This window comes from Streptomyces sp. NPDC093260, from assembly GCF_040683715.1.
Lineage (GTDB): Bacteria > Actinomycetota > Actinomycetes > Streptomycetales > Streptomycetaceae > Streptomyces > Streptomyces sennicomposti.
Genome location: NZ_JBFBEK010000010.1, coordinates 181,148 through 237,143, shown reverse-complemented (window position 1 = coordinate 237,143; position 55,996 = coordinate 181,148). Strand labels below are relative to the sequence as shown.

48 protein-coding genes (1 of these 48 only partly in view) are annotated in these 55,996 nt (G+C 74.3%); 20 read left to right on the top strand and 28 right to left on the bottom strand.

The features are described 5' to 3' along the window. Positions 1 to 2 precede the first annotated feature (2 nt). The 3 genes from AB0N63_RS15735 to AB0N63_RS15725 form a co-directional block, all read right to left on the bottom strand. Positions 3 to 587 carry a PadR family transcriptional regulator gene (locus AB0N63_RS15735; protein ID WP_365529297.1) on the bottom strand — a complete coding sequence of 195 codons (585 nt, stop codon included), beginning with the start codon at positions 585 to 587 and terminating at the stop codon, positions 3 to 5. 40 nt (positions 588 to 627) lie between these two features. Further along, positions 628 to 2,643 carry an NADPH-dependent 2,4-dienoyl-CoA reductase gene (locus AB0N63_RS15730; RefSeq protein ID WP_365529295.1) on the bottom strand — a complete coding sequence of 672 codons (2,016 nt, stop codon included), beginning with the start codon at positions 2,641 to 2,643 and terminating at the stop codon, positions 628 to 630. A gap of 173 nt (positions 2,644 to 2,816) precedes the next feature. Then, complete coding sequence (locus AB0N63_RS15725) at positions 2,817 to 3,188, bottom strand: hypothetical protein (RefSeq protein WP_365529293.1); 372 nt, start codon at positions 3,186 to 3,188, stop codon at positions 2,817 to 2,819. A 278-nt stretch (positions 3,189 to 3,466) separates the two neighbouring features. On the opposite strand from AB0N63_RS15725, the gene AB0N63_RS15720 reads away from it, so the two are divergent. Next, entirely contained in the window at positions 3,467 to 5,545 is a 2,079-nt protein-coding gene (locus tag AB0N63_RS15720) for a SpoIIE family protein phosphatase (RefSeq protein WP_365529291.1), read from the top strand. 93 nt (positions 5,546 to 5,638) lie between these two features. Here the strand turns inward: AB0N63_RS15720 and AB0N63_RS15715 are convergent, their stop codons facing one another. Together AB0N63_RS15715 and AB0N63_RS15710 are read right to left on the bottom strand one after the other, a co-directional pair. After that, the gene (locus AB0N63_RS15715) at positions 5,639 to 6,457 is read right to left on the bottom strand and encodes a putative protein N(5)-glutamine methyltransferase (RefSeq protein ID WP_365529288.1); all 819 of its coding nucleotides are present in this window, start codon (positions 6,455 to 6,457) and stop codon (positions 5,639 to 5,641) included. 175 nt (positions 6,458 to 6,632) lie between these two features. Beyond that, entirely contained in the window at positions 6,633 to 7,781 is a 1,149-nt protein-coding gene (locus AB0N63_RS15710) for a hypothetical protein (RefSeq protein WP_365529285.1), read from the bottom strand. 231 nt (positions 7,782 to 8,012) lie between these two features. On the opposite strand from AB0N63_RS15710, the gene AB0N63_RS15705 reads away from it, so the two are divergent. Further along, positions 8,013 to 8,453 carry a MarR family winged helix-turn-helix transcriptional regulator gene (locus AB0N63_RS15705; RefSeq protein WP_365529342.1) on the top strand — a complete coding sequence of 147 codons (441 nt, stop codon included), beginning with the start codon at positions 8,013 to 8,015 and terminating at the stop codon, positions 8,451 to 8,453. 230 nt (positions 8,454 to 8,683) lie between these two features. On the opposite strand, the gene AB0N63_RS15700 is transcribed toward AB0N63_RS15705, so the two are convergent. Next, complete coding sequence (locus tag AB0N63_RS15700; RefSeq protein ID WP_365529282.1) at positions 8,684 to 9,439, bottom strand: GNAT family N-acetyltransferase; 756 nt, start codon at positions 9,437 to 9,439, stop codon at positions 8,684 to 8,686. Then, positions 9,436 to 9,729: a hypothetical protein gene (locus tag AB0N63_RS15695; RefSeq protein WP_365529279.1), complete on the bottom strand. Its 294-nt coding sequence runs from the start codon at positions 9,727 to 9,729 to the stop codon at positions 9,436 to 9,438. Before AB0N63_RS15695 ends, AB0N63_RS15700 begins: the two co-directional genes overlap by 4 nt. A gap of 643 nt (positions 9,730 to 10,372) precedes the next feature. On the opposite strand from AB0N63_RS15695, the gene AB0N63_RS15690 reads away from it, so the two are divergent. Continuing rightward, positions 10,373 to 10,951: a hypothetical protein gene (locus AB0N63_RS15690; RefSeq protein ID WP_365529276.1), complete on the top strand. Its 579-nt coding sequence runs from the start codon at positions 10,373 to 10,375 to the stop codon at positions 10,949 to 10,951. Positions 10,952 to 11,210: 259 nt separating this feature from the next. Beyond that, positions 11,211 to 11,966: a GntR family transcriptional regulator gene (locus AB0N63_RS15685; RefSeq protein WP_365529274.1), complete on the top strand. Its 756-nt coding sequence runs from the start codon at positions 11,211 to 11,213 to the stop codon at positions 11,964 to 11,966. A 96-nt stretch (positions 11,967 to 12,062) separates the two neighbouring features. Here AB0N63_RS15685 and AB0N63_RS15680 read toward each other — a convergent pair whose 3' ends face one another. After that, entirely contained in the window at positions 12,063 to 12,788 is a 726-nt protein-coding gene (locus AB0N63_RS15680) for a class I SAM-dependent methyltransferase (protein WP_365529271.1), read from the bottom strand. 369 nt (positions 12,789 to 13,157) lie between these two features. Between AB0N63_RS15680 and rho the strand changes: the two genes are divergently transcribed. Further along, positions 13,158 to 14,315, top strand: coding sequence for a transcription termination factor Rho (rho, locus tag AB0N63_RS15675; protein ID WP_365529268.1), 1,158 nt, complete (start codon positions 13,158 to 13,160; stop codon positions 14,313 to 14,315). Positions 14,316 to 14,449: 134 nt separating this feature from the next. Beyond that, a complete protein-coding gene (locus AB0N63_RS15670) occupies positions 14,450 to 15,664 on the top strand; it encodes a D-alanyl-D-alanine carboxypeptidase (protein ID WP_365529265.1) in 1,215 nt (404 codons plus the stop codon). Between the two features lie 22 nt (positions 15,665 to 15,686). Here the strand turns inward: AB0N63_RS15670 and AB0N63_RS15665 are convergent, their stop codons facing one another. The 5 genes from AB0N63_RS15665 to AB0N63_RS15645 form a co-directional block, all read right to left on the bottom strand. Next, on the bottom strand, positions 15,687 to 16,619 hold the full coding sequence (locus AB0N63_RS15665; protein WP_365529263.1) for a glutaminase: 933 nt from the start codon (positions 16,617 to 16,619) through the stop codon (positions 15,687 to 15,689). Positions 16,620 to 16,746: 127 nt separating this feature from the next. Continuing rightward, positions 16,747 to 17,766, bottom strand: coding sequence for an asparaginase (locus AB0N63_RS15660; protein WP_365529260.1), 1,020 nt, complete (start codon positions 17,764 to 17,766; stop codon positions 16,747 to 16,749). Between the two features lie 137 nt (positions 17,767 to 17,903). Continuing rightward, a complete protein-coding gene (locus AB0N63_RS15655) occupies positions 17,904 to 18,629 on the bottom strand; it encodes a FadR/GntR family transcriptional regulator (RefSeq protein ID WP_365529258.1) in 726 nt (241 codons plus the stop codon). A gap of 127 nt (positions 18,630 to 18,756) precedes the next feature. Then, positions 18,757 to 19,593 carry an undecaprenyl-diphosphate phosphatase gene (locus AB0N63_RS15650; RefSeq protein WP_365529256.1) on the bottom strand — a complete coding sequence of 279 codons (837 nt, stop codon included), beginning with the start codon at positions 19,591 to 19,593 and terminating at the stop codon, positions 18,757 to 18,759. A 248-nt stretch (positions 19,594 to 19,841) separates the two neighbouring features. After that, positions 19,842 to 20,132: an ArsR family transcriptional regulator gene (locus tag AB0N63_RS15645; RefSeq protein ID WP_365529254.1), complete on the bottom strand. Its 291-nt coding sequence runs from the start codon at positions 20,130 to 20,132 to the stop codon at positions 19,842 to 19,844. Positions 20,133 to 20,361: 229 nt separating this feature from the next. Here AB0N63_RS15645 and AB0N63_RS15640 point away from each other — a divergent pair, with 229 nt between their 5' ends. Beyond that, positions 20,362 to 20,751, top strand: a complete 390-nt coding sequence (locus AB0N63_RS15640; protein WP_365529251.1) for a MarR family transcriptional regulator — start codon at positions 20,362 to 20,364, stop codon at positions 20,749 to 20,751. Between the two features lie 63 nt (positions 20,752 to 20,814). On the opposite strand, the gene AB0N63_RS15635 is transcribed toward AB0N63_RS15640, so the two are convergent. The 5 genes from AB0N63_RS15635 to AB0N63_RS15615 all read right to left on the bottom strand — a co-directional run bounded on the left by AB0N63_RS15635 (position 20,815) and on the right by AB0N63_RS15615 (position 25,977). Further along, a complete protein-coding gene (locus AB0N63_RS15635) occupies positions 20,815 to 21,216 on the bottom strand; it encodes an SseB family protein (protein WP_365529248.1) in 402 nt (133 codons plus the stop codon). A 154-nt stretch (positions 21,217 to 21,370) separates the two neighbouring features. Further along, the gene (locus AB0N63_RS15630) at positions 21,371 to 22,420 is read right to left on the bottom strand and encodes a PP2C family protein-serine/threonine phosphatase (RefSeq protein WP_365529246.1); all 1,050 of its coding nucleotides are present in this window, start codon (positions 22,418 to 22,420) and stop codon (positions 21,371 to 21,373) included. A 159-nt stretch (positions 22,421 to 22,579) separates the two neighbouring features. Further along, positions 22,580 to 23,017 carry a GNAT family protein gene (locus AB0N63_RS15625; protein WP_365529243.1) on the bottom strand — a complete coding sequence of 146 codons (438 nt, stop codon included), beginning with the start codon at positions 23,015 to 23,017 and terminating at the stop codon, positions 22,580 to 22,582. Positions 23,018 to 23,634: 617 nt separating this feature from the next. After that, positions 23,635 to 25,152: a glycerol kinase GlpK gene (gene glpK / locus AB0N63_RS15620; protein WP_365529240.1), complete on the bottom strand. Its 1,518-nt coding sequence runs from the start codon at positions 25,150 to 25,152 to the stop codon at positions 23,635 to 23,637. Between the two features lie 60 nt (positions 25,153 to 25,212). After that, complete coding sequence (locus AB0N63_RS15615; RefSeq protein WP_365529237.1) at positions 25,213 to 25,977, bottom strand: IclR family transcriptional regulator; 765 nt, start codon at positions 25,975 to 25,977, stop codon at positions 25,213 to 25,215. A gap of 146 nt (positions 25,978 to 26,123) precedes the next feature. Between AB0N63_RS15615 and AB0N63_RS15610 the strand changes: the two genes are divergently transcribed. Continuing rightward, the gene (locus tag AB0N63_RS15610) at positions 26,124 to 26,567 is read left to right on the top strand and encodes an ATP-binding protein (protein ID WP_365529234.1); all 444 of its coding nucleotides are present in this window, start codon (positions 26,124 to 26,126) and stop codon (positions 26,565 to 26,567) included. A 98-nt stretch (positions 26,568 to 26,665) separates the two neighbouring features. Here AB0N63_RS15610 and AB0N63_RS15605 read toward each other — a convergent pair whose 3' ends face one another. Next, positions 26,666 to 27,181 (bottom strand): GNAT family N-acetyltransferase, encoded by a 516-nt coding sequence (locus tag AB0N63_RS15605; protein WP_365529231.1) that lies wholly within the window; start codon positions 27,179 to 27,181, stop codon positions 26,666 to 26,668. A gap of 95 nt (positions 27,182 to 27,276) precedes the next feature. Here AB0N63_RS15605 and AB0N63_RS15600 point away from each other — a divergent pair, with 95 nt between their 5' ends. Next, positions 27,277 to 28,083, top strand: a complete 807-nt coding sequence (locus AB0N63_RS15600) for a thioesterase family protein (RefSeq protein ID WP_365529228.1) — start codon at positions 27,277 to 27,279, stop codon at positions 28,081 to 28,083. A 60-nt stretch (positions 28,084 to 28,143) separates the two neighbouring features. Here the strand turns inward: AB0N63_RS15600 and AB0N63_RS15595 are convergent, their stop codons facing one another. After that, positions 28,144 to 28,926, bottom strand: a complete 783-nt coding sequence (locus AB0N63_RS15595; RefSeq protein WP_365529225.1) for a TIGR03943 family protein — start codon at positions 28,924 to 28,926, stop codon at positions 28,144 to 28,146. Next, a complete protein-coding gene (locus AB0N63_RS15590) occupies positions 28,923 to 29,966 on the bottom strand; it encodes a permease (RefSeq protein WP_365529222.1) in 1,044 nt (347 codons plus the stop codon). The genes AB0N63_RS15595 and AB0N63_RS15590 overlap by 4 nt, the downstream gene beginning before the upstream one ends. Positions 29,967 to 30,123: 157 nt before the next feature. Here AB0N63_RS15590 and AB0N63_RS15585 point away from each other — a divergent pair, with 157 nt between their 5' ends. The 3 genes from AB0N63_RS15585 to AB0N63_RS15575 all read left to right on the top strand — a co-directional run bounded on the left by AB0N63_RS15585 (position 30,124) and on the right by AB0N63_RS15575 (position 32,859). Beyond that, positions 30,124 to 31,110 (top strand): TIGR01777 family oxidoreductase, encoded by a 987-nt coding sequence (locus AB0N63_RS15585; RefSeq protein ID WP_365529219.1) that lies wholly within the window; start codon positions 30,124 to 30,126, stop codon positions 31,108 to 31,110. Positions 31,111 to 31,162: 52 nt separating this feature from the next. Further along, complete coding sequence (locus tag AB0N63_RS15580) at positions 31,163 to 32,188, top strand: alcohol dehydrogenase (protein WP_365529216.1); 1,026 nt, start codon at positions 31,163 to 31,165, stop codon at positions 32,186 to 32,188. A 179-nt stretch (positions 32,189 to 32,367) separates the two neighbouring features. After that, positions 32,368 to 32,859, top strand: coding sequence for a lamin tail domain-containing protein (locus AB0N63_RS15575; RefSeq protein ID WP_365529213.1), 492 nt, complete (start codon positions 32,368 to 32,370; stop codon positions 32,857 to 32,859). Positions 32,860 to 32,964: 105 nt separating this feature from the next. Here AB0N63_RS15575 and AB0N63_RS15570 read toward each other — a convergent pair whose 3' ends face one another. Beyond that, positions 32,965 to 33,903 (bottom strand): MIP/aquaporin family protein, encoded by a 939-nt coding sequence (locus AB0N63_RS15570; RefSeq protein ID WP_365529211.1) that lies wholly within the window; start codon positions 33,901 to 33,903, stop codon positions 32,965 to 32,967. Positions 33,904 to 34,262: 359 nt separating this feature from the next. Here AB0N63_RS15570 and AB0N63_RS15565 point away from each other — a divergent pair, with 359 nt between their 5' ends. Genes AB0N63_RS15565 through sbnA form a run of 5 tightly spaced genes read left to right on the top strand, consistent with a single transcriptional unit; the run spans position 34,263 to position 43,326 of the window. Beyond that, positions 34,263 to 36,806, top strand: a complete 2,544-nt coding sequence (locus AB0N63_RS15565) for a Pls/PosA family non-ribosomal peptide synthetase (RefSeq protein WP_365529208.1) — start codon at positions 34,263 to 34,265, stop codon at positions 36,804 to 36,806. Between the two features lie 14 nt (positions 36,807 to 36,820). Further along, complete coding sequence (locus tag AB0N63_RS15560) at positions 36,821 to 40,123, top strand: amino acid adenylation domain-containing protein (RefSeq protein ID WP_365529205.1); 3,303 nt, start codon at positions 36,821 to 36,823, stop codon at positions 40,121 to 40,123. A gap of 38 nt (positions 40,124 to 40,161) precedes the next feature. Further along, positions 40,162 to 41,166, top strand: coding sequence for a TauD/TfdA family dioxygenase (locus AB0N63_RS15555; RefSeq protein WP_365529202.1), 1,005 nt, complete (start codon positions 40,162 to 40,164; stop codon positions 41,164 to 41,166). After that, positions 41,163 to 42,245 (top strand): 2,3-diaminopropionate biosynthesis protein SbnB, encoded by a 1,083-nt coding sequence (sbnB, locus tag AB0N63_RS15550; RefSeq protein ID WP_365529199.1) that lies wholly within the window; start codon positions 41,163 to 41,165, stop codon positions 42,243 to 42,245. Before AB0N63_RS15555 ends, sbnB begins: the two co-directional genes overlap by 4 nt. A gap of 55 nt (positions 42,246 to 42,300) precedes the next feature. Beyond that, positions 42,301 to 43,326, top strand: a complete 1,026-nt coding sequence (gene sbnA, locus AB0N63_RS15545; RefSeq protein WP_365529196.1) for a 2,3-diaminopropionate biosynthesis protein SbnA — start codon at positions 42,301 to 42,303, stop codon at positions 43,324 to 43,326. A 240-nt stretch (positions 43,327 to 43,566) separates the two neighbouring features. Here sbnA and AB0N63_RS15540 read toward each other — a convergent pair whose 3' ends face one another. Further along, positions 43,567 to 44,637, bottom strand: coding sequence for a zinc-dependent alcohol dehydrogenase family protein (locus tag AB0N63_RS15540; protein WP_365529193.1), 1,071 nt, complete (start codon positions 44,635 to 44,637; stop codon positions 43,567 to 43,569). Between the two features lie 257 nt (positions 44,638 to 44,894). Here AB0N63_RS15540 and AB0N63_RS15535 point away from each other — a divergent pair, with 257 nt between their 5' ends. After that, positions 44,895 to 45,296, top strand: a complete 402-nt coding sequence (locus AB0N63_RS15535) for an STAS domain-containing protein (RefSeq protein ID WP_365529192.1) — start codon at positions 44,895 to 44,897, stop codon at positions 45,294 to 45,296. A 190-nt stretch (positions 45,297 to 45,486) separates the two neighbouring features. Here the strand turns inward: AB0N63_RS15535 and AB0N63_RS15530 are convergent, their stop codons facing one another. From AB0N63_RS15530 to AB0N63_RS15510, 5 genes are all read right to left on the bottom strand, one after another. Next, a complete protein-coding gene (locus tag AB0N63_RS15530; RefSeq protein ID WP_365529189.1) occupies positions 45,487 to 45,915 on the bottom strand; it encodes a cold shock domain-containing protein in 429 nt (142 codons plus the stop codon). 290 nt (positions 45,916 to 46,205) lie between these two features. Further along, a complete protein-coding gene (locus AB0N63_RS15525; protein WP_365529186.1) occupies positions 46,206 to 51,125 on the bottom strand; it encodes an AAA family ATPase in 4,920 nt (1,639 codons plus the stop codon). Positions 51,126 to 51,145: 20 nt separating this feature from the next. Continuing rightward, positions 51,146 to 52,030 (bottom strand): hypothetical protein, encoded by an 885-nt coding sequence (locus AB0N63_RS15520; protein ID WP_365529183.1) that lies wholly within the window; start codon positions 52,028 to 52,030, stop codon positions 51,146 to 51,148. A gap of 135 nt (positions 52,031 to 52,165) precedes the next feature. Next, positions 52,166 to 53,503, bottom strand: coding sequence for an HEXXH motif-containing putative peptide modification protein (locus AB0N63_RS15515; protein WP_365529180.1), 1,338 nt, complete (start codon positions 53,501 to 53,503; stop codon positions 52,166 to 52,168). Beyond that, on the bottom strand, positions 53,500 to 54,702 hold the full coding sequence (locus AB0N63_RS15510; protein ID WP_365529177.1) for an FxsB family cyclophane-forming radical SAM/SPASM peptide maturase: 1,203 nt from the start codon (positions 54,700 to 54,702) through the stop codon (positions 53,500 to 53,502). Before AB0N63_RS15510 ends, AB0N63_RS15515 begins: the two co-directional genes overlap by 4 nt. Positions 54,703 to 55,046: 344 nt before the next feature. On the opposite strand from AB0N63_RS15510, the gene AB0N63_RS15505 reads away from it, so the two are divergent. Together AB0N63_RS15505 and fxsT are read left to right on the top strand one after the other, a co-directional pair. Then, positions 55,047 to 55,256, top strand: a complete 210-nt coding sequence (locus AB0N63_RS15505; protein WP_365529174.1) for a hypothetical protein — start codon at positions 55,047 to 55,049, stop codon at positions 55,254 to 55,256. A 42-nt stretch (positions 55,257 to 55,298) separates the two neighbouring features. Next, a protein-coding gene (gene fxsT, locus AB0N63_RS15500) for an FxSxx-COOH system tetratricopeptide repeat protein (protein ID WP_365529171.1) crosses the window boundary here: on the top strand, positions 55,299 to 55,996 show its beginning. The gene runs 2,989 nt beyond the window's last position; 698 of the gene's 3,687 nt are visible here — the first part of the coding sequence; it begins with the start codon at positions 55,299 to 55,301; the stop codon falls past the right edge of the window.

The window sequence follows — 55,996 nt, the reverse complement described above, 5'->3', positions numbered from 1 at the left end:
CGTCAGGTCGCGTCGCCTGACGGGCGGTCGGTCTCCGTGTCACCCTCGTCCGACGGCAGTTCGCCGAACTCGGCCACCGCGTCGCGCAGCCACTGCGTCCAGAAGGTCTCCAGGTCGATGCCGGCCCGGAGCACCAGATGGCGCAGCCGGTCCGGCGAACTGTCCTTGCCGGGCGGGAAGTCGCGCTCCTCGATCTCCCGGTACTTCGCCAACTGCCGCTCGTGCAGTTCCAGATGGCGTTCGAGGTCGTGCGCCAGGCCGTCGGTGCCGACCACCGCCGCGGCGCGCAGCCTGAGCAGCAGGGTGTCCCGGAGCGGCTTGGGGTCCTGGGCCGCCGCCGTCCAGCGGGCCAGTTCGGCACGGCCCGCGGGCAGGACCTCGTAGCTCTTCTTCTGCCCGCGGGCCGGCTGCTCGGCGGGCAGGGCGCGGATCATGCCGTCCGCCTCCAGTCTGCCCAGCTCCCGGTAGATCTGCTGGTGCGTCGCCGACCAGAAGTAGCCGATCGACTTGTCGAAGCGGCGCGTCAGCTCCAGCCCCGACGACGGCTTCTCGAGGAGGGCGGTGAGGATCGCGTGCGGGAGTGACATGCGGTCATCCTAGGGAAGGCCGTCGCCGCCCACGCCGTCCCTACAGCGCCGCCGCCAGTTCCGTGCCCTGCTTGATCGCGCGCTTGGCGTCCAGCTCGGCGGCCACGTCCGCACCGCCGATGAGGTGGACGGAGCGGCCCGCGGCGACCAGTTCCTCGTACAGGTCGCGGCGCGGTTCCTGGCCGGTGCACAGCACGACGGTGTCCACCTCCAGCACCGTGCTCGCGCCGTCCACGGTGATGTGCAGGCCCGAGTCGTCGATCCGGTCGTAGCTGACGCCGGGGACCATGGTGACGCCGCGGTGTTTGAGCTCGGTGCGGTGGATCCAGCCGGTGGTCTTGCCGAGTCCGGCGCCGACCTTGGTGGTCTTGCGCTGGAGCAGGTGCACGGTGCGCGGCGGCGCGGGCCGCTCGGGCTCGGCGAGACCGCCGGGGGCGCGGTAGTCCATGTCGACGCCCCAGGCCCGGAAGTAGGCCGCCGGGTCCTCGCTCGCCTTGTCGCCGGGGTCGGTCAGGTACGCGGCCACGTCGAAGCCGATGCCGCCCGCGCCGAGGATCGCGACCCGGTCGCCGACGGGGGCGCCGTCGCGCAGGACGTCGAGGTAGCCGACGACGCTGGGGTGGTCGACGCCGGGGATCTCGGGGGTGCGCGGGGTGACGCCGGTGGCGACGACCACCTCGTCGTAGCCGTCGAGGCCGTCGGCGCCGACCCGGGTGTTCAGCCGCACCTCCACACCGTGCGCGTCGAGCTGGTGGCGGAAGTAGCGCAGGGTCTCGTCGAACTCCTGCTTGCCGGGGACCCTGCGGGCGACGTCGAGCTGGCCGCCGATCTCGCTCGCGGCGTCGAACAGGGTGACCCGGTGGCCGCGTTCGGCCGCCGAGACGGCGCAGGCGAGGCCGGCCGGCCCGGCGCCGACGACGGCGACGTGCTTGCGCCGCCGGGTCGGGGAGAGCACCAGCTCGGTCTCGTGGCAGGCGCGCGGGTTGACCAGGCAGGAGGTGATCTTGCCGCTGAAGGTGTGGTCGAGGCAGGCCTGGTTGCAGCCGATGCAGGTGTTGATGGCCTCGGGCCGGCCGGCGGCGGCCTTGTTGACGAAGTCGGGGTCGGCGAGCATCGGGCGGGCCATGGAGACCATGTCGGCGCAGCCGTCGGCGAGCAGCCGCTCGGCGACGTCGGGGGTGTTGATGCGGTTGGTGGTGACGAGCGGGACGGAGACCGCGCCCATCAGCTTCTTCGTCACCCAGGTGTAGGCGCCGCGGGGCACGGAGGTGGCGATGGTGGGGATGCGCGCCTCGTGCCAGCCGATGCCGGTGTTGATGAGGGTGGCCCCGGCGGCCTCGACGGCCTTGGCGAGTTCGACGACCTCCTCCAGGGTCGAGCCGCCCGGCACCAGGTCGAGCATGGAGAGCCGGTAGACGACGATGAAGTCCTCGCCGACCGCCTCGCGCACCCGGCGCAGGATCTCCAGCGGGAAGCGGGTGCGGTTCTCCCGGGAGCCGCCCCAGCGGTCGGTGCGGCGGTTGGTCCGCGCGGCGGTGAACTCGTTGATCAGGTAACCCTCGGAGCCCATGATCTCCACGCCGTCGTAGCCGGCCTGCCGGGCGAGACGGGCGGTGCGGGCGTAGTCGTCGATGGTGCGCTCGATGTCGGCGTCGGTGAGTTCGCGCGGCACGAAGGGGCTGATGGGGGCCTGGAGGGGGCTCGGGGCGACCAGGTCGCGGTGGTAGGCGTAGCGGCCGAAGTGCAGGATCTGCAGGGCGATCCGGCCGCCCTCGCCGTGCACGGCGTCGGTGACGACCCGGTGCTCGGCGGCCTCTTCCTCGGTGGTGAGCTTGGCGCCGCCCTCGTAGGGGCGCCCCTCGTCGTTGGGGGCGATGCCGCCGGTGACGATGAGGCCGACTCCGCCGCGGGCGCGGGCGGCGTAGAACGCGGCCATCCGTTCGAAACCGCGCTCGGCCTCCTCCAGGCCGATGTGCATGGAGCCCATCAGGACGCGGTTGGGCAGGGTGGTGAAACCCAGGTCGAGCGGGCTCAGCAGGTGCGGGTAACGGCTCATCGGGCCCTCCGTGGCGAAGTCGTACCCGCTAGTTGTAGAGGACGCCGGAGCGTTTGTGCAACTAGTTGCACAAACGCTGGGTGCGCCGACCCGACGGCAGAGGACGGGATCGCGTCACTCCGACGGCCGTACGGCCACCGTCTTCCTCACGGGGCGGCGGCCGTACGGCGGACTCAGCGGGTCTCCAGCCGCACGTGCAGCTCGCGCTCCTGGTCGCCGGAGGCCGAGCACAGGTCCTGGACGGTGAACAGGGAGTCCAGGGTCGTGCGGAACCGGTCGATCGCCCAGTAGCCGCCCTGCGCGTCGGCCGTGACGGACGCCCCCAGCCGGGTGGGCCCACACTCGGCCCCGTGCGACTCGGCCACGTCGAAGGTGCCGAGCCACACCGTCGGACGCACCTCGTGGAAGTCGCGCGGCACGTCGCCCTCGCACCGGTCGGAGTCGTAGCAGGCGCACAGGGCGTCGAACACGATCCGGGCGTCTTCCTTGCTGCACCCGCTCAGCTCCACCGAGACGGACTCCGGGTGCGCTCGCTCGCTGACCATCGTGATCGCTCCTCTCATGCCGCGCCGCAGTGCCGCGCGGGCTGTCGAAGCCGGGCCCCGCCCTCGTCCCCAGCAAAGCACCACCCGGCGGCGGGAGCACCACCGGCGGCTCTCCCCGGCCGGTCGGGAAGCGGTCCTTCCGGCCGATTCGGCGGGACGGCCGCCCGGGTGGTGAGGGATGGTGGTAGGAGGCGACGGACCCTCGGAGAGGTGAACGTGGGCGCGGTGCAACGGGGCGTGGCGGCGGGCCGCCCGGACGGGCGAAGGCGGTGCGGGCGATGAGCGCGGCCGGGGCGCCCTCCGCCGAGGGCGGGGAGCCGGCCGTCGGACCGGTGCCCCCCAGCGGGCTGCTCGACGTGCTGGGCGTGGCCTCGGTGGTACTGGACGCCGAGGGCCGCATCGTGCTGTGGAGCCCGCAGGCCGAGGAGCTGTTCGGCTACACCGCGCACGAGGCGCTGGGCCGACTGGCCGCCCCGCTGATGGTGCACAAGGAGCACCTGGACGTGGTGGTGAAGCTGTTCGCCGACGTCCTGCTCACCGGCAAGGGCTGGGCGGGGGCCTTCCCCATCCGGCACAAGGACGGCAGCACGCGGATGGTGGAGTTCCGCAACATGCGCCTCCTGGACGACCGCGGGGACGTGTACGCGCTCGGACTCGCCGCCGACCAGTCGACCGTACGGCGCCTGGAGCGGGACGTGGCGCTGTCGGAGCGGATCGTCTCGCAGTCCCCGATCGGGCTGGCGGTGCTGGACACCGAGCTGCGCTACGCCTCCGTCAACCCGGCCCTGGAGCGGATCGACGGCGTCCCGGCCGCCGAACGCCTCGGCCGTACGATCTCCGAGGTGCTGCCGCAGCTCAACGCGGAGGAGGTGGAGTCCGCCACCCGCCGGGTGCTGGAGACCGGACAGCCGGTGGTCGACGTCTTCGCCGTGGGCCGGACCCCGGCCCAGCCCGACGAGGACCAGGCCTGGTCGATCTCGCTGTACCGGCTGGAGGACGCCGTCGGCACGATCCTCGGCGTGGCCGTGTCGATCGTGGACGTCACCGAGCGCTACCGGGCGGGCATCGAGGCGGAGGCCGCCCGGCACCGCCTGGCCCTGATCGCCGACGCCTCCGCCCGGATCGGCACCACCCTGGACCTGGACCGCACGGCGCGGGAGCTGGCCGACGTCGCCGTGCCGGAGCTGGCCGACGTGGCGGCCGTGGACCTGCTGGACGCGGTGGTCGGCGGCCGCCGCAGCAGCCTGGGCCCCACCGAGCCGGCGGTGTTCCGGGCGCTGGCCGTCCGGGCGGACCGCGCGGCGGACGCCCTGGAGGCCGCCGACCCGCCCGGCCAGATCGCCGGCTACGGCCCCGACCGCCTGGTCACCCAGTGCGTGCGCACCGGACAGCCGGTGCTGGTGGCGCAGGTCAAGGAGGAGGACCTGACCTGCATCGCCCGCTCCCCCGAGGCGGCCGTGCTGCTCGGCCGCGCCGGGGTGCACTCGTATCTCGCCGTGCCGCTGATCGCGCGCGGCGAAGTCCTCGGCGCGCTGGACCTCAAACGCACCCGCAATCCGCGGCCCTTCGGTGAGGACGACGTGCTGCTGGCCCGGGAGCTGGCCTCCCGGGCGGCCGTGCAGATCGACAACGCCCGCTGGTACCAGAACGCCCGCGACACCGCTCTCACCCTCCAGCGCAGTCTGCTGCCCCGGCACCCGTCCGTCACCGGCGGGCTGGAGGTCGCCTCCCGCTACCAGCCGGCCGGGGCCACCACCGAGGTGGGCGGCGACTGGTTCGACGTGATCCCGCTGGAGGACGACAAGACGGCGTTGGTGGTCGGGGACGTGATGGGCAGCGGGATCAGCGCCGCCGCCACGATGGGCCGGCTGCGCACCGCGACCAAGGCGCTGGCCTCGCTGGACCTGGACCCGGCCCGGCTGCTGGAGCACCTGGACCGGATCACCGACGGCCTGGACCACTCCATCGCGACCTGCCTGTACGCCGTCCACGACCCGCGCCTTCGCCAGTGCCGGATCGCGAACGCCGGGCACCTCCCCCCGGCCCGGGTCCGCCCCGGCCGGCCGGCGGAACTGCTCGACCTGCCCACCGGGGTGCCGCTGGGCGTCGGCGGCGTGCCGTTCTCCACCACCACCGTCGGTCTGGAGCCGGGCGACCAGCTGGTCCTCTACACCGACGGGCTGGTGGAGACCCGGCGGCACCCGCTGGACGAGCGGCTGGACACGCTGCTGTCCCTGCTGGACGATCCGGAGCGCCCGCTCGAAGAGCTGTGCGACCTGCTGCTGCGGACCCTGCACCAGCCGGACAACCACGACGACGTGGCCCTGCTGGTGGCCCGCGCACAGCCGCTGAAGTAAGACGGGGCCACGTGCGGCCGTGACGTGATCCGGGGTCGCGCGCAGCCGCCGGCGTGACCTGCGGGGGACCCGAAGCGGCCGCCCCCGGCGGGGCTACCGCTTCGTGCCGACGACCACGGTGGCGTACAGCTCCGCCGAGACGGCGAGGCGGGCGGCGAGTCCGGCCGCGGCGAAGGCGGCCAGGGCGGCGGGCGCCTGCCGTTCGCTCGTCTCGGTCAGCAGGCAGCCGCCGGGGGCGAGCCAGCCGGGGGCCTCGGCGGTGACGCGGCGCAGGACGTCCAGGCCGTCGGCGCCGCCGTCCAGGGCGGCCGCGGGTTCGTGGTCGCGGGCCTCCGGCGGCAGCAGCGCGACCTCGTCCGTGGGGACGTAGGGGACGTTCGCGGCGAGGATGTCGACCCGCCCGCGCAGGGTGGCGGGAAGCGCGTCGAACAGGTCGCCCGCGTGGACCCGGCCCGCGACGGGGGCCACATTGCGGCGGGCGCAGCGCACCGCGACCGGGTCGATGTCGGCGGCGTGCAGTTCGACCGGCCCGAGCGCGGTGGCCAGCGCGGCGCCCACCGCGCCCGATCCGCAGCACAGGTCCACGACGAGGGAGGCGTGCGGCGCCTGTGCCAGGGCCTCGTCGACGAGGAGTTCGGTACGGCGGCGGGGCACGAAGACGCCCGGTTCCACGGCGATCCGCAGCCCGTGGAACTCGGCGAATCCGAGGACCTGTTCGAGGGGCAGACCGGAGGCGCGCCGGCGCACCGACTCGGCCACCTCGCCCGGGGTGCGGGCCGCCGCGAGGATCAGCTCGGCCTCGTCCTCGGCGAAGACGCAGCCGGCCGCACGCAGTTCGGCGACGACCGCGGCGCGGGAGAGCGGCGGGCAAGGCGTGGCGGACGTGGCGGAAGAGGGGGGATGTTCGGACATGGCGGAGGCCTTTCGGGAGGCGAAGGGGCGCTCCCGCGGTCACCTGGCGGAGGTGAACCGCGCCGTTCCGTTCCGGGAGGAGAGCACCCGACCTGACACTGCGGTAATGGGTCTCACCTCCTCGGCCTCCGGCGGCCGGGACTGTCCGCGACCGCAGGTCACTTTACCCCAACCCTCAGACGGCGACGGTCTCTTCGGCCTCCTCCTCGGCGGCCTCGGCCGCCTCCCGGGCGCGGGCGTCCTCGTCGGCGTCACGGGCCGGGAGCCCGGACGCGGGCGCGGGCGCGGGCGCGGAGTGGGCGGCGGCCGCATGGGCTCCGCCTGCCGTGTGCGCACCGCCCGCCGCGTGGGCTCCGTGGCCGCCCGGGGTGCGCAGTCGCTCGTAGCCGGCCGCGAGCGCGGTGACCGCGAGGCCGAGCAGGAGCCACACCACCAGCGTCCACACCTCGCGGCCCAGGCCGTCGCTGCCGAAGTACAGCAGGCTGCGGGCGCCCTCGACGAAACCCGCGCCGTTCCAGAAGGCGTGCAGGGCGCCGAAGAAGCCGTTCTGCAGCTCGGGCCGGAACAGCCCGCCGGAGCTGGTGAAGTTGAGCATCACGAACAGCACCATCATGGTGAGCGTGGTCCACCGCTTGAGGAAGGTGTGCAGGCCCACGCCGATGAAGAGGATGCCGGCGGAGTAGAGCCAGGCCATGCCCCAGACGCCCGCGAGGTCGTGGTGCGCGAGGTGGAAGACCGGCCCGGCGAGCAGGACGCCGATCCCGCTCACCACCGCCGACACACCCAGCGTGAGCAGCGCCCGGACCCGCATCGGCAGCGCGGCACCGGCCGCGCCGAGGGCGGCGACGGAGGCGTACGAGCCGATGCTCAGCGCGATCAGCAGGAAGAACAGGCCCTGTCCGGTGGGGTCGTCGGCGGCCGGCCGGGCCACGTCGGTGACCGTCAGCGGGCGGCCCTGCTGCGCCGCGACCGGGGTGAAGACCTTCTCGACCGCCGTCGCGCCCATGTCGGAGGCCGCGCTGGCGACCATCAGCTCGGGGGCCTTGGCGCTCGCCACGTACGCCCCGGTGATGTCCCGGGACTCGAGCAGGTTTACGGCCTCGGTGCGGGTGGCCACGGTGCGGACGTCGAGCTGGTCGCCGGCCCGGTCCTTGACCGTCTGCGCGAAGACCTTGGCCCCGGGTCCCTCGCCGACCACCGCGACGGGCAGATGGCGCGGCTCCGGCGTCACGAACGCGCCCATGTACGCAAGTCCCATGCCCAGGCACATCAGCAGCGGGGTGATCAGGTGGGTGAGCACATGGCGCAGCGCGGGCGACCTCATCGCTCGGTCCTCCATCGGTCGGAATGCGGGTTCGGCAGTCGGTCGGGCTCCTGGCCGAACCATTGGTTGGCTTATACAACTCCTGCTTCGGTTGTACTATACAACCAGCGAGCCGGGGAGGTAGCCGTGACAGCAGGCGAAGGACGGGACGAGACCGCCGTCACCCGTGGCGGGGCCGCGGCCGACGACGCGTTCGTCGCCGCCGAAAGAGCGGCCGTCGACGTCGACGGCGTGCCCGCCGGGGAGACGGCGGTGGAGGCCATCCAACGCGAGATGACGGTCTTCGCCCGCCGGGCGAGGGCCTCGGCGGGCCGGATGCACCCCGAGTTGTCCCTGGTGTCGTACACGCTGCTGGGACATCTGGAGGAGCGGGGCGGCTGCCGCGCCACCGACCTGGCCGCGCACTACGCACTGGACAAGTCCACGGTCAGCCGCCAGGTCGGCGCGCTGGAGCGGACCGGTCTGATCGAACGGCGCCTGGACCCGGAGGACCACCGGGTGCAGGTGCTGCACCTGACCGACGCCGGCCGGCAGATCCTCGCCCAGGTCACCGAGAGCCGCCGGGCGGCCTTCCGGGAACGGCTGGCGGACTGGCCGGCCGAGGATCTGGAACGGTTCGCGGGCTACCTCACCCGCTACAACGCCTGGACGCCGCCCGCCGGCGCCCGGTGACGCGGCGAGGGCGGGGCGGGCTACGGCGCCGGCGCCCGCGACGGCAGCAAGTGCGCAGCCAAGGCGCTGGCGGCCGCGACGGCACGGGAACGCCGGTGCCGCGCTCATCAGGACGGCGCCAGGGGTGCGATGCGGCGGCGGTGCCGTGACGGCGTCGAGGAGGCGCGTCTGCCGCGCGGGCTCCGCAGCGCCCGCGCCGCCGCGGCGTCCGGCCGCCGCCGTCGTGACGGCTACGCCACCGGTACGGCCTCCCGCCCGTCGGCCAGGCGTTCGGGTACGCGGGCGGCGAGGAACGCGGTGCGCCGACGCAGCCGGAAGCCCAGGGACTCGTACAGCCGTATGGCATTGGTGTTCCCGGCTCCGGTGTGCAGGAACGGTGTCTCGCCGCGCTCGCGGATGCCGTGGGCGACGGCGAGGATCAGCCGGGTGGCGAGTCCCTGGCCGCGGAAGGCGGGGTCGGTGCAGACCGCGCTGATCTCGGTCCAGCCGGGCGGGTGCAGCCGCTCCCCCGCCATCGCGACGAGTGCGCCCTCGCGCCGGATGCCCAGGTAGCGGCCGAGTTCGACGGTGCGCGGCAGGAACGGTCCCGGCCGGGTGCGGGAGACCAGGTCGAGCATCTCCGGCACATCGGCCGGGCCGAGGCGGACCGCTTCCGGATCGGGCGCGGCGGCGAGACCGTCGTCCACCAACTGCACGCCCTCGACGTGGAACGTCACCTCCCAGCCGTCCGGGATCCGGCCGCGGTAGCCGGGCAGCGGGACCTCGGCGCCGGGTCCGGCGAGGGCGGCCAGATCGGCCCAGTCGTCGGCGTCGGGCTCGTCGGGCAGCGCAAGCCACGGCGACACGTCCGGGGGGTAGCGCAGCACCCGGCCGCGCCGCTCGGCGAAATGGGCGTGCGGTCCGGTCAGCGAGGCCAGGGCCGGGTTGTCGAGGATGTGGCCGCCTGCCGGGGAAGGGACGCAGGGGACGGTCGTCGTCGTGCTCACGCGGTCACCCCCGCGAGGGCGTCGCCGCCCCGGGACGGCGCGGCGACGCGGGGTACTCCGGCACCGACGACCGCCTCGAACACCCGGAGCACCCGGTGTACCCGGAGCGCCCCAGGGTTGTCGCTCGGACCGCGCGAGCCCGTGCGCGGCGTACGACCCGCGGCGGCCGCCGTCACGGTCCGCACGGCTGCGACTGTCCGGCCCGAGCCCGGTCGGGGCCGGCCCACGTCCACGGGCACCGCCGGCTCCCGGCCGTCGCCGTGCCGGGTGAACACGTATGCCTTCGGCATGCTCCCACTCTCCTGCCTTCGTTCCCACCGGCCGCGGGCGCCCGCGGCCGACACGCCCCGTGCAAGAAAGATCACCGGACGCCTATTCCCGGGGCGCGGGAGAGTTCATACGGCCGTCACGATGGGGCCCTGCCGGGCCCGGACCGGCTTCTCGGCGGGCGGAGAGCAGGGGTGCCGCCGACGCCTTCCGCCGCTGCGAGGCGCCGTCCGGCGGCGGTGCCCACGGACGGTTTTGCGTCGACTGTTCTCTCCGGCCCGGACCGGTGACCGCGTCCGCAGGCGCGCTCGCCGGGGCCGTGTGTCCCGGCCGTTCCGGCCATCGCGGTCCGCCGATCGCGTCGGGTGACACCCGCGCCGACGGGACCGGCCGCCGGTCGCCTCCGGCGGGCCCGATCAGCCATGCGGCTCCGGTCTCCGCCACACCGCCGGCCCGGCACACCCGCACCCGCCGGCAGACCGTTCACGCCAGTCACCCCCGCACCCGACCACCGCCGCCCCGTCACACCGGCCGAGCGATCGCGCCACCGGTCACCGGCCATCCCGCGCCCCGGCGGTTTCGGGGCGGGACCGGCGGGCACTTCGTCTGAGGTCGTGATGAACTCGCGCCGTCCGCACGCGAGTTCGCGGCGGTGAGGGGGTCGGCATGCGAGGGCAGGTGCGCGGTCGGCGGCGCAACCCGCTGCGGCGCAGGTCGGACGTCGTCCGGACATGGGCCGCCCTGCTCTTCGCGGTCCTCGCGTTCGCGGGCGCACCGCTGCTCGGACTCGCCACCGCCCTCTGGGCCTACGACGGGGCACGCGCCGAGCAGGCGGCGCAGCGCGCCGACCGGCACCGGGTCAGCGCCGAGGCCGTCGACGACACCCGTGCCCAGCCGCTCCCGGCACCGGCCCGGCCGGACCGCGCCTACCCGGTGACGGTGCGCTGGACGCAGCCCGGCGGGGAGCCGCGCACGGCGACGGCGCGCTTCCGGGACGAGGTACGGCCCGGCGACCGGGTGGAGGTGTGGCTGGACTCCCGGGGCCAGGTCGTCACCGCGCCCGTGACCGACGCCGACGTCTGGCAGCACGCGCTCGGCTTCGGCGGCTACACGACCGGCGGCGCGGTCGCCGTCCTGCTGCTGGGCCGCGCGGCCGTCCGCCGGGTCGCCTGGCGTCACCGGATGGACGAGTGGGAACGCGCCTGGGCCCGCACCGGACCGCAGTGGAGCAGACGCCGCGCGTGACCGGCGAAGGGCCGCCTCCGCGAGCCGGCCCGGACCCGCCGCGACAGCCCGTCCGGCGTCCGGCGTTCGCCTTCCCCGCCGCACCGACCGCGCTTTCCCGGAGGGACTTCACCCTTCCCGGAGGGTCGTCCGAGGGCATCTGCTGAAAGGTTTCGGCCGAATCCCCGGAGCGGGCTTCCCAGCTGGTTTAGACCAATGTTAGACCTGGTGGCGCAATGAGCCCGAGTGGCTACCGTACGTCATCAACAGGAGGCGCGGCATGGCCCGCACCACCCCCCACGACCGCCCAACGACACGAGCGAGGGCCGAAGGAGGTCCGCTGTACTGGACAGTCGCCACCAAGCTCCTCGACGAGCTGCGCGACGGCGCCTTCCCGCCCGGTGAACGGCTGCCGGGCGAGCGGCAGTTGGCCGCGCACTTCCGGGTCAGCCGGGAGACCGTGCGGCAGGCGCTGGAAGTGCTGCGCCGCGACGGGCTGGTCGCCACCGACCGGCGCGGCAGCCACGCCGCGCTGACCGGACCGCCCGTCGAGGCGCCCTTCCGCCTGACCTTCCCCGTCGGCGCCCGCCCCGGTGACCCGGACGCCCGCGACCGGACCGCGGTGGTCTGGGAGACGCCCCCGCCGGAGCACGCCGCCGCGCTCGGCCTCGCCCCGCACCGGCCCACCCTGATGCACCGCTACCGGTCCACCGCGGCCGACGGCACCGACCTGCGCACGGCGGTGACATCGTTTTCCGCCGTGGCCCTCGCGGAGGTCCCCGAACTCGCCCGCTACCGCTACCGCGCCTACGGCTCCGGCGGCGCCCAACTGCACCGGGCCTACGACTGGATGCGCCGGGCGGGCCTGACCCTGCACCACCGCGACTCGATCACCCGGCTCGCGGACGGCTCTTCGGTGCGCGTCACCCGGCGCGTCCACGACCAGTACGCCCGCCCGCTGGAGATCACCGATCTGCTCGTGGACGCCGGACAGGACGCCCTCGTCTACGAGTTCACGCTCCCCGCGGCGGTCTAGGGGCTCTCGTCCGGATCACGCCGGGCTCGCGGGGCGTGATCCGCGTGATCCGGACGAAAGACCCCAGCCCCCGCCGCCGCACGGGCCGCCGGTGCGTCAGGGCAGCCTGCGGGCCGCGATCAGCCGGGCCCGGGGGCTGCCGTCGGCGCGCCGGCCGAACATGGGCATCGGATACAACTCCACCTGGAAGCCGACGTGTTCCAGCTCGCGCAGCACATCGCCGAAGCGGTGGGCGCGATAGTACATGACGAACGGCGGCCGCCACACGGCGTTGCGCACCCGCATGACCGCGTCGAAGCCGAGCAGCGTCCAGAACGCCCGGGAGCCTGGCGGGGGCGGGGCGAACACCGGAAGGGCGAACACGCCGCCGGGGCGCAGCACCGAGTGCACCTGCCCGAAGAGCGCGGGCAGTTCGGCCGGCAGGAAGTGCCCGAGCGCGCCGAAGCTGACGACCAGGTCGAAGGCGGCGGTGAACGGCAGGGCACGGGCGTCGGCGCGCACCCAGGCGGTCCGGACGGCGGCGCGCGGGGCGCACCGCCGGGCGACGTCGAGCATCCCGGAGCTGAAGTCGACGCCGGTCACCGTCCCGCGGCACACCCGCGCCAGCACGTCCAGCCCGGCGCCGGTCCCGCAGCACAGGTCCAGCCCGTCGCCGTACGGCCCGGTCCGCTCCAGCACGGAGCCGACCGCGTCGAGCACCGACGCGGGTGTCCGGAAGGGGGTGCGGTCGAACTTCGGTGCGAGCAGGTCGTAGCCGTGCTCGACGGAGGACAGAGCCTGCACGGCGAGTTCGCGGAGGGTGGGTCCTTCGGGGCTGAACATCCCCGTCAGCCTAGACCGCCGGAGGCCGCGGGGACATGCACGGCCACTGCGGGGACCGGGTGGGACCGGCCTCCGGGAGGTTTGTGGTACCTTGCATGCAGCACCTCTCTACGCCCTCTCTTCGGGCCGGGTGCGAGCGGGTCTCCCGCTCCTCCGTCTGCCGCTCCGGCCAACCAGTCCGGCGATCGGCACATCGGCTTTCCCCACCACCTCGTACGCCAGGCGCCGTGCCGGGCCGCCGTACCGAGGTGCGTTTCCCCGCCGCCGAAGGCAGCCGCACGCGCCTTCCCCTCGCGGCCGTTCCCCCCTCTCCGTTTCTTCTCCTCCGCACGGGTTCCGTGCCGGCCGTCCGTGAAAGGACACCCACCCATGACCACCACACTCGAACACCCTCCCGTACGGCAGCGGTCCGAACGGGCCGCCCAGCTCGTCACCGGTGTCCTGGACATCGACCGCGGCGGAGCCGGCCGGCTGCGCGGTACGACCTGCCTGCCCTCCCCCGACGACCCTCAGGTGCCCGCCGCGCTGATCCGCCGCCACGGGCTGCGCAAGGGCGACCTCGTCGAGGGCGTGCCCGGCGAGCGGGGCGGCCTCACCGCCGTCGCCCGCGTCGGGGGACGCACCCCGGACGCGCTCCGCGGCCGGCGCCGCTTCGCCGACCTGACCCCGCTGCACCCGCGCGAGCGGCTGCGCCTCGAACACCCGGGCGCCGGACTCGCCGGACGGGTGATGGACCTGCTCGCGCCCGTCGGCAAGGGGCAGCGCGGCCTCGTCGTCGCTCCGCCCAAGACCGGCAAGACCGTACTGCTCCAGCAGATCGCCGCCGCGGTCGCCGGGAACCACCCCGAGTGCCGGCTGATGGTGGTGCTGCTGGACGAGCGTCCCGAGGAGGTCACCGACATGCGGCGCTCGGTGCGCGGCGAGGTCTACGCCTCCACCTTCGACCGCACGCCCAAGGAGCACATCGCCCTCGCCGAACTCGTCGTGGAGCGCGCCAAGCGGCTGGTGGAGGCCGGCGAGGACGTGGTGATCCTGCTGGACTCGCTGACCCGGCTGTGCCGGGCCCACAACAACGCCGCCGGGCCGGGCGGACGCACCCTCAGCGGCGGCGTCGACGCGGCGGCGCTGCACGGCCCCAAGCGCCTGTTCGGGGCCGCCCGTCTCGCCGAGGAAGGCGGTTCGCTCACCATTCTCGCCACCGCGCTGGTGGAGACCGGCTCCCGCGCCGACGAGTTCTTCTTCGAGGAGCTGAAGGGCACCGGCAACATGGAGCTGCGGCTGAGCCGCGAGCCCGCCTCCCGGCGCGTGTTCCCGGCCGTCGACATCGCCGCCTCCGGCACCCGCCGCGAGGAACTCCTCCTCTCCCCCGCCGAGTCGGCGGCGAGCGCCGGACTGCGGCGCGCCCTGCCGGGCCGCGACGGCCGCGACGGCCGGACCGGTCTGGAGACCCTGCTCGAACGGCTGCGCGCCACACCGGACAACGCGACGTTCCTGCGCCGCGTCCAGCCCACGCTGCCGACCGGCTAGGACCAGGCGCCGTCCCCGCCCGGAGCGCCCCGCTGGGGCATCCGGGCCACCCGCTGGGACATCCGGGTGCTCGTGGTCCCCGTTCGGCCCCCGGCAAGGTCACGCCTGCACCGGTTCGTTCCTACGTTTACGGTATGACGATCAAATTCCCCCTCCGGGCCGCTTTGTCCGCCTGCGCCCTCTGTGCCACAGGCCTGCTGATAGTGACCTCCCCGGCCGCCGCCACGGGCCGGGCCGGGACGGACCCGGGAGCACCGGGGCGGCAGAAGGCGGCCATGCCGCAGCCGGCCCTGCTGGAACGCGAGGGCACACAGGTCCGCCTGCGCTCCGAAGCACCCGAGACCCCGGAGGTCTCCGCGCTGTCCTGGCTGGTGGCCGACGCGGCCAGCGGTGAGGTGCTCGCCGCGCACGACGCACACGAGAAGCTGCCGCCCGCGAGCACCCTGAAAACCCTGTTCGCGCTCACCGTGCTGCCCGCTTTCCCCGGCGGTCTGCGGCACACCGTCAGCGGGTCCGAGCTGGCGGGCATCGGGGAGGGCAGCAGCCTGGTCGGGGTGGTCGAGGGTCACACGTATCAGGTGTCCGACCTGTGGCGCGGGGTGTTCCTCAACTCCGGCAACGACGCGGTGCACGTGCTCGCCGCGCTCAACGGCGGCTGGGACCGCACCGCCCGGCAGATGCAGGACAAGGCGCGCTCGCTGGGCGCGGTGGACACCCACGTCGTCTCGCCCGACGGCTACGACGCCGACGGACAGGTGTCCTCGGCCTACGACCTCGCCGTGTTCGGGCGGGCCGGGCTGCGCAACCCGGACTTCGCGCGCTACTGCTCCACCGTGAACGCCCTCTTCCCGGGCAACGACGGCGCCTCCTTCGGGATCGCCAACACCAACCGGCTGCTGACGGGCGCCGACGGCGTGGAGCCGTACCCCGGGCTGATCGGCATCAAGAACGGCTACACCACCAACGCGGGCAACACCCTGGTCGCCGCGGCGCACCGCGACGGGCGCACCCTCATCGTGACGGTGATGAACCCTCAGGAGGGCGACGGCCTGGAGGTGTACGAGGAGGCGCGCCAGCTGCTCGACTGGGGCTTCGACGCCGCCGGGCATGTCGACCCGGTCGGTTCCCTGGACGCGCTGCGCCCGGTGGCGCACGCCGCCGCGGCCCCCGCGCCGGCCCCCTCCCCCACCCCCTCCCACGCGCCGGTCGCGGCGGCCAGGGCGGGGGCGGCGTCGGACCGGCCGGGCTGGGCGGAGACGGGCGCGATCGTGGGCGGTGTCGTGGGCGTGACCGCCGGGGCGGCCGTGATGGTCCGGCGGCGCAGGAACCCTCGGTTCGGCCGCGGCTGACCACCCGTTCCGCGCCGAGGGGTCAGAACACCGACAGTCCGGTGAGGGTGGTGAAGCGGTCCAGGGCCGCCACTCCGGCGACGGAGTTGCCCCGCTCGTCCAGGCCGGGGCTCCAGACGCACAGCGCGCACCGCCCCGGCACGACGGCGATGATGCCGCCGCCGACGCCGCTCTTGCCCGGCAGTCCGACCCGGTAGGCGAAGTCGCCCGCCGCGTCGTAGGTCCCGCAGGTCAGCATGACGGCGTTGACCTGCTTGGCCTGGCTGCGGGTCAGCAGCCTGGTGCCGTCGGCGCGGATGCCGTGCCGGGCCAGGACGGTGGCGGCCAGCGCGAGGTCGGCGCAGGAGGCCGCGATCGAGCACTGGCGGAAGTACTGGTCGAGCAGGACCGGCACCGGGTTGTCGATGTTGCCGTAGGAGGCCATGAAGTGGCCGAGGGCGGCGTTGCGGTCGCCGTGCGCGGTCTCCGAGGCGGCGACCTCGAGGTCGAAGTCCAGGTCCGGGTTCCCGCTCTCGGCGCGCAGCAGCCGCAGCAGTTCGCCCGCGGCGTCGCCGGTACGGGTCAGGAGGCGGTCGGTGACGACGAGGGCGCCGGCGTTGATGAACGGGTTGCGCGGGATGCCGTTCTCGTACTCCAGCTGCACCAGGGAGTTGAACGGGTTGCCGGAGGGCTCGCGGCCCACGTGCTCCCACAGTTCGTCGCCCTCGCGGGCCAGGTCGAGGGCGAGGGTGAAGACCTTGGTGATGGACTGCGCGGAGAACGGCTCGCGCCAGTCGCCCACCCCGTACACGGTGCCGTCCAGCTCCGCGACGGCCATGCCGAAGGCGCGCGGGTCGCGGGCGGCGAGCGCCGGGATGTAGTCGGCGGGCCGCCCACGACCGGGCGTGCGCCCGGTCTCCTCGGCGATACGCTCCAGAACCGGCTGGAAGGCCATCGAGGACGTCATGATCCTCATTGTGCCCGGGGGCGGGCCGGCGCGGCCCGGCGGAGCCGGGGCCAGGCACAGCCCCCGGGGTCAGACGCAGGCCGGGGCCGGACGCGCCCCGGGGAAGAGGCCCGGACGGCTCATACGCGGCACGCGGTCACGCGCAGGCCGAGGGCAGTGCCTCAGGGTTCAGCGCCTCGACCGGGGTGACGCGGCCGACCGGTTCGCCGCCGCCGAGGAGCGGCTCGCCGGCGAACTCGGTGAGCCGGGCCGGATCGACGCCGGCCAGGGCGAGGGCGGCGGCGGTCACCGGGACGCGCGCCCGGTTCGCTCCGTCGGAGATCTTCACCGCGACGGCCCGGCCGTCCGGCAGCGCGGCGACCTCGACGCCCTCGAAACCGTCCTTGGCCAGCAGCCCGGGCACGGCCCGCATCAGCGCGGCCACGTCGCGGCCGGAGCCGGAGGCCGTCTCGGGGTGCTCGCGCATCGCGTCGGCGACCCGCGCCCCGGGGGTGCCGGGCGCGGCGGTGGTGATGCGGGCGGCGGCGCGGGCGAGGCCGTGCAGGGACACGGCGAACAGGGGCGCGCCGCAGCCGTCGACGGTCACCCGGGCCACGCGCTGCCCGGTGAGGTCCTCGACGGTCTCGGCGACGGCACGCTGCAACGGGTGCGCGGGATCGAGGTAGTCGTCCAGGGACCAGCCGTTGAGCCGGCAGGTGTAGAGCATGGCCGCGTGCTTGCCGGAGCAGTTCTGGGCGAGCCGGGAGGGCAGGCGGCCCGCACGCACCCAGGCGTCCCGCACCGTCGGGTCGAACGGCAGGTCGGGGACGTTGCGCAGGTCGCCCTCGGTCAGCCCCGCCAGTTCGAGGATGCGCCGCGCTCCGGCGAGGTGGCGCTCCTCGCCGGAGTGGCTGGCGGCGGCGAGCGAGAGCAGTTCGCCCTCCAGCGGCAGCCCGGCCCGGACCATGGCGACGGCCTGGACGGGCTTGAGGGCGGAGCGCGGATAGAAGGCGGCCTCGGTGTCGCCGAGCCGGAAGCGGGTCTCGCCGTCGGTGTCGAGGACGACGACGGAGCCGTGGTGGAGGCCTTCGACGACGCCGCCGCGTACGAGGCGGGCGACGGGTGCGTGGCGGGGCTCGCGGACGGGGGGCGCCGCGGCGGGGGAAGTGGTCTGCATGGCTGCCTGCGTCACTGGTGAGTGGGTGGATGGTACTCGCGCGGGGGTGTGCGCGGGGGCGCCTCGGAGGAGGTGCGCGCGGTCCGGCCGCGGGTGACGCGCCGGGCCGCGGGGTGCGGGGGTGTGCCGTGTGCGGGTTACGACCCTGGTCGGCCCGGGTCGGGGCGGGGTGCGGGGCGCACGATGGCGGTGAGGGTGGTCTCGACCCGGTCGAGGTGGTGGGTCATGGCCTGGACGGCGTCGTGTTCGCTGCCGTCGGTCAGCGCCTCGACGAGGGCCCGGTGCTCACGGTTGGACTGCTCGCGCCGGTCGCCGAGCTCGGTGAGGAAGGCCGACTGGCGGCCCAGGGCGTCGCGGATCTCCTCGATGACCCGGCGGAAGACGGGGTTGCGGGCGGCCTGGGCGACGGCGAGGTGGAACAGGGTGTCCAGCGCGACCCAGGAGGTCGTGTCGGTCTCCCGCTCCATCCGCTCCAGCAGGTGGAGCAGGTGGTCCAGGTCCTCCGGGGTGCGGCGCAGCGCGGCGTAGCCGGCGACCGGGATCTCGATGTGCCGGCGTACCTCCATCAGGTCGCTGGCCGCGTAGTCCCCGAAGGTGGGGTCGTCCACGGCGCCGGCCACGACGAAGGTGCCCTTGCCGGTCCTGGAGACGGTCAGGCCCATGGTCTGCAGGGCGCGCAGCGCCTCGCGCAGGACGGGCCGCGAGACCTCCAGGACGCGGCACAGCTCCGCCTCGGAGGGGAGCTTGTCGCCGATGGCGTACTCGCCGCGTTCGATGGCGCCGCGCAGGTGGGTGAGCACCGCCTCCATGGCGCTGACGCGTCGGGGTGCCGCCACACCTGTCTGGCTGTCTGACAGGTTCACGGAGCGATCGTGCGGGGTGCGGAGGAATCCTGTCAAGCGGGGCCGCAGGACAGACGGTACGGGCGTGGGGGCGGACCGTGCCGGCGGGTCCGCCCCCACGGCCGGGACACTGCGGCGCTGCGGCCGCTCAGGCGTCGAGCACGCCCGTGCCCAGCAGCCCGAAGAGGAGGGCGCCGACGGCGATCCGGTAGAGGACGAAGGCGTTGAAGGAGTGCTTGGCGACGAACTTCAGCAGCCAGGCGATGGAGCCGTAGGCCACCAGGAAGGAGACGACGGTGCCGACGGCGAGCGGGGCGGCGCCCACGCCCGCCCCGAGGGCGTCCTTGAGTTCGTAGACGCCGGCGCCGGTCAGGGCCGGGATGCCGAGGAAGAACGACAGCCGGGTGGCGGCGACACGGTCCAGGTCGAGGACGAGCGCGGTGGACATGGTGGCGCCGGAGCGGGAGAAGCCGGGGAAGAGCAGGGCGAGGATCTGCGAGGTGCCGACCAGCATCGCGTCCTTGAACGAGGTGTCGTCCTCACCGCGCTTGTGCCGGCCCATCTGGTCCGCGCACCACATCACGCCGCTGCCGACGATGAGCGAGCCGGCGACCACCCACAGCGAGCCGAGCGGCCCGTCGATCAGGGGCTTGGCGGCCAGGCCGACGAGGACGATCGGGATGGTGGCGTAGATGACCCACCAGGCGAACTTGTAGTCGTGGTGGTAGCGCTCCTCGCGGTTGGTCAGCCCGCGGAACCAGGCGGAGACGATCCGCACGATGTCCTTGAAGAAGTACACGAGTACGGCGGCGATCGCGCCGACCTGGATGACGGCGGAGAACCCGACGACGGAACTGTCGTCGACGGGGATGTCCATGAGCCCCTCGGCGATCTTGAGATGGCCGGTGGAGGACACGGGAAGGAACTCGGTCACCCCCTCGACGACTCCGAGGACGACGGCCTGACCGACGGAGATGGCGCTCATGGGATCCAGTTCTGGGGACGGTGGGTCGACAGTGGCGCAGACACGCTTGCGTCGCAGTCACTCTTACTGCGTGGAGGTGACGTTCCGGTTACCCGGGACGGGCGCACGCCTGAACGGGAGTGACGGCGGGAACACGCGTCCGGGCCCGTCCCGGACGCCCGCGGCGAGGACGGACGGGGAGGAGACCGACGGGGACACGGCGGACGGGGCGCTGCGGCACCGGGAGGAGCGGGCGCCCCGTCCGTAGCTCACCAGCCCTTCTCGAACAGCCGGGCCACCTCGGCGATGCGGAACTCGTCGCGCCGGTAGTACGTCCGGTGGCACACGCGCCGGGTGCGCAGCAGACCGAGGTCCACGAGCAGCGCGAGGTGCGTCTTCGCGGCCCGGAGGGGGATGCCGAGCCCGGCGGCGACGGCCCGCGCGGTCGCGCCGTGCTCACCCCGGGCGGCGCACCACCGGTTCCGGGCGGCGTGCGCGGCCGGCTCCCCCAGCCAGGCCAGGATGGCCGTGCGCGTCCGTTCGGCAGGAGTCCTCGGCATCTCGCCCCCGCTGTCGTCGTGGCCGCTCCGTCCCGTCGTCCCCTACTGTGACGGGGACCGGTCCGCCGTGTCCGGGACTCGGCGGCCCTTGTCCGGTACCGGCCGTCGGAGGCCGGGCGCGGGCGGCGGCCTCCTCGGGTCTCTCCGGGACGCCCGGGCCGACGGCCGCGGCACCGTCGCCCGGTCCGCGGCCGCCGTCGCGGTGCTCGCGCCGCACTACCATGCGGGCATGGGAGTGAACGCGGCCGGCGCCCGGCTCGGGGAACAGTGGCGGGAGATCCTGGCCGTACACGCCCGGACGATGTGCGAGATCGACCGTGTCCTGCACCCCTACGGCCTGGGGGCGAGCGACTTCGAGGTGCTGGACATCCTGGCGTCCGAATCGCCCGCCGACGGCGACGTGTGCCGGGTGCAGAACATCGCCGGCCGGGTGCACCTCAGCCAGAGCGCGCTGTCCCGTCTCATCGGCCGGCTGGAGAAGGACGGGCTCGTCGAGCGGTCGGTGTGCGCGGAGGACCGGCGCGGGGTGTGGGTCTCCCTCACCCGCCGGGGCCGCGACCTGCACGCGGAGGTGCTCCCGCTCCAGCGGGAGGTGCTGGCCCGCATGCTCGGCGGGTGACGGCGGGGGCGAGGCCTCACAAGCGCCCGTCGCGAGGGTGCACGCGGCCTGTTCCCTGCCGTCCTACGGCCGGGCCAGCAGGGTGCGTACGCCCTCCGAGGTGAGGGTCAGGCCGTGCGGGGAGCTGGCGTCTATGGTCAGCGACAGGTCCTCGGCCGGCCACTGGGAGGCCAGGGCGCCCAGGGGCACCAGACGGTAGCGGGAGACGAAGGGCAGCAGTTCCGACATCTCCAGTTCCGAGGTGAACACGGGCACCACCGGCACTCCGCCGGGCTGCTCCATGACAGGCAGGGCCACCGACTCCGGGTTGGTGGCGTCCTCGTCGCTCACGTCGTCGGGCACCGGGATCAGTACGTCGCTGTGCGCCAGCGCGTCCAGTGCCGCCGCGTCCTCGGCGTTCTCGGCAAGGACGTCCAGCGCCTGCTGAGCCTGTGTGGCGGTGCGGTCGTTCTCGGGTGTGTCCATGGCGAATTCCCTGGTTGCGGCGGTCGTGCGGCCCGCCCCGGGGCGGGTGATCGCCCGGGCACGGTCCTGGACGCGTACCCGGTCGCCCCCGGCGCAACCGCCCTCGACCGCGGCAATCGACGGGAGCCGCGAGCACCGGGCCCTCGCGGGGCGCTCAGGACTTGAGGCGGCTGATCGCGACGGACGCCGCGTCGTCGCCGAGCCGGCCGCGGGTGTGGGCGAGGAGGTCGTCGCGGAGCCGGTCCAGCAGTTTGTCCGGCGCCCCGGCGTCCTGGGCGGCGGCCCAGGCGGAGGCGCGGTCGGGGAGCGGGAAGAACGCGCCGTGCGCGTCCCGTGCCTCCAGCACGCCGTCGGTGTGCAGCAGCAGCGTGTCCCCGGGGCCGAAGGGGAACGAGGCGACGGCGTAGGCGGTGACCCCGCCCAGGCCGCCCAGGCCGAGCGGGGGCGCGACGGTCTCGGCGACCAGCGTGTGGGCGCGGCCCTCGGAGAAGAGGACCGGCGCCGGATGGCCGCAGTTGACGAGGCGGACCACGTCCTCGTCGTCGGGGATGTCCAGCAGCAGCGCGGTGGCGAACGCCTCGTCGGTGTCGAGCGCCTCCTCCGTCTGCCACTGCCGGGAGTCCCACCGCATCGCGCCGTCCAGGTGCACGGCCAGCCGCGGCAGTGTGGCCCGGCGGTGCGAGGCCGCGCGGAACGCGCCGAGCAGCAGGGCGGCGTGGCTGATCGCCGGCAGCCCCTTGCCGCAGACGTCCGCGAGGAGCAGCCGGGTGCTGTGCCGGGTGCGGGCGGCGGCGTAGAGGTCGCCGCCGAGCGTCGCCTCGTCCTGCGCGGCCAGGTACACGCTGGCCATCCGCAGTGGGCCGCTGCGCTCGGGCAGCGGGGGCAGCAGGACCTCCTGCACGGCCTGCGCCACGATCCGGCTCTGGTCGAGCTGGCGCTCACCGCGCTCGCGGACCAGGCAGAAGACCACTATCAGGGTGGAGACCAGGATCAGGGCGCCGATCTGGGCGATCAGGTTCTCGGTGGCCAGCACACCCCGGGCCACTCCGATGAACACCTGGGCCGCGACGGCCAGGACGCCGATCAGCGCGGTGCGGCGGGGACCGGAGAACGCGGCGGCGAGGGCGGGCGCGGCGACCAGCAGGGGGCCGAGGTGCACGTCGGGCGGGGCCAGGACGTCCACCACGCAGACGGCAGCGATCATTCCCAGCGGGACGAGGGCCAGCGCCCGCCCGGGGCGGGAACGCCGCAAGCGCTGGAGCGGCACACGTCATGCTCTCACCCCCGACGCCCCGCCACCACCCGCGTCACCGGCACACACGGTCCCCCGCCGCCGCGCCCGCACCAGGCCCGTCCGGGTGCGTCAGGCCCGTACGAGGCGGCCGTCCATGTCGTCCGGCCGAGGGCCCACGCCGCCCGGCACGGCCGCCACTCCCGTCACGCCCGTCATCGCGGCCGGGGCGGCGCCGGGCGCGGCGGGCGCGCCCGCGGCGAGGCGTAGTTCGATGACGGCGCGGGCGGTCGGCCACTCCTCGTCGAGGATCGAGTAGAAGGCGGTGCTGCGCACGGTGCCGTCCAGGCCGCGCGAGTGGGCGCGGCGCACGCCCTCGCAGCGGGCGCCGAGCCGTTCGATGGCGGCGCAGGAGCGCAGGTTGCGGGCGTCGGCGCGGAAGGAGACGCGGCGCACCCGCCAGGTCTCGAAGGCGTGGCGCAGCAGGAGCAGCTTGGCCTCGGTGTTGATGCCGGTCCCCTGGGCGCCGGCGGCGAGCCAGGTGTTGCCGATCTCGGCGGCGTCGGGCACGGCGGTGCGGGGATCGCCGTACGGGACTCCCGGGACGGGGGGGCCAGACGAGCGGTCCCTGCCAGTAGTCGAGTTCCAGGAAGCGGGTGGAGCCGACGACGCGGCCGTCGTCCACGCGGACCACGGCGAAGGGCAGCGCCCGGCCCGCCACCTGCTCGGCCAGGGCTCGTTCGACGTAGTCGCGGGCCGCTTCGGGGCCGTGCGGCACGGGGGTGAAGGCGTAGGAGGCGCGGTCCTCGCCGCCGGCCCGGGCCAGGCCCTCCACGTGGTGCGGAGCGAGGGGTTCCAGCCGCGTCCTGCGGCCGGTGAGAACGACGGGTGCGGGCACAGGACCATCGGTCTTTCTGCGAACGGGGGGTGCTGCCGTCCGGGGCCGGCTGCGCGGCGCGGGGCGGTGGTTCAGCATGCGCCGGGTCTCCGCCTGTAGGGGAAACGGCCGGGTGAAGAACGGGAGACGGTCGGATGAAGCCCGCAGAGGGCTCTCCGCGGAGAACCATGGCGCGGAGAGCCCGGTGGAGGCTCACTTCCGAACCCCTCGTCCTTCGGGTAACCAGGCCACCGGGGCCGATGCCGCCGCCGGGCGCCGAATCCGGCCAGCCGCCGGGGCCGGGCGCGGCTCAGCGCGGTCCTGCGGCGGGCCGGACCCAGTCCAGGGACCGCTCGACGGCCCGCTGCCAGCTCTCGTACTCCCAGGCGCGCCGTTCGGGATCCATGTCGGGCAGCCACTGGCCCGCCCGGTGCCAGTTGCCGCGCAGCACCTCCAGGTCGGACCAGTAGCCGACGGCGAGTCCGGCGGCGTAGGCGGCGCCCAGGGAGACCGTCTCGGCCACCAGGGGCCGTACGACGGGCACGTCCAGCACGTCGGCCAGCATCTGCATGAGCAGGTGGTCGGAGGTCATGCCGCCGTCGACCTTGAGCTGCTTCAGGGCGAGCCCGGAGTCGGCGTTCATGGCGTCGACCACCTCGCGGGTCTGCCAGGCGGTGGCCTCCAGAACGGCCCTGGCCAGGTGGCCCTTGGTGATGTAGGAGGTGAGGCCGACGACGATGCCGCGGGCGTCGCTGCGCCAGTGCGGGGCGAACAGGCCGGAGAAGGCGGGGACGATGTAGCAGCCGCCGTTGTCCTCCACGGTGCGGGCCAGGGTCTCGATCTCCGGGGCGGTGTTGATCATGCCGAGCCGGTCGCGGAACCACTGGACCAGGGAGCCGGTGACGGCCATCGGGCCTTCCAGGGCGTAGACCGTGGGCTGGCCGGCGATGCGGTAGGCGACGGTGGTGAGCAGCCCGTGCCGGGAGCGGACCAGGTCGGTGCCGGTGTTCGTGAGCAGGAAGCTGCCGGTGCCGTAGGTGCACTTGGCCTCGCCGGGCGAGAAGCAGGTCTGGCCGAACAGGGCCGCCTGCTGGTCGCCGAGGGCGGCGGTGATGCGCACGCCGGGCAGCAGCGCGCGGGCCTCGCCGTAGCTCTCGGCCGAGGAGCGGATCTCGGGCAGCAGGTCGCGCGGCACGCCGAAGAAGTCCAGCAGCTCCGGGTCCCAGGTCAGGGTGCGGAGGTTGAGGAGCATGGTGCGGCTGGCGTTGGTGGGGTCGGTGATGTGCAGTCCGCCGTCGGTGCCGCCGGTGAGGTTCCAGATCAACCAGCTCTCGATGGTGCCGAACAGCACCTCGCCGTCGCGGGCTCGCTGCTCCAGGCCGGGGACGTTCTCGAACAGCCAGCGGATGCGGGGGGCGGAGAAGTAGGTGGAGGGGGGCAGCCCGCAGCGGTCGAGGAAGAACTCGTCGCCGGGCCGGTCCCTGAGCGCGTCCACGAGGGGCGCGGTGCGGGTGTCCTGCCAGACGATGGCCCGGCCGACCGGTACTCCGGTGCGCGGGTCCCACAGCACGGTGGTCTCGCGCTGGTTGGCGATGCCGATGGCGGCGATCTGCCCGGCGTCCACGCCCGCCGAGGCCATCGCCTCGGGCACGACGCGCTGCACGTTGCGCCAGATCTCGACGGCGTCGTGCTCGACCCAGCCGGGCTTCGGGAAGTGCTGCTGGTGTTCGCGCTGGGCGACCGAGCGCAGCCGTCCGCGGTGGTCGAACAGGATGCACCGCGTGGACGTGGTGCCCTGGTCGATGGACATCACATACCGGTCAACCATGTTCTGGCCTGCCTTCCGATGCGTGACGCGGCTGGGGAAGCTGCGAGGTCCTGGCGGGGACTACCAGCGGGTCGCCCCCAGGTCCCGGGAGATCGCCCGTGCGGCCTCCCGGAGCAGGGCGGTCAGGGCGGCCAGGGGCCGACCCCTGGGATCGCAGATCCGTTCGACGGGGCCGGAGAGGCAGACGGCGCCCACCACGAGTCCGCCGTGCCCGCGGATCGGCGCGGCGATCCCCGCCTCGCCCATGGACATCTCCTGCACCTCCGCGCCCCAGCCCTGCTCGCGGATCTCCGCGAGCGCCCGGTCCAGGTCCTCGCGATCGACCAGGGTGTGCCGCGTGTACGCCGCCAGGCCCTCGGCCGGCGGGTCGAGGGTCGCGGCGCCGTAGGCGAGGAGGACCTTGCCGAGGGAGGAGGCGTGCAACGGCAGCAGGGCGCCCACGTCGAGGGTCTGCAGCGTGTCGTCGGGGCGGAAGACGTGGTGGACGACGAGGACCTGGCCCTCCAGCGGCGTGCCCAGCCGGACGGCCTCGCCGCTGCGGGCGGCCAGCGCGTCCGCCCAGTTGACGGAACGGGAACGCAGCTCGTTGACGTCGAGATAACTGGTGCCCAGGTGCAGCAGCGCGGCCCCGAGCTGGTACTTCCCGGTCGCCTCGTCCTGCTCGACGAAGTCGACGTGCTGGAGGGTGCGGAGGATGCCGTGAGCGGTGCCCTTGGCGAGTCCCAGGGAGGACGCGACCTCGCCGAGCCCGAGCCTGCGCGGCCCGCCGGCCAGCAGGCGCAGGATCGCCGCCGCTCGTTCGATCGACTGGACGGGTCCGGCCATGGAGCGATATTAATCCTATTTGCCCCGTTCAGGACTGCCGTTCGGCAATGCCGACCGCGATTCGTTGACCGCCGCGTATACGTTCCCTAGCGTTCCTAGTCGCGCCCGACCTCCGGTCGGCAGCGCCGTTCGGAGAAGGAGGCCACATGACCGCAGCGCAGCTCGACGCCGCGCCCCGCGGGGAAGCCGGCCGAGCCGCCCACGCCCGGCACGCTTTCCCGCTGCCGCCCACGCCCGGAGCAGTGCCGACCGTACGCCGTCGCGTACGCGCGGTGCTGGGCGACTGGAACCTTCCGACCGGGGCCGCGGACGATGTGCTGCTCGTGGTCTCGGAGCTGGTCACCAACGCGCTGGTGCACGCCCGCCCGCCCGCGACGCTGCTGCTCTGGCAGGTGCCGGTGGACGGGCGCGGGGCCGTGCACGTCGAGGTGAGCGACCTGGGACCCGCCGCGCCGCCCGGCCCGGCCGCCGCGCCGGACCCGGACGAGCACGGCCGCGGCCTCGGCATCGTGACCGCGCTGTCGGCCCGCTGCGGCGTCCGCACCGGCCCCGGCGGCACGCACAGGTGGGCCGAGGTCCTGGCGGGCTGACCCGCCCTCCCCTGCCTTCCGCACACCCAGACGCGGACCGGTGCCGACGCCCCTCTGCACGCCGGACCGCCCCGGACCCCGAACAGCCGTTCCACGCCTCAGCGCGGCGGCAGGTCGGCGCCCGGGTCGATCGCCCAGTGGTTGGCGCGCAGCACCCGGTCGGCGAACGGTACGTCGCACTCGCCGAGCAGCCGGAAGCCGAGGGAGCGGCAGATGCCGTTCGAGGGGGCGTTGTCCGTGGCCGGGAACGCGTGGGCCGTGCCCCAGCGCTCCTCGTCGCACGCCCGTTCGAGCAGCAGCCGGGTCGCCCGTCTGCCGAGGCCCCGGCCCTGGTACTCGGGCAGGACCATCCAGCCGATCTCCGACACGGGCGCGCCGCCGTCGTCGTGGGACCACAGGCACACCGTCCCGGCGACCTCCCCGGGGCCCGCGTCGTCGGGCACGATCATCTTGATCCAGGCGGTGTCCTCGGCCGCCGCGGCGGCGTCCCGGCGCACCTTGTCGGCCATGCCCTCGGCCGGCAGCGGCCCGCCGAGCCCGGCCGTCATCACCGGATCGCACCGCATCCGTACGTAGGCGTCGACGTCGTCCGGCGTGACGTTGCGCAGCTGCACCGGGTCCCTCCCCCGTGTCGTGGCGTTGCCCGCTCCTAGTCTGTGGAGCGTCCAACGATCCGGCGGCGCCGGAAGATCCCGAGGAGACAGACCCGTTGAACACCGGCAGTGAGGTCCCCGACAGCTATTACGTGCGCATCGACGAGCACCGCTTCAAGCCCACCGCCCACGCGAGCGGCGCCTGGGACGAGAACGAGCTGCACTTCAGCCCGCTCGGCGGCCTCGTCGCGCACGTCATCGAGCGGCACCTGGCCGCCCGCCCGGCCGGCGGCCTGGTCCTGTCCCGGATCAGCTACGACATCCTGGGCCGCCTCGCTCTGGAGGAGTGCGAGATCCGGCTGGAGACGGTCCGTCCCGGCCGCACGATCGAGCTCCTGGAGGCGGTGGTGACCGTCGCGGACCGCCCGGTGGTGCGGGCCCGCGCCTGGCTGCTGGCCGGGCAGGACACGAGCGCCGTCGCCGGGGGCGCCGCCGACCGGCTCACCCCGCCCGAGCGGCTCGAACCGTGGCCGATGGCCGAGCTGTGGCCCGGCGGCTACATCGCGTCCCTGGACGTGCGCCCCGTCGCCGCGCCACGGCCGGGCCGTACCGCCGCCTGGGTGTCCACGCCGCTCGCCCTGGTGGCCGGGGAGACCAGCGGCCCGTACGCCTCGTACCTCGCCCTGGTCGACACCGCCAACGGCATCGCCGTGCGCGAGTCGCCGACGGAGTGGATGTTCCCCAATGTCGACCTGACCGTCCATCTGCACCGGCGGCCGGAGGGCGGGTGGACGGGTCTGGACACCACGGTCGTCTTCGGGCCGAGCGGCCAGGGCCTGACCAGCACGGTCCTGCACGACGTGCGCGGTCCGGTCGGGCGGGCCGAGCAGATCCTCACCGTACGGCCGATACCGGGCGCCTGACCGGCGGTCCTGGGGTCCGGGCGCCGGCCGGGCCCGGCGGGCGGGGCCAACCCTCCGCCGTCAGCGGGCCGGAACCAGCGGCAGGTCGTCGGTGTAGCCGTTGACCGGCCGCTCGACCCGCCGTACGTCACGCGCGTCCAGACCGGCGGGCGCGGAGGCGGTGCCGAGCGTGCCGCCGGGGTGCCAGGCGCCGGTGACCGACACCCAGGTGTCGGCGGGCGGCGCCGGCGTGCCGTGGATCCGGACCTTCACCGACTGGGCGTCGGCGGCGCAGCAGGACAGGATGATCCGGGTCAGGTACCAGGCGTCCCGGCCGCCCTCGTCCGGCGTGACGAAGCCGGTCAGCAGGACCGTGCGCCCCCTGACGGCTCCCGAGGGGTCCTGCTGCACCCGGCGGGTGAAGTCGGTGAGGGTCATCGGCAGCGGCGAGGCCGCGGGCAGCGGGTCGAAGTGCCGCTGCCCGGACGTGACGGCCCTGGGGGCCTCACGGGAGGCGGTGTACGCGCCGAGGGCGGGCGGGGCGTGGAAGAGCAGGCTCAGCGCGGGGAGGAACAGCAGCCAGGCGACGCGGGGGACGGTGGAGTGGTCGTGACCGTGGCCGCCGTGGCCCTGGTCCTTCGCGTCGCCCTCGTGGCCGTGTTCCGGTTGCTCGGCGCGGTGGGCCCTGGCGGGGACGGACCACGCCTCGGCCACGCCCAGCAGGAGCAGCAGCACGCCGGAGGCGACGAGCAGCGGCCGCATGCCCTCCTTGACGTAGCGCAGGAAGAGGTCGGTGAAGAGGGAGGCGTGCAGCAGGCCGAGGCCGCTGAGCACGAGCAGGGTCACCTGGAGGGGACGTTTCACAGCAGGACGCCTCCGACGATCGTGCTGCACAGGATCGCGACGAGGGCGGTCGCGGCGGAGAAGCGGGCGGCGAAGGCCCGGCCGAAGGTGCCCGCCTGAAGGGCGATCAGTTTGAGGTCCACCATCGGCCCGACCACCATGAACGTCAGCCGCGCCAGGGGTGAGAATGCGGTGAGGGACGCGGCGACGAACGCGTCGGCCTCCGAGCAGACCGCGAGCAGGACGGCGAGGGCGGCCAGGAACAGCACGGAGAGCCAGGGAGAACCGGAGAAGGCGTCGAGCACGGTGTGCGGGACCGTCACGTTGAAGGTGGCGGCGGCCATCGCGCCGAGGACCAGGAAACCGCCCGCGTGCAGGAAGTCGTGCTGGAAACCCTGCCGGAACTCCGTCCAGCGGCTGTGTCCCGGCCGGTGCCCGGTGTGCCGCACGGCCGGCCGCAGCCACTTCTCGCGGCCGAGCAGGAGCCAGAGCCAGCCCATGGCGGCGGCGGTGACCAGCGAGGCGAGCAACCGGGCCCACACCATGGCGGGGTTGCCGGGGAAGGCGATGGCCGTGGCGGTCAGCACGACCGGGTTGACCGCGGGCGCCGACAGCAGGAACGCGAACGCGGCGGCCGGGGTCACACCCCGGCTGATCAGGCTGTTCGCGACGGGCACCGAGGCGCACTCGCAGCCCGGCAGGACCACCCCGGCGATCCCCGCGACCGGGACGGCGAGCACGGCCCGCCTCGGCAGCAGCCGGCTGAACACACCGGCCGGCACGAAGGCGTTGATCGCGCCGGACAGCGCGGTGCCGAGCAACAGGAAGGGCAGCGCCTGCACGGTGACGGCGAGGCAGACCGTCCGCCAGGCCTGGAAGGCCTGTCCGTCGCTCCACCGGCCGACGACGAAGACGACCGCGCCGGGCAGGACGGCCGCGCCGAGCAGGACGGCCGGCCAGAACCGGGGCCAGCCGTGCGCGGCGGCCTCGCCGGCCGGGGAGCGGGACGGGTCCGCCGGAGTGGCCCCCGGCTCCCCGGCCAGTACTTCGGTCTTCTGCATGGCGACTCCGAACGTTCCGTTGTCCGCAGCGAACATAGCGGGCCGCGACCCCTCACCTGTGCGTGAGACGCGTCGTCGGCGGTTCGCCGAATCCATTTTTGAACGCGTTCAGTTCCGGGGTTACAGTCGTCTCCTCCGACGGAGGGGGACGAGGGCGATGAAGATCGTGCTGCCCGGCGGCACCGGGCAGGTGGGGACGGTCCTGGAGCGCGCGCTGACCGCCGCGGGACACGAGGTCGTGGTGCTGACCCGGCGGCCGAAGCACCCGGGGCAGGTGCGCTGGGACGGGCGGACGGCCGGGCCGTGGACCGCGGCGATCGACGGCTGCGACGCGGTGGTGAACCTGGCCGGGCGCAGCGTCAGCTGCCGGTACACGCCCGCCAACCTGCGGGAGATGATGGACTCGCGGGTCGAGTCCGCCCGGGCGGTCGGCGAGGCGATCGCGGCCGCGGCCCGGCCGCCGCGGGTGTGGCTCCAGATGAGCACGGCCACGGTCTACGCCCATCGGTTCGACGCGCCCAACGACGAGCGCGACGGCCTGATCGGCGGCGCGGAACCGGACGTCCCGGACTACTGGGCCTTCAGCGTCGACATCGCCAAGGCGTGGGAGCGCGAGCAGGAGCGGGCCCGTACCCCGCACACCCGCAAGGTGGCCCTGCGCTCGGCCATGGTGATGAGCCCGGACCGGGGCGGCGTCTTCGACGTGCTGCTGCGGCTCACCCGGCTCGGCCTGGGCGGTCCGGTCGCGGGCGGCGGGCAGTACGTTTCCTGGATCCACGACCGCGACTTCGTGCGCGCGGTGCGCTTCCTGATCGACCGGGAGGACATCGCCGGACCGGTGAACCTGGCCGCGCCGGGGCCGCTGCCGCAGCGCTCGCTGATGCGGGCGCTGCGGGCGGCCTGGGGGACCCCGGTCGGCCTGCTCGCGACCGGGTGGATGGCGGAGATCGGGGCCTTCCTGCTGCGGTCGGACACCGAACTGCTGCTCAAGAGCCGACGCGTGGTGCCCGGCCGCCTGCTGGAGGCGGGTTTCTCCTTCGACCACCCCCAGTGGCCCCGGGCCGCCGAGGACCTGGTCCGGCGGGTGCGCATCCGGCCGGCCGCGGCCCGCCCGGCTCGTTCGGCGCGCGGGATCGGGGGCTAGCTGGTGTGCTGGAGTCGGGGGCCCCATGTCGTCGCTGTTCGCGGAGGTCTGGATGAGTGCCTACACCGTCGCGCAGGTGGCCGTCGCCGGCGGGCCGTTCGAGCTCGTCGAGCGTGAGGTCCCCGAGCCCGGCCCCGGTCAGGTGCGCATCGCCGTGGAGGCGTGCGGGATCTGTCACAGCGACGCCCTGTTCGTGGACGGGGCGATGCCCGGCGTACGGTTCCCGCTGGTCCCCGGGCATGAGATCGCCGGGCGGATCGAGGCGCTCGGCCCGGGTGCGGCGGAGTACGGCTGGCAGGCGGGCGACCGGGTGGCGGTGGGCTGGTTCGGCGGCAGCTGCCACCACTGCACCGCGTGCCGGCAGGGCGACTTCATCGTGTGCGAGAACCTCAAGGTCCCCGGCTGGTCCTACGACGGCGGGTTCGCCGAGCGCACCGTCGCACCGGTCGACGCCCTGGCCCGCATCCCCGACACCCTGGAGGCGAGCGACGCGGGACCGATGGCGTGCGCGGGTGTGACCGTGTTCGACGGGCTGCGCCGCAGCGCCGCGCAGCCGGGCGACCTGGTCGCGGTGCTCGGCCTCGGCGGACTGGGACACCTGGGCGTGCAGTACGCGGCGGCGATGGGCTTCGAGACGGTGGCGATCGCGCGGGGCGCCGACAAGGCCGACTTCGCGGCGCGGTTGGGCGCCCACCACTATGTCGACAGCACGGCGGGCACCCCCGTCGCCGAGGCGCTCCAGGCCCTCGGCGGGGCCAAGGTGGTGCTGGCCACGGTCGGCAACGCGGCGGCGGTCTCGGCGACCGTGGACGGGCTGACGCACCGCGGCGAGCTGGTGGTCATCGGGGTGACGCCCGAGCCGCTGGGGATCAGCCCGCTCCAGCTGATCACCGGTGCCAGGGAGGTCCGCGGACATCCCTCCGGCACCGCGCAGGACGTCCAGGACACCATGGAGTTCAGCGCCCTGCACGGCATCCGGCCGATGACCGAGGTGGTACCGCTGGCCGAGGCCGACGAGGCGTACCGCAAGATGCTCTCCGGCGCGGCCCGCTTCCGCATGGTCCTCACGACGGGCTGAGGCGCGGTCACCCCCAACTGGTCTCGGGCCGGTCGGCGGCCGGCCACTCACGATCGGTGCCCGGGCCCGGCCGGGCGCCGATCACGCTCTTCACATGTTCCGCACTTTTCCGACACCTTGCCGTCACGCATTGAGTATGATCCTCGCGGCTCATCCGCACCATCGAGGGGGGAACCTCCATGCGCATACGCTCCGCCCTGGCCATCGCCGCCACGGCGGGCACGGTCGCCGTCGTCGCCGCGGCACCGGCCCAGGCCACCGAGTACTCGTCCGCGCTGAAGATCAAGGGCGTCCAGTACGACGCGCCCGGACGCGACTCCAACAGCTGCACCAAGGGCAACGCCAAGAACGAGTACCTGACGGTCAAGAACTACTCGCGCTCGACCGTCAACCTCAAGGGCTACGTCGTCAAGGACGCGGCCGGCAACCGCTTCACGTTCCGCTCCAACCACTACCTGGAGCGCGGCGACTACGTGAACCTGCGCGGCGGCAAGGGCACGGACTCCGACGCGAAGAACGTCGTCTACCGCCAGAACTGCAACTTCATCTGGAACAACGACAAGGACACCATCTACCTGTACGCCCCTTCGGGCGCCCGCGCGGACGTCCACTCGTACACCAAGTCCCGCGACGACCGCGACGGCAACGGCTACATCACGTACCACGGCTGAGGCCGTGACGACGCCCCCGGCCGCCCGGCCGGGAACGCCCCCGGCGGTCCGTCAGGGCCGTCGGGGGCGTCGGGGGCATCGGTCACCTCTCGTCCGGTGCGTCGGTCACTCCTCGTCCAGGGGGCGGGCGCGGCCGGGTTCGGCGAGTTCGTTCTGCTGGGCCCGGATGTGCAGGACGTCGCCGATGAACAGGTCGTAGACCAGGACCCCGACCAGACCGCCCACGAGCGGACCCACGATCGGGATCCACCAGTAGTCGCTGAACGCCCCCGCCTCGCTGCCCGGCAGCGCCAACTTCCCCCAGCCGACGGCGTAGGTGAGGAGCCGAGGGCCGAAGTCGCGGGCCGGGTTGATGGCGTACCCGGCGTTCGCGCCGTAGGAGATGCCGATGGCGGCCACGGCGAAGCCGATGACCAGCGGCCCCAGGTTGGCCTTCACGGCGGTGTTGCGCAGGTCGACGATGGCCACGATCAGCATCACCAGCAGAGCGGTGCCGACGATCTGGTCGATCAGCGGACCCCAGTTGCCGCCGTGGAAGTAGGGCGCCGGGAAGGTGGCGAAGATGGAGAACGAGGCCACGGTGTGCCCGTTCGTCTTCGGCCCCTTCATGGCCTGGTCGAAGGTGTTGATGGCGTCGTGGTAGACGGCGTAGACCAGCGCCGCGCCGGCGAACGCGCCCACCACCTGTGAGGCCCAGTACGGCAGCACCTTCACCCACGGGAACCCACGGCGCGCCGCGAACGCCAGCGTCACCGCCGGGTTGAGGTGTGCGCCGCTGACGCCGCCGGCCACGTACACGCCGAAGACCACGGCGAACGCCCAGCCCCAGGCGATCAGCAGCCAGTCGCCGGCGCCCAGGAAGAAGGTGGTGGGCCCCTCGGTCCGGCCCGAGCCGGGCAGCGCGGCGACCGCCATGGCCACCGAGCCGCACCCGAAGGCGATGAGGACGAAGGTCCCCAGGAACTCCGCCAGGCATTCGCCCCACAGACCTCCCCGACGCCTGAGTCGGGAGGGTTTGATCAGAGGCTGGATTTCTACGGCCATATCGGCCCCCTCGACGAACGGTGCGGCGTACGAGCCGGGACGGCCCGGCTCCGGGACCGCCCGCGTCACAGCCCGCCGGCGGCCCCGCGCACTGCTCAGTGTGCGCGCCCGGACCGGTTGCGGCTACTCGGCCGCATCCGGACGTCTGTCGGGTGACGTCACCGGCGTGTCGTGTGCCGCGCCACCTGCACCCGCCCTCCATACGGGCGTACCCGAGTGGCAGGGCAGCTGGGACCGCACAAAACTGATCCATGGTTTCGTGATCAGTCGAAAAGGTTTCGTGATCAGGCGAAAACGCTCGGTCTCGGGGACCGGCCACCGCTGGCCGACGGTTTTCGACCTTTCCTCAGGGAGCTCGCATGGTGGAGAAGTCTGCCGACATATTGATGCCCGGGCCGAGCGGAACCGCGGTGGCCCGGAGCACGTCCACCGCTCCGGCGCCGGCGGACACCGAACGAGAACTCGCCGGAATACTCGCGGACGTCATGCACGCGGAACATGTTCCGCGTGAAAGCCACTTCTTCACCGATCTCGGCGCGAACTCCCTGCTGATGGCCCAGTTCTGCGCCCGGGTGCGCAAACACCCCGGGCTGCCGTCGGTGTCGATCAAGGACGTCTACCGGAACCCGACCCTGCGCGACCTGGCCGCCGCCCTCACCCCGACGGCCGTGGACGGCGACACCGCGGCTCCTCCCCCGCCCGCCGGCGCCCCGGCCCCGGCGGTCCCGGCCCCGGGACCGGCGCCGGCCGTCCCCGCTCCGCCGGGCGCCGTGCGCCACGCGCTGTGCGGAACCGCGCAGGCGCTGATCTTCCTCTGCTATTCCCTCGTCCTCGGAATGTCCACCGCATGGGCCTACGAATGGGTCGCCGCGGGTTCCGGCCTCCTCGCCGTGTATGAGCGGTCGTTCCTGTGCGGCGGTACGGGATTCCTCGCCGTGTGCGCGCTTCCGGTGGCCGCGAAATGGATTCTCGTCGGGCGCTGGAAACCGGCGGAGTTCCCGATCTGGGGGGCGGCCTATCTGCGCTTCTGGATCGTCAAGACGCTGCTGCACGCCAATCCCATGGTCCTGTTCGTGGGGAATCCGCTGTACGTGCTGTACCTGCGGGCCCTCGGCGCGCGGATCGGGAAGAACGTCACGATCCTCACCCGCACCGTGCCGGTCTGCACGGACCTGGTGTCCATCGGCTCCGGCACGGTGATCCGCAAGGACGCCTTCCTCCTCGGCTACCGGGCGCACGCCGGCCGCATCCAGACCGGCCGGATCACGCTCGGCCGGGACGTGTTCGTCGGCGAGAAGACGGTGCTGGACATCGACACCGCGATGGGCGACGGCGCCCAGCTCGGCCACGCCTCCGCTCTGTACCGGGGACAGGGGATCCCGGCCGGGGAACGGTGGCACGGCTCGCCGGCCGAGCCCACCCGAGTGGACCACGTACGGGTCCCGCCGGCCCGCTGCGGCACGCTGCGCAGGGCCGTCTTCGGCATCACCAGCCTGGTGCAACTCTTCTTCCTCTACCTGCCGTTGGTGATCGGCGGCATGTACATGCTGTTCGCGGAGGTCCCGGCGCTCAGCAAGCGGCTGGACGCCGGGACACGGGTCACCACGGCCGCCGAGTTCGTCACCGACACCCTCGTCGTGGCCACCGCGCTCTTCTTCGGCGCCCTCGTCCTCGGCCTCGCCGTCCTGTACACCGTGCCGCGCCTGCTGCGCCTCGCGGTGAGACCCGACCGGGTCTATCCGCTCTACGGCTTCCACTACGCCGCGCACCGCGCCATGGCCGGTCTGACCAACGTCCACTTCTTCCCGTGGCTGTTCGGCGACAGCTCCTACATCGTCCCCTACCTGCGCGGCCTCGGGTACGACCTGAACCGGGTCGAGCAGACGGGCTCGAACTTCGGGACCGAGGTGCAGCACGAGACGCCGTTCCTGGTCTCCGTCGGCAGCGGCACCATGGTCGCCGACGGACTGTCCGTGATGAACGCGGAGTTCTCCAGCACCTCGTTCCGGGTGAGCCGGGCGGCGATCGGCGCACACAACTTCCTCGGCAACAACATCGCCTACCCGGCGGGAGCGAGGACAGGTGACAACTGCCTGCTGGCGACCAAGGTGATGGTCCCCCTCGACGGCGAGATGCGCGAGGGCGTCGGACTGCTCGGCTCGCCCTGCTTCGAGATCCCCCGCACGGTGGAGCGCGACACCCGCTTCGACCATCTGCGCACCGGCGACGAACTGCGCCGCAACCTCGCCGCGAAGAACCGCTACAACCTCCGCTCGATGGCGCTGCACCTGGTCCTGCGCTGGCTGCACACCGTCGTCCTCACCGCGCTCGCGCTCACCTCCGTCGATCTGTACGGCACGCTGGGACACGTGGTGATCGCCGGGTATCTGGCCCTCACCCTGGTCCTCACCACGCTCTTCCACGTCCTGGTGGAGCGCTCCCTCGCCTCCTTCGGCCGGCTGCGCCCCCGCCTGTGCTCCATCTACGACCCGTACTTCTGGTGGCACGAGCGGCTGTGGAAGGTGCCGGACCGGTATCTCGAGGTGTTCAACGGGACGCCGTTCAAGGCGCTGGTGTGGCGGCTGCTGGGGGTGCGGGTCGGCCGCCGGGTCTTCGACGACGGCTGCTACATCACCGAGCGGACGCTGACGGCCATCGGGGACGACTGCACGCTGAACGCCGGCAGCAAGATCCAGTGCCACTCCCAGGAGGACGGCACCTTCAAGTCCGACCACACCACACTCGGCGCGGGTGTGACCCTCGGCGTCGGCTCACACGTGCACTACGGGGTGACGATGGGCGACGGCGCCGTGCTGGCGCCCGACTCCTTCCTGATGAAGGGCGAGGAAGTCCCCGCCGACGCGGCCTGGGAGGGCAACCCGGCCGCACCGTCTGCGAACTGAGGAAGGGTCATTCGATGGGAGCGCTCGTGGCAGCGGACAGGGACTTCTGGACGGACGTGCTCACCGCCGGCGGGTTCACCGCCGTACCGCGGTGGACGCGGCGGCCCGTGCCGGGGGTCGCCGAGCACGGGGAGCCGGTGCCGGACGAGGTGGCCCGGGCCGTGCGCGCCCTGGCCGTCGAGCTGGGGGTGCCGGTGAGCGCGGTGCTGCTGGCCGCCCACGCCAAGGTGCTGGCCGCACTCAGCGGCGAGCAGGACGTGGTGACCGGGCACACCGGGGGCGACGGCGCCCCGCTGCCCTGCCGGCTGACGCTGGCGCCGCCGACCTGGCGCGGGCTGGTGCGCAGCGCCCGGCGGGTCGAGGCGGACCTGCTGACGCACCGGGACTACCCGGTCGGCGAGCTGCGCCGGGAGCTGGGTCTGAGCGGACCGTCGTACGAGACGGTGTTCGACCCGGACGTTCCCGCGGCCCCCGCGGACGCCGGGGCCGCGCTGCCCGAGGACGTGGTGCTGCGCGTGGGATGGAGCGACCCGGACGGGCGGACGGCGCTGCGGCTGCGGTACCGCACGGACGCGCTGGACGCGGGGGCGGCGGCCCGGATCGGCGGCTACCATCTGACCGCGCTGCGGCTGATGGCGGCCGACGCGGACGCCGAACACACCCGGCAGAGCCTGCTGTCCACCGACGAGGTCCGCGCGCAGCTCGACGAATTGGCCGGTCCGCACCGGGAGTTGCCGAAGGCCCGGGCGCACGAGCTGTTCGAGCGGCAGGTGCGCGCACACCCCGACGCGGTGGCCGTGGTGCACGGCGGGCAGTCCTGGACGTACGCGGAGCTGAACGCGCGGGCGAACCGGCTGGCGCGGGCGCTGCTGGCCCGCGGAGTGGGCCGCGAGGACGTGGTGGCGGTGGTCACCGAACGGGATCTCGACTGGCCGGCCGCCGTGCTGGCGGTGTTCAAGGCCGGCGCCGTCTATCTGCCGATCGAGCCGCACTTCCCGGCCGGCCGGATCCGGGCGACGCTGTCCCGCTCCGGATGCCGGCTCGTGCTGACCGAGTCCGGCAGTACGGGCACCCTGGACCAGGCCCTCGCCGCGCTGCCCGCGGGCGTCGAGAAGCTGCTGGTGCGGGACGCGTACGCGGAGGGGCACGACGCGTGCGACCTCGGGGTGGAGGTGACGCCGGAGCAACTGGCGTACATCTACTTCACCTCCGGCTCCACGGGTGAGCCGAAGGGTGCGATGTGCGAGCACGCGGGCATGCTCAACCATCTGTTCGCCAAGATCGACGACCTGTTGATCGGGCCGGGGACGGTGGTGGCGCAGACGGCGCCGCAGTGCTTCGACATCTCGCTCTGGCAACTGCTGGCCGCGCTGCTGGTGGGCGGCCGCACCCTGCTGGTGGAGCAGGAAGCCGTCGTGGACGTGGAGCGGTTCGTCGACACGGTGACGCGCGGCCGGGTCGGCGTGGCGCAGCTCGTGCCCTCCTATCTCGAGGTGGTGGTGTCGTACCTGGAGCGGCACCCGCGCGAACTGCCCGATCTGGCGTGTGTGTCGGTGACCGGCGAGGCGCTCAAGCGGGAACTGGTGCAGCGGTGGTTCGCCATCGAGCCCGGCATCCGGCTGGTGAACGCCTACGGGCTGACCGAGACCTCGGACGACACCAACCACGAGGTCATGGAGGCGGTCCCGGACCGCGTACTGCTGGGCCGCCCCGTCAACAACGTCCGGGTCCTGGTCGTGGACGAGCAGCTGTCGCTGGTGCCGCTCGGTGCACCCGGGCTGATCGCGTTCTCCGGGGTGTGCGTGGGGCGCGGCTACGTCAACGATCCCGAGCGCACCCGGGAGGCCTACCGGCGGGACCCGTACCGGCCGGGTGAGCGCCTGTATCTGGGCGGCGACTGGGGGCGCTGGCATCCGGACGGCAAGCTGGAGTTCCTCGGCCGCCGGGACAGCCAGGTCAAGATCCGCGGGTTCCGGATCGAGATCGGCGAGATCGAGAACACGCTGCTGCGCGTCGGCGGAGTCCGCGACGGTGCGGTCGTCGTGGCGGAACTCGGCGGCGGCGGGACGCACTTGATCGCCTACTACAGCGGCCGCCGGCTGACCGACGAGGAGTTGCGGCGGGCGCTGGGCGCGCCGCTGCCCGCCTACATGGTGCCGACGGCGTTCCACTGGCAGGAAAGTCTGCCGCTGACCGCCAACGGCAAGATCGACCGAAAGGCGCTGACCGCGGCGGCCGAGCGGACGGCGCGGGCGGACGCCGAGGCGGAGGGGACCGGCGGGGCCGCCGGGGAAGCGCACGAGGACGCGCCGCGCACCGCGACCGAACGCCGGCTGGCCGACGCCTGGGCGGAGGTGCTGAGCGTGCCCCGGCACCGGATCGGCCGCCGGGACCACTTCTTCGACCGGGGCGGCACCTCGCTGACGGCGGTGAAGCTCACCATCGCCCTGAACCGCGCGGTGTCCCTCAAGGACATCACCCGCCATCCCGTGCTCGCCGATCTGGCCGCGCTGCTGGACGGCGGGTCCGGGCGGCGCACGGAACTGCTGCAACCGCTGTCCGGGGGCAGGGGCGCGCGGGACTGCGCGCTGGTGTGCTTCCCGTACGCGGGCGGCAACGCGGTCAACTTCCGGCCGATGGCGAGCGCCCTGGCCGGCAGCGGGCTGGCGGTGTACGCCGTCGATCTGCCCGGCCACGACCTGGCGGCGGCCGAGGAGCCGTTCGCGCCGCTGGAGCGGGTGGTGGAGGACGTCGTCGCCGAGATCGCCGGGCGCGGTCTGCGCCGGGTGATGCTCTGGGGTCACTCCTCCGGCGCAGCACCCGCCGTGGCGACGGCCCGGCGGCTGCACGGGAGCGGGGTGGAGGTGGTCCGGGTGTTCGTCGGCGCCCAACTCCTCGGCACCGCCGGACAACGGCGAGCGGCGGTCGAGGAGTTGACTCGGCTGAGCAACGCGGAGATCGCCGCGCGGCTCGGCGCGGACAGCGGGTACACCGAGCTGGGCGAGCTGAACGCGGCGCACGCCGAGCACATCGGGGCCGCCTACCGGCACGACTGCCTGGCCGCGCACCGCTACTTCGCCGACGCGCTGGAACGGCCGCCGGCCGAGCGGCTGGCCGCGCCGGTCACCGTGGTCGTCGCCGCCGACGACCCGCACACCGACGGCTACCTGGACGCCCACCGCCAGTGGCGGCTCCTGGCCGAGCGGGTGGAGCTGCGCGAACTGACCGACGGCGGCCACTACTTCCCGCGCACCCAGCCGGCCGAGGCGGCCCGGGCCGTACTACTGGGCGCGGCCGAGCTGCTGGCGTCCTCCTAGGGCGTTGCGGGCCACCCTGCGAACGAAAGGAAACGCACATGTCGTTCTCGTCCCCGGCGTCCCTGCTGGAGGTGGAGCTGCACCCGGACCGGCCGCCGGTCCTGCGTGTGGAGCAGCCGCTCGATGTGACCGGCTGGGCGGCGCAGTACCGCGAGGCGGTCCGGGCGCAGGTCGCCGAGCACGGCGCGCTGCTGGTGCGCGGCCTCGGGCTGCGCGAGCCGGACCAGGTGCGGGCCGTCTTCACCGCGCTGACCGGTGAACTCATGGCGGAGCGGGAGGCGTTCGCGCCGCGGACCTCCTACGGCGCGGGCCTGTACTCCTCCACCACCTGGCCGGACAACCAGCCGATGTGCATGCACCACGAGCTGAGCTACGTGCAGCGGGTGCCGGGTCTGATGCTGTTCGCGTGCCTCACCGCGCCCGCGCAGGGCGGGGCGACCGCGGTGGCGGACGCGGAGGAGGTGCTGCGCGCGCTGCCCACCGCCCTGTCCGAGCGCTTCGAGCGCGAGGGCTGGCTGCTCACCCGCAGTTACAACGACGAGATCGGGGCCTCGCTGTCCGAGTCGTTCGGCACCGAGGACCGTGAGACGGTGGAGAACTACTGCCGCGCTCACGCCATCGACTTCGAGTGGCAGCCGGACGGGTCGCTGCGCACCCGGCAGCGCCGCAGCGCGGTGGTGCGGCACCCGGTCACCGGCCGCCGCTGCTGGTTCAACCAGATCGCGTTCCTCAACGAGTGGACGCTGGCGCCGGAGGTGCGCGAGTACCTGGTGGACGAGTACGGCCCGGACGGGCTGCCGTTCAACACCCGCTACGGCGACGGCGGCCCGATCGACGAGGACGTCGTGCGCACCCTCAACGCCACCTACGAGGACCACACCCGGCGTGAGCCCTGGCAGGACGGAGACCTCATGCTCGTCGACAACATCCGCACCGCGCACAGCCGAGAGGCCTTCACCGGGAAGCGCGAGGTGCTGGTCGCCATGGCCGAGCCCTGGCACCCGGCCGGTGGCCGCCCGAGCCCGGAGGGGAGCCGGCGATGACCTCCGTGACCTCCCCCGCCGCCGGCGCCGCCCCCGCCGGCCACCCGCACCGGGTGCCGTCCTTCGCGGTGATCCCCGGCGCCCAGGTGAACCGGGCGCTCGAGGGCCGCGAGAAGGAGATCGTGGACCTGGTCGAGGCCACCTACCGGCTGCACGGCGCGGGCGAGACGGTGAACCCGCCGTCGTACTTCCTGCGCTTCCCGGACCGGCCCACCTCCCGGATCATCGCGCTGCCGGCGTCGGTCGGCGGCCCGGTGGGCGTGGACGGCCTGAAGTGGATCTCCAGCTTCCCGGAGAACGTGGCGGCCGGGCTGCCGCGAGCCTCAGCGGTGCTGATCCTCAACGACCACGAGACCGGCTACCCGTTCGCCTGCCTGGAGAGCTCCATCATCAGCGCCTCCCGGACGGCGGCGTCGGCGGCGCTGGCCGCGGACCGGCTCAGTCGCGGCCGGACCCGCCCCACCCGGGTCGGGTTCTTCGGCACCGGCCTGATCGCCCGCTACATCCACACGTATCTCGCCGCCACCGGCTGGGACTTCGACCGGACCGGGGTGTACGACCTGTCCGCCGACAGCGCGGCCGGCTTCAGCGGCTACCTCCGGCAGTCGGACTCGGCCGGGCGGCGCACGGACGTCACCGTCCACGACAGTCCTGAGGAGCTGATCCGCTCCAGCGATCTGGTGGTCTTCGCGACCGTCGCGGGCGAACCGCACGTCACCGACCCGGGCTGGTTCGACCACCGTCCGCTGGTCCTGCACGTGTCGCTGCGCGACCTCGCGCCCGAGGTGCTGCTCGCCTCGGCCAACTTCGTCGACGACGTCGAGCACTGCCTGAAGGCGAACACGTCGCCGCACCTCGCCGAACAGCTCACCGGCGGCCGGGACTTCCTGGACGGCACCCTCGACGACGTCCTGTCGGGCCGGGTGCAGGCGCCGGCCGACCGGACCGTGATCTTCTCCCCTTTCGGCCTCGGCGTGCTCGACCTCGCCGTCGGCAGTTACGTCCACGACGAGGTGGCCCGGGCCGGAGAACTGCGCGTCATCGACGACTTCTTCCACGAACTGCGGCGGTACGGCTGATCCTCCTTCCGGCTGATCATCCGCTATCTCGGCCCGAGCGCGTCAGGAGGCCAGCGTGCCCGTCATCTCCGCCCCCCACGCCTTCAACGAAGGCCAGCTCTATGTCGATCTGCGGCCGATATTCGGGCGCTCGCTCTTCCTGAAGTGCGAGGGCTTCAACTTCGCGGGCTCGATCAAGCTGAAGGCCGCGATCGAGATGGTGGAGGCCGCCGAACGCGACGGACTGCTCACGGAGGACTCGATCCTGGTCGAGTCCTCCTCCGGCAACCTCGGCGTCGCGCTCAGCATGATCGCGGCCAGCAAGGGCTACCGGTTCCTGTGCGTCACGGACTCCCGCTGCAACCTGTCCACCAGACTGCTCATGGAAGCGCTCGGCAGCGAGGTCCAGATCATCGCCGACCTGGACGCCAACGGCGGCTTCCTCGGCGCCCGCATCGACTACGTGCGCGCGCTGTGCGCCTCCGACGACCGGTACGTGTGGCTCAGTCAGTACACCAACCCGGGCAACTGGGGCGCGCACTACCGCAAGACCGCACCGGAGATAGCCGAGCAGTTCCCGCGGCTCGACGTGCTGTTCGTGGGAGCGGGCACCACCGGCACCCTGATGGGGTGCGCCCGCTGGTTCCGAGAGTGGCACCGGCCGGTGCGGATCGTGGCGGTGGACACCGTCGGCTCGGTGGCATTCGGCGGCGAACCGGGCCGCCGGATGATCCCCGGGCTCGGGATGAGCATGCGTCCGCCGCTGCTCGACGAGTCCTACGTCGACGAGGTCATCCGGGTGGAGGAGGCGGACACCATCCGCGCCTGTCACCGGCTGGCCCGGCGCGGCTTCCTGTTCGGCGGCTCCACCGGAACCGTGGTCAGCGGCGCCATGAAGTGGCTCGCCGAGCACGACGCACGCGATCTGACCGCGGTGGCCATCGCCCCCGACCTCGGCGAACGCTACCTGGACACCATCTACCAGTCGACCTGGCTCGAGGACCTGTACGGCGTCGAGGTGCTCAAGTCCCTGGAGGAATCCAAGGGTTCGCGCGGCGCGGAACGGGTCGCCGGTGCGCCCGACCGCCGGCAGGAGCCGTAGACCGTCGGACGGGTACGGGCTCGCCGCGGTCCCGGGGAGCCCGTACCCGTCCGGGGTGGCGTGGCCGTCCGGGGTGGCGTGGCCGTCCGGCGTGTCCGGGTCGAACCGGGGCGCGCCGTCCCTGGCCTCCAGGCCGGTCGGTCCGCACTGGCCGAGGTCCAGGGTGCCGCCCATGGCGCCGAGGTGGACGCCCTCGCCGGCGGTGCCGCCCCGGGCGGACTCCGGGTCGCTCCGTTCGGGTCAGGTCATGGCGACGGGGACCACCTCGCGCTGCGGTCCGCCAAGGACGACCTTGAGCGCGCCCGTCTCGGCGGCGTGCCCGAAGACGTCGTACGCCTCCTGCATGCGCTCCAGCGGGAAGGTGTGCGTGATCAGCTGCGAGGTGGGCAGCCGTCCGGCGGCGGCCATCTTCAGCAGGGTGGGTGTGGAGTGGGTGTCGACCAGGCCGGTGGTGATGGTCACGTCCTTGATCCACAGGTCTTCGAGGTGCAGCGTCGCGGGTCTGCCGTGCACGCCCACGTTGGCCACGTGGCCGCCGGGGCGCACCATGCGGGTGCACATCTCGAAGGTCTCCGGGAGGCCCACCGCCTCCACCACCACGTCCGCGCCGAGCCCGCCGGTGAGGTCCGCGACCAGTTGCTCGGGGGCCTCGCGGGCGTCGGCCACCGCCTCGGCGCCGAGCGCGCGGGCGGCCTCCAGCCGGGCCGGGGCCACGTCCACGGCGATGATCCGCTCGGGGGCGAACAGATGGGCGGTGGCGATCACGGCGAGACCGATGGGGCCGGCCCCGACCACGGCCACGGTGTCCCCGGGCCGTACCCGCCCGTTGAGTACGCCCACCTCGTAGGCGGTGGGGAAGATGTCGGCCAGCAGGACCGCGTCCTCGCTGGGGACCGCGGCGGGCAGCGCGTGCACGGACAGGTCGGCGAAGGGCACGCGGACGTACTCCGCCTGGGTGCCGTCGATCAGATGGCCGAGGATCCAGCCCCCGCCGCCGAGACACTGGCCGTACACGGCCTCGCGGCAGTAGCGGCACCGGCCGCAGGCGGTGACGCACGAGACCAGGACGCGGTCCCCGGGCCGTACGGTGCGCACGTCGGCGCCGACCTCGACGACCTCGCCGACGGCCTCGTGGCCCAGTACGGTGCCGGGGCGCACCTCGGGCACGTCGCCCTTGAGGATGTGCAGGTCGGTGCCGCAGACGGTGACGGTGTCCACCCGCACGACGGCGTCGGTCGGGTCCTTGATGTCCGGGTCGGGCACGTCCTCCCAGGCGGACTGCCCGGGGCCGTGGAAGACATAGGCTTTCATGCCGGTCCTCACCCTCTCTTCTCGGGCTCTTCTCGGGCGGATGCCGGGGGCCGGACGGCACGCGGCCGGGGCGGGCCGCCCGAGGGGGCGTGGGGCCCCTCGGTCCCCTCTTGTCCTCGGTTCCATCTTGTCCGCTGACCGGAGGTTCCGCTCGGGCCGGACGGCGGCCGGTCCCGGGCCCTCGGGCCCGGGAGTACGGTCCGGCCGGGGCCGAACGGCCCTACCACCCGCCCCGCCCGCCGGGCTTTCCTTGCGGTATGTCCACGAGCCAGACCCGGCCCCTGACCGGTCATATCGAGCACACGGTCGGCGGGGCGACCGTCGTGACGCTGAGCGGCGACGTCGGCTTCGCCACCCGGCTGTGCCTCGGCGGTCGCCTGGACGCGCTGAGCGCGGGCCCCCGCCCCGACCTGGTGCTCGACCTGCGCGCCGTGCCGTTCATCGACTGCGCCGGGCTGGGCCTGCTGTGCCGGGTGCGCAACCGGGTCACGGCGCGTGGCGGCCGGCTGCGTCTGGTGAGCGACAGCGCGTCGTTCCGGCGGATCCTGCGCCGGACGGGTCTGGCGGGCGTCTTCCAGGTGCTGCCGGAGTTCACCGGGGCGCCGGCCGGCCGGGCGGCGCGCGAGGGCCGCCCGGCGGTTCCGGCCGTCCAGGCCTGACCGGTCCGCCCGGCGGACTCCGGGCCTACGGGTCCGGCCGGTCCCGCTCGGCCGCACCCACCCGTCCCGCCCCCGGTCGGCGGGGCCGGGACCGGACCGGGTGAGCCGGTACGCCGGCTCCCGGTGAGTGGTCCCGAAGCCAGGACGAGAAGTGGTCCGGAGCCGTCACGGAGCGGGGCTTCCGTCTCCGTCAGCCCTCGATCCAGCCGCGCTTCGTCGCGAACTCCAGCAGCGCGGACCGCACTTGGAGGACCTGACTGCCCGTCAGTGTGGGCGCGGAGGACAGCAGGATCTCCGTCACCTCCGCGACGAACTCGTCGTGGCGGAGCACATCGCACATTCCGTCGTCGCCCGCGGCCCGCGTGGCCGCGACGGCGGAAGCGGTCGCCGGGGGCGTCACCGGGCTGCCGTCGGCCTTCGTGGCGAGCCGCACCGACGACGCCTTCGGACCGCGGTCCCCCTCCTCGATCTCGAACTCCACCACGACCCCGGAGCGGACGTAGGACTCCGGGATCAGCATGTCGTTCACATGGAGGAAGACGTCCTCCCCACCGTGATCGGGCGCGATGAACCCGTAACCCCGCGCGCTGTCGAACCGGACCACCTTGCCAGTGACCACACCACACCCCCAGCACCATCCCCGGGCGACCTGCCCGGGCCAACTGGGGCAAGGGTAGTACGGCGCCGTCCCGGCCGGAGCCCCTCCCGGCCCGGCACGCGCCTCACCCCCGCAGCAGCGCGGCCGGTTCCCGCTGGTGCGGGAAGGACCCGGGGACGTGGCCGCACCAGGGCTCCTCCGCGTACGGCTCGCCGGACCGGACGTCACCGCCTCCTGCGTCCGGTGCCGCCCCGGGCCGCGGCCCGGTCCACGCGCTCCGGCGCGCAGTGGTCGCGCCGACGCGCGCGCTCTCAACTGCCGGTGTGCGGCGGCCCTGCGGGGAGCGGCCCCCCGGCGGGCGGAGCGCCTGTGCCAAGGGCCGGGTTCCAGGTGAGGCAGGCCGTGCCCGCCGCGTGGGCGACGACGAAGCCCGCGGGGCAGGCGGCGAGCGCGCACACGGCCGCGGGCAGGTGGTACGTGGCCGGCAGCCGCGTACCGTCCGCCGGGTCCCAGGCGAGGACGCGGCAGTCGGCGCCACCGCCGAGGACCACGGCCCGGCCGTCCGGCAGCCGGGCCGTCGCGAGGGCGGTCACCGGGAGCCGTGGGCCGTTCAGTCGCCTCACCGCCGCCGGCCGGCCGAGGTCCCACAGCCGGGTCTCGCCGGTGGCCTCCCCCGACACGGCGACGGTCCGCCCGTCGGGCAGGGCGGCGGCGGTGATCGCGTCGACGCGTCCCCCCGCCCGGGTCAGGGCCGCGGTCTCCTCTCCGGTGTGCGCGTCCCACAGCAGCAGGGCGCCGGCGTCGTCCCCGCTGACGACCGTCCCGGGGGTGCCGGGTACGACGGCGAGGGCGAGGATACGGGCGCCGTCGTGGCCCGCGAAGACCGCCACGCGGCGGGCCGTCGCCGGGTCCCAGACCGTCGCCGTGCCCTCGTCGCCGCCCGCGACGACGACCGGGCGCCCGTCGGTGAGCTGCCCGGTCGCCATGGCCCGGAGGCGTCCCGTCCCCGAGTCCCAGGTCCGCAGCAGCCTTCCGCCGGCCAGGTCCCACACCCGCAGCCGGCCGTCCCGGCTGCCGGTGGCCGCGACACGGCCGGCCCCCGGCAGTTCGGCGGTGGCGACGGCCCGCACCAGCAGCGGCCGTCCGGGGTCCAGCAGCCGGCGCACGATCCGGCCGCCGGCGAGGTCCCGCACCTCGGCCGTCCGCTCCCCGCCGACGGCCACGAGCAACCCGCCCGTGCCGCGCGGCACATCGCGGCCCTGCCGAGCCCCGCCGCCCGCTGCGCCCTCGCCGTCCCGCGCTCCCCCGACGGACACGGCGCCGCCGTCGTGCGCCGCGTTCCCGGCATCCGCAGCACAGCCGGCACCCGGCTCACACGTGCCGCGGGCCGCGCCCTCCAGGACCGGCGCACACGTATCGCTCAGCGCGCCGCTGCCACCGGCCACACCTCCCGCCCGCACAGCGTGGCCAGCCGACACACCGGGGTCGTCCGCCGCGTCCCGCTCCACTGCCCCGCCAGTCGGCCCACCCCTCGCACCCCCGACACCCCCGCCCCCACCGCCATCGGACGCACCCGCACCCCCACCCTCCGGCGCGACCGCGAGCGCCGTGACCGGTTCGTCGTGGGCGGTGTCCGGCGTGTCCGGGCCGGAGGACGTGACGTCCCAGACCACGGCGCGTCCGTCCGCGCCGCCGCTGACCGCGACCACCCGCTCGCCGAGGCGGCCCACGGCCACGTCGTGCACGCCGTCGGCGTGGGCGGCGAAGTCGTGGGTGTGCCCGCCGGAGGCCAGGTCCCACACGGCGACCCGGCCGTCGGCGCAGCCCGTGACCGCCACGCCCGTCCCCGTACCCTCGGCGAGCGCCGCCCGGGTGATCACCCCCTGCTGTTCGTCCAGGTCGTGCAGCAGGTCCCCGGTGTCCAGGTCCCACACGGCCACGCGGCCCGACCGGTCCCCGCTGACCGCCAGACACCGGTCGCCGACCCGGCCGGCGGCCACCGCGGTCACCCAGTCCGTGTGCCGGCGCAGCGCGTGCACGGGCGCTCCGTCGGCCAGGTCCCACACGCGCACGGCGCCGTCCCGGTCGCCGGTCACCGCGAGGTCGGCGCCGTCGCCGCGGCGGACGACGGCGGCGGCACGGACGAAGTCCCCGTGCGGGCCGAGGGTGTGCAGCCGGCGGCCGGTGCGCAGGTCCCACACCATGGCCGTGTACTCGTCGCCGGCGGCGAGCACCACCGCTTCCCCGCCGGTCAGTTCGGCCGCCGCCAGGGTCCGTACGACCACCGCGGGGCTGTCCTCCTCGTGCAGCAGCCGCCCTTCCTCCACGTCCCAGACGAGGAACTCCTTGCCCTTCCCGGCGGTGACGGCGCGCGCGCCGTCCGGCAGGGCGAGTGCGGTGAGCAGGCCGACCGGCCGGGCCCCGGGGTCCACGACGGAGTGGATCAGGGCGCCGGTGCGCAGGTCGTGCACGCTGATCCCGCCGCCGTCGCCGCCGGAGACCAGGACGCTCCGGCCGTCGGACAACCGGACCGGGGCGAGCGCGCGGACCGGTCCGGCGGACAGGGCGGGCGGGTCGGGGACGCGCGGGCCGGGCAGGAGGGTCGGGCCGTGGGCCTGCGGGCCGGGCAGGGCGGCCGGATCATGGGTCTGCGGGCCGGGCGGTTCGTGGCCCTGGAGAGCGGGCAGCGGCTGGCCGCGCAGGGCGTCGAAGCGGCGCACCCGGCCGTCGTCCGCGACGGTGACCACGAGGTCCGTTCCGCCGTCGCCCGGGGCCGTGGAGGTCAGTGCGACCCGCGTGACGTGGCCGCCGTGCGGTGCCAGGGTGTGCAGCCGGGCCGGGGAGGCGGTCCGGCTGACGGCCCAGCGCGGCCGGGCGAGCGCCTCGGGCCCGGCGCCGAGGGACGCGGCGAGGTCGGGGCGGCGCCACACGGCCGCGTCGAGGTCCAGCAGGTCGCGCCGTACGGCCGGGTCGTGGCGGCGCGGGTCGTGCGCGGTGCTGTGCCGGTACACGTCGGCGTGTGCGCGTGCACGGGGGTCGCGGGCGCGGTGCAGGTGCCGGGTGAGGCGGTCCGGGTCGGCGTGCAGCAGGTAGCGTGGGTCGGCGATGAGCCGGTCCAGGTCCGCCCGGCCGGACTCGGCCGCGTGGTCGGCGAGGTGGCGCAGCAGATAGGGGTCGGCGTCCGTCCAGTCGCGTGTCCCGCCGGTGGCCGGGACCTGTGCCAGGAGCGCCCGCAGTACGTCGCCGGCGTCCGCCCGGGGTGCGAGGTGCTCGGCCAGGGCGCGGTGGAAGAAGCGGTAGAGCCTGCGGTCGCCGTCGGCGGTGACGCGCAGGTAGAACCGGCCGCGCCGCAGCGCCTGCCGGGTGTCCTCGGGCGTGGGCGCCAGCGGGCCGCGGGGCGCGCCGGGGGCGAGGGCGAGCGCCACGGCGTGGATCGCCGCCAGGGGCATGCCGGGGCCGGCCGCTCGTGCCACGGCGCTCAGCACGGGGCCGGTCCAGGGGTCCTCGGCGAGCAGGGTGCGCAGGTTCAGGTCGAGCATGCCGGGCAGGTCGGCGGGCAGGTCGGCGAGGACGCGCCCGGCGGTCGGCGGGGTGCCGGCGGCGGCCAGGGCGCGCACATGGGAGCCGTAGAGGAAGGCGGTCAGGAACGCGCCGTGTTCCAGGGAGTACGCCAGGCGCCGGCCCAGCGTCCGCGCGACCTCGGAGGGGTAGCCGGGGCCGAGCATGCGGTCGAGGTAGGCGGCCAGATCACGGGCGAGGACGTCCGGGCGCTCGGTGTCGAGGTCGATGCGGTCCCGCGGCCGGCCGGCCAGGGCCGTGTGCAGGGCGGGCAGGGTGTCGGGCCACAGCCGGGTGCCGATGAGCACCCGGCAGCCGGGCGCCCGGTCCTCGGGGGTGCGGCCGGCCAGTGGGAGCAGCACCTGCCGCAGCAGTTCCTCGGGGTCGGCGGCCTCGTCCAGGGCGTCCACGGCGACGGTCACCGGGCCGCGCGCGCCGAGGACGTCCAGCAGCCGGTCCGCGGTGACCTCGGTCGGTGCGGGCCCGGTGGCCGGATCGCCGTGCGTCTGCCGGTGGAGGGAGGCCACGACCTGCCGTGTGGTCAGGCCGCTGGCGTGCACGGCGACGAAGTCGGGGTTCTCGCGGGGGCGGAAGCCGTCCACGGCCATCTCCGTGCGCAGCGCGGCGAACTTCGGGTGGACCGCGCAGACGGCGGCGCCGAGCAGCGCGGACTTCCCGGCGCCGGGGCTGCCGGTCACCACCAGCAGTCGGCCGGCGTCGCCGGCGGGGTCGTCGAGCCAGTGCCGCAGGTGCGCCAACTGCCTGGCGCGGCCGCGGAAGAAGGAGGTTCCGGCGTGGCCGGTGCCGGTGGCGCGGGTGACGAAGTGGAAGGCGTCGAGCCGGGGGTCGAGCGCGGCGGCGAAGTCCAGCAGTCCGGAGTCGTAGGCGGCCCACAGGCGTTCGGCGCGGCTCGCCCCGTGCCAGGGGTTGGGCAGGATGGGTGCGGGCGGCAGCGCGGCCTCGTCGTGCGGGGTGCGGACGACGTCCTGTTTGGGTTCGCCCCGTTCGCGGTCCGCCCGGGCCAGCGCGGCGTCGATCTCCCGGGCGAGCAGGTCGACCGGGACGTGGGCGTACTCGGGCGGGACGACCAGTTCGCGCCGGGCGATGCGGTCCAGGACGCCGGCGGCGGCCGTGCTGAACCGGGCGCCGTAGGTGATGGCGCGGGTGTCGCAGGCCGCGACGACCCAGGTCCTGCGGTCCGTGACGCCGAGCAGCCGCGCGGTGAGCTGGGGACGCAGCGCGGCGCCCGCGTGGCACACGTCCAGCAGGAACAGCACCGGTCCGCCGTCGCCCTGACGGACGTCCTTGAGCAGCGCCTCCACCTCGACGGCGGTGGCGCGGATGCGGCTCCGCGCCGGGTCGGTGCCGGCCACGGCGAGGTAGAGGTCGTCCTCGACGAGGAGGCCGTGACCGCAGAAGTGGAGGATCAGGGGGTCTCGGCCGGCCCGTTCACGCGCGGTGCGCCAGGCCGTGTCCCACTCCAGGCGGGTCGGGTCGGTCAGCACGGGGCCCACCTGCGCCCCGGCCGCCGCCAGCGCCCGGGCCACCTCGGCGACGGCGTCGGCGACCCGGGGCAGGGAGCGCAGCGCGACGGCGCCGGCGGCCCGCTCCTCCTCGGTGAGGGTGCGCTCCGGGAAGGTCCCGGCGCCCGCCACGAGCGCGTGCAACGTCACTGGCCGGCTTCCTCCCGTCCTCAGGAGCCGTCGAGGTACGGGGCGAGCGCGGCGGCCGTGAGTCCGTCGGCGAGGTAGCCGCCGAGGGTGTGCGGGTCGAACAGGCCGATGTCGGTGGTGTGGTGCCGGTCGACGGGGAACGCCCCGCCGAGCCGCGGCGGGATCGCCACGAGGTCGCCGAGGTCGGCGATGTTGGTCCAGTGCCGTACGCCCGGCGGGCGGGAGCCGCGTCCGGCCACGGGCTCGGGGTCCAGTTTGCGCAGCATCGCGGGAAGGCCGAGGGGCGAGCCGAGGGTCAGCAGCAGGTCCAGTTCGAGGTCGGGGTGGGCGTGCAGGGTCTCGTACGCCACGACGCTGCCCAGCGAGTGGGCCACGACGACGCGGGCGCCGCTGTCGCGGATGGCGTCGGCGACGGTCTGCCGGATCAGGGTGCGGCGGCCCGGGCGCGAGGTGTAGGAGTCCAGGTCCCGGACGGTGGCGACGACCAGCCGTGAGAGCAGTTCGGTCAGTCGCTGCCGGGCACCGGGCGGGGAGTCGGGGGCCCGCTGCGCGACCAGACGGCCGAGCGTCCAGCGCAGGGGGGCGAGGAACGCGGCCTGGGAGTCGTCGGGTTCGCGGGCGCCGGCCGCGCGCAGCCACTCCAGCGCCTCGGCCGTCTGCGCGGGCGTCAGGTCCTCCAGGACGTCCTCGCCGGCGGACTGTGCGTCCGACCGGAACCCGTCGGTGAGTTGGTGCGCATAGTAGGCCATGACCAGGGGAGGTACGGCGACGTGGGTCAGGTGTGCGGCGTCCAGGCCCTGGCGCAGCCGCTTCGCGGCGTCGTCGGCCTTGTGCCGGGCCGCTTCCCGCGGGGGCACTCCCTGTTCCTCGTTCCAGATGCCGTGCACCAGAACCACAGTGCCCATCCCACCACCCCCATGGCCGAGCCGCTGTGCGTGTCCCCTACCCGGTCCGTGCCCGTCCGACGCGCCGCGGGTCACCCGCGACAGCCGCTCACACGTGTCACACTCTCGCAAGAACTGACGGCCCGTCAATGCCGCTCAGCGGACGGGGTCGTCGTCGGCCAGGTGCCGCTCGCGGCGTCGCCCGGCCGCCCGGTGCCGCTCCCGGTGTTCCGCGGCCTGGCGGTCCGCCTCGCGTACGGCGCTCGCCGGCAACGGCGCTGCGTTCAGGTCCGCCAGGGCGTGCGCCATCCCGGTGACGAACCGGCGGCCGGTCGGCGTCAGCCGGTCGGCGCCGTCGGTGAGGATTACGTCGGCGGCCCGCGCGGCGGCCCCGCGCCAGCGCGCGCACCGCACCTGTGCCCGGTACCGCTCCCCGGGGTCGCGTTCCGCGGCCGCCTCCACGGCCCAGAACCGGGCCACGGACAGGAAGGCGTAGGTGCCGTGCAGCAGGCCGGGCAGTGGTCTGGGGTCCTCACGCCAGGGCGCGTAGTGCAGGCGCGGCGGCTCGTCCGGGCCGGCCGGGGCCAGCAGGTCGACCAGGTGCATCACGGCCAGCAGCTTGCTGTGCTGCATCTCGTGCACCAGGGTCTCGGCGAAGGCGCGGGCGCGGGCGGGGCGGCTCAGGGCGACGCCGCCGAACATCTCCGCCGAGCTTCCGCTGTGGTGGGTGCCGTCGTCCACGGGCACCGGCATCAGCGACCGCAGCCCGGCGGCCAGTTCGCCGGCGTGTCCGGCATGCCGGGCGCGCAGCAGCCGCAGCGCGAAGGCGGCCCCCGTCCGCCAGGACCGCACTTCGGCGGCGGACAGCCGGGCGGGGGCGGGGCCGTCCGTGGTGTCGGCGTCGTCCAGGACCACTCCCCAGGCGGCCACGGGGCGCAGCGGCCACCAGCCGGGGCGCTCGCGGTACAGCTCGGCGGGCGGCGGCAGCCGCAGGCGCGTGCCGTCGTCGTACTCCAGGTCCCGGCCGCGCAGCCGTACGACGCCGTCCCGGCCGGGGCCGGGCAGCGGCACCGTTCCGACGCCGGGCAGCACGGCGCCCGGCCCGGTGGCGCGGAAGGCGACCGGGAGGTCGAGTCCGGCGGCGAGGGCGGCCGCCGCGGCGACGGACGCCAGCGGCAGCGCGGCGCCCTGGCCGGGCCGCTCCAGCGCCCGCCAGGTGGTCACCAGCCGGGGTCCCGCCGAGGGGTGGGCGAGCACCCGGCGGGTGGCCGCGGGCGCGGTGCGCCGGGCCTCGGCGAGCACGCCGAACAGCTGCCGCACATGGGCCTGTGTCGCCCCGCCGTGCTCCCGCGCCCGGTCCAGCACCGCCCGTAGGAGCAGCAGCCGGCGGCCGTACTCGGCGTCCGCGAGCAGCCGGACCGCCGGCGCACCGCCCCCGCCCCGGGCCAGCGCCTCGAAGACCGGGTCGCTCAGGCGGTAGGGGCGCAGGGTCACGGGCAGGCCTCCTCCGGCACCGGTGAGAGGCGGCGCAGCCGTGCGGTGTCCGCGGCCACCCGGCGGTGCACGTGCCGGATGAGCGAGGCGAGGTCGGGGCAGTAGACGCTGGGGTTGCGAAAGCCGGTGCCGTCGGCGCGGTAGCGGTGGACGTAGTGGCCGCCGCCGCACACCGGCAGCAGCGCGCAGGCCCGGCACACAGCGCTCAGGGCCGCCGCCCCCGACTGGCGGGCCCGGACGTCGGGGTGGGCGAGCGCCCGGTCGAAGGAGTCGCGGGCGACGTGCAGGCCGGTGCGGGTGGCGCCGGCACGGGTCACCCGCAGGGTGTCGTCCAGGGCTATGGAGCCGTCGGTCTCCACGACGACGTACCGGACGGGTTCCAGGCCCAGTCCCTCGGTGCGGGAGCGCCCGCCGAGCACCAGGGAGACCACGTTGTGCAGTACGCGTACGTCCGTCTCGCGCACCGGCGCGGCGTACCACTGCTCGAACACGGCGGCCAGCCAGTCGCCGTACGGTGTGTCGGGCCGGCCGGCGGTCCGGCCCGGCGGCGGAGCGGCCCAGGTGCCCAGCGGGAGCAGGAAGTCGATCATCGGGGGCCGGTAGCTGAGCAGCTCCCGGTAGGTGGCGTGGGGGTCGTTGCGCAGGTCCACCGTGCACAGCAGACCGGCGAACAGCCGCCGGTGGGGGCCGTCGGCGAGCCGCCGGACGGCCGCGGCGACCCGTCCGTGGCTGCCCCCGCCGCCGGGGCGCACCCGGTGCCGGTCGTGGGCGGCGCGATCGCCGTCCAGGCTCACCCCGACGCGTACGTCCAGTTCGCCCAGCGTGTCGAGCCAGGCCTCGTCCAGCCGCCACGCGTTGGTCTGCACACAGGTCTCGACCCGCACCCCCGGGCCCACCGCGCGGGCGATCTCGGTCACCGCGCGGCGCAGCAGCAGGGGTCCGGCGAGCAGCGGCTCGCCGCCGTGCAGCACCACGGTCACGGCGCGCAGTCCGTGGGCGCGGACGTGTTCGGCGATGCGGTCGGCCGTCCAGGTGATGACGGCCGGGGACATCGAGCGGGGCTGGTGCCGCCAGCTCTGGTCGGCGGCCCGGTACATGTAGCAGTAGTCGCACGCCAGATCGCATCTGCTGTGGAACTTGAGGACGAAGGTGTGGAACGGGAATTTCCCGCGACCGGCCGGCGAAGAAGGTTCGGCCACGGCCCGGGAAGAGGGTTCTCGGCTGGCCGGGGAAGAGGGTTTCGCGTCGCTCGGGGAAGAGCATCCGCCGTTTTGCGAGCGAAGGGCCGCCCGCCCGCACTCACCCGTTTCCGCGCCCATGGATCTCCCGTGTGCGAACGTATTCGCGTCCCGTCCGGGCCCGGAGGGTCGCGTGGCGCGCCGCCCGTCACTGAGCGCTCTGCGCGCCGTCGTTGCCAGTAGACTCAGCAGTGTGGCAGCAAGTCGGTTGTTTGGCAGCCGGGTTCACCGGCCAAACCACAACTGTCCGGCAGTCCTCCACACCGTGGCGGATTCTCGACGGAAACGGGATGACGGGGCTCCGTATGGATGATCAGACCGAAGCGCGGAACGTCGTGGAATCGCCATTGGTCGACCTGTCCGAATTTCCCTTTGAGGAAATCGCCGCTCTGCCGGAATCCGCGCTGGTTCTCGCGCTGCGCCGGGTACGGGAGGAAGCCGCCCGCCCGGATGCGCTGTTCCACACCAACTACACCCAGCAGCCCGATCCCCCCGCCCTGCCCGAGGCTGATTAGAGCCACGCGGACGCACCCACCCCGAAGCGAAGCGGAGCCGAGATGTCCGAGGCGGACGGCCGAAACCAGCGCCCCCGCGTGACGGTGTTCTGTTCCACGGCGGAGAACATCGGCCAGACCACGACCCTGCTGAACACCGCCGTGCTGCTGGCCCGTTCCGGCCGCCGGGTGCTGGTGCTGGACGCGCGCAACGCGGACGCCCGCACCCGGTACTACGTCCGGTCCGTCACGCCCGGCCCCGCCCTGCTCGCCGACAGCGAGGGCGGTCCCGCGGTGGAGGAGTGGCATCCGGCCGGCGCCGTCCGGCCCGTCGGCATCGTCACCCTCAAGGGGCACGACGCGCTGCGTGCGCTGCCCGCGCCGGAGGACCCGGCCTTCGGCGCCTACGACGACGTCCTCGTGGACGCCCCGCTGATCCGCACCGACCGGCAGGCCGCCGACCTGGCCCGGCTGCCGTCGGTGCTGGTGATGTGCTTCACCGCGGCCTCCTCCTTCATCGAGTCCGCCGTCCTGCTGGCCCAGCGGCTGCGCGCCCACGCCGAGCGGCCCTTCGAGGTGCTGGCGCTCGCCCTGCAGACCGACCCGGCCCACGAGGACCAGCTGCGGCTGGCCCGCGACCGGGCCCGCGAGCGCTTCGCCCCGCTCGGCGACGGCCGGCCCGCCCGCTACCTGGAGATCCCCTACCACGCGCTGTCGGAGCGCAGTCCCCGCCTCGGCATGGAGCTGGAGCCCGGCAACGG

Bases quoted from the DNA above. Each gene is read 5' to 3' on its own strand.
- AB0N63_RS15635 (WP_365529248.1), bottom strand. From the start codon at position 21,216: ATGGACACACCCGAGAACGACCGCACCGCCACACAGGCTCAGCAGGCG.
- AB0N63_RS15535 (WP_365529192.1), top strand. From the start codon at position 44,895: ATGTCCACGAGCCAGACCCGGCCCCTGACCGGTCATATCGAGCACACG.
- AB0N63_RS15680 (WP_365529271.1), bottom strand. From the start codon at position 12,788: ATGTTCAGCCCCGAAGGACCCACCCTCCGCGAACTCGCCGTGCAGGCT.
- AB0N63_RS15660 (WP_365529260.1), bottom strand. From the start codon at position 17,766: ATGCAGACCACTTCCCCCGCCGCGGCGCCCCCCGTCCGCGAGCCCCGC.
- AB0N63_RS15685 (WP_365529274.1), top strand. From the start codon at position 11,211: ATGGCCCGCACCACCCCCCACGACCGCCCAACGACACGAGCGAGGGCC.
- AB0N63_RS15505 (WP_365529174.1), top strand. From the start codon at position 55,047: ATGGATGATCAGACCGAAGCGCGGAACGTCGTGGAATCGCCATTGGTC.
- AB0N63_RS15575 (WP_365529213.1), top strand. From the start codon at position 32,368: ATGCGCATACGCTCCGCCCTGGCCATCGCCGCCACGGCGGGCACGGTC.
- AB0N63_RS15730 (WP_365529295.1), bottom strand. From the start codon at position 2,643: ATGAGCCGTTACCCGCACCTGCTGAGCCCGCTCGACCTGGGTTTCACC.
- AB0N63_RS15560 (WP_365529205.1), top strand. From the start codon at position 36,821: ATGGGAGCGCTCGTGGCAGCGGACAGGGACTTCTGGACGGACGTGCTC.
- AB0N63_RS15695 (WP_365529279.1), bottom strand. From the start codon at position 9,729: ATGCCGAAGGCATACGTGTTCACCCGGCACGGCGACGGCCGGGAGCCG.
- AB0N63_RS15690 (WP_365529276.1), top strand. From the start codon at position 10,373: ATGCGAGGGCAGGTGCGCGGTCGGCGGCGCAACCCGCTGCGGCGCAGG.
- rho (WP_365529268.1), top strand. From the start codon at position 13,158: ATGACCACCACACTCGAACACCCTCCCGTACGGCAGCGGTCCGAACGG.
- AB0N63_RS15715 (WP_365529288.1), bottom strand. From the start codon at position 6,457: ATGTCCGAACATCCCCCCTCTTCCGCCACGTCCGCCACGCCTTGCCCG.
- AB0N63_RS15520 (WP_365529183.1), bottom strand. From the start codon at position 52,030: ATGGGCACTGTGGTTCTGGTGCACGGCATCTGGAACGAGGAACAGGGA.
- AB0N63_RS15565 (WP_365529208.1), top strand. From the start codon at position 34,263: ATGGTGGAGAAGTCTGCCGACATATTGATGCCCGGGCCGAGCGGAACC.
- sbnB (WP_365529199.1), top strand. From the start codon at position 41,163: ATGACCTCCGTGACCTCCCCCGCCGCCGGCGCCGCCCCCGCCGGCCAC.
- AB0N63_RS15540 (WP_365529193.1), bottom strand. From the start codon at position 44,637: ATGAAAGCCTATGTCTTCCACGGCCCCGGGCAGTCCGCCTGGGAGGAC.
- AB0N63_RS15650 (WP_365529256.1), bottom strand. From the start codon at position 19,593: ATGAGCGCCATCTCCGTCGGTCAGGCCGTCGTCCTCGGAGTCGTCGAG.
- AB0N63_RS15615 (WP_365529237.1), bottom strand. From the start codon at position 25,977: ATGGCCGGACCCGTCCAGTCGATCGAACGAGCGGCGGCGATCCTGCGC.
- AB0N63_RS15585 (WP_365529219.1), top strand. From the start codon at position 30,124: ATGAAGATCGTGCTGCCCGGCGGCACCGGGCAGGTGGGGACGGTCCTG.
- AB0N63_RS15555 (WP_365529202.1), top strand. From the start codon at position 40,162: ATGTCGTTCTCGTCCCCGGCGTCCCTGCTGGAGGTGGAGCTGCACCCG.
- AB0N63_RS15610 (WP_365529234.1), top strand. From the start codon at position 26,124: ATGACCGCAGCGCAGCTCGACGCCGCGCCCCGCGGGGAAGCCGGCCGA.
- AB0N63_RS15670 (WP_365529265.1), top strand. From the start codon at position 14,450: ATGACGATCAAATTCCCCCTCCGGGCCGCTTTGTCCGCCTGCGCCCTC.
- AB0N63_RS15570 (WP_365529211.1), bottom strand. From the start codon at position 33,903: ATGGCCGTAGAAATCCAGCCTCTGATCAAACCCTCCCGACTCAGGCGT.
- AB0N63_RS15630 (WP_365529246.1), bottom strand. From the start codon at position 22,420: ATGATCGCTGCCGTCTGCGTGGTGGACGTCCTGGCCCCGCCCGACGTG.
- AB0N63_RS15640 (WP_365529251.1), top strand. From the start codon at position 20,362: ATGGGAGTGAACGCGGCCGGCGCCCGGCTCGGGGAACAGTGGCGGGAG.
- AB0N63_RS15735 (WP_365529297.1), bottom strand. From the start codon at position 587: ATGTCACTCCCGCACGCGATCCTCACCGCCCTCCTCGAGAAGCCGTCG.
- AB0N63_RS15580 (WP_365529216.1), top strand. From the start codon at position 31,163: ATGAGTGCCTACACCGTCGCGCAGGTGGCCGTCGCCGGCGGGCCGTTC.
- AB0N63_RS15665 (WP_365529263.1), bottom strand. From the start codon at position 16,619: ATGAGGATCATGACGTCCTCGATGGCCTTCCAGCCGGTTCTGGAGCGT.
- AB0N63_RS15720 (WP_365529291.1), top strand. From the start codon at position 3,467: ATGAGCGCGGCCGGGGCGCCCTCCGCCGAGGGCGGGGAGCCGGCCGTC.
- glpK (WP_365529240.1), bottom strand. From the start codon at position 25,152: ATGGTTGACCGGTATGTGATGTCCATCGACCAGGGCACCACGTCCACG.
- AB0N63_RS15725 (WP_365529293.1), bottom strand. From the start codon at position 3,188: ATGGTCAGCGAGCGAGCGCACCCGGAGTCCGTCTCGGTGGAGCTGAGC.
- AB0N63_RS15590 (WP_365529222.1), bottom strand. From the start codon at position 29,966: ATGCAGAAGACCGAAGTACTGGCCGGGGAGCCGGGGGCCACTCCGGCG.
- AB0N63_RS15710 (WP_365529285.1), bottom strand. From the start codon at position 7,781: ATGAGGTCGCCCGCGCTGCGCCATGTGCTCACCCACCTGATCACCCCG.
- AB0N63_RS15645 (WP_365529254.1), bottom strand. From the start codon at position 20,132: ATGCCGAGGACTCCTGCCGAACGGACGCGCACGGCCATCCTGGCCTGG.